The 57,485-nt window shown below is 61.1% G+C and carries 51 protein-coding genes and 1 pseudogene (2 of these 52 cut by a window edge); 27 read left to right on the top strand and 25 right to left on the bottom strand.

The genetic code is table 11. The features are described 5' to 3' along the window. From KHO31_RS30260 to KHO31_RS30250, 3 genes are all read left to right on the top strand, one after another. Positions 1–994 carry the 3' portion of an ABC transporter permease gene (locus KHO31_RS30260; protein WP_201073661.1) on the top strand. Its footprint begins 32 nt before the window's first position, so only the last 994 of its 1,026 coding nucleotides appear in the window; the start codon falls outside the window, past its left edge; it ends in the stop codon at positions 992–994. A gap of 97 nt (positions 995–1,091) precedes the next feature. Then, the gene (locus tag KHO31_RS30255; RefSeq protein WP_201073920.1) at positions 1,092–2,033 is read left to right on the top strand and encodes an ABC transporter substrate-binding protein; all 942 of its coding nucleotides are present in this window, start codon (positions 1,092–1,094) and stop codon (positions 2,031–2,033) included. A gap of 168 nt (positions 2,034–2,201) precedes the next feature. Continuing rightward, positions 2,202–3,500, top strand: a complete 1,299-nt coding sequence (locus KHO31_RS30250) for an L-fuconate dehydratase (RefSeq protein ID WP_201073659.1) — start codon at positions 2,202–2,204, stop codon at positions 3,498–3,500. Between the two features lie 89 nt (positions 3,501–3,589). Here KHO31_RS30250 and KHO31_RS30245 read toward each other — a convergent pair whose 3' ends face one another. Further along, positions 3,590–3,757 carry a hypothetical protein gene (locus KHO31_RS30245; protein ID WP_201073657.1) on the bottom strand — a complete coding sequence of 56 codons (168 nt, stop codon included), beginning with the start codon at positions 3,755–3,757 and terminating at the stop codon, positions 3,590–3,592. 78 nt (positions 3,758–3,835) lie between these two features. On the opposite strand from KHO31_RS30245, the gene KHO31_RS30240 reads away from it, so the two are divergent. Next, positions 3,836–5,101: an oligosaccharide flippase family protein gene (locus KHO31_RS30240; protein WP_201073655.1), complete on the top strand. Its 1,266-nt coding sequence runs from the start codon at positions 3,836–3,838 to the stop codon at positions 5,099–5,101. 20 nt (positions 5,102–5,121) lie between these two features. Here the strand turns inward: KHO31_RS30240 and KHO31_RS30235 are convergent, their stop codons facing one another. Beyond that, a complete protein-coding gene (locus KHO31_RS30235; RefSeq protein WP_201073654.1) occupies positions 5,122–5,568 on the bottom strand; it encodes an SRPBCC family protein in 447 nt (148 codons plus the stop codon). A gap of 209 nt (positions 5,569–5,777) precedes the next feature. Between KHO31_RS30235 and KHO31_RS30230 the strand changes: the two genes are divergently transcribed. Together KHO31_RS30230 and KHO31_RS30225 are read left to right on the top strand one after the other, a co-directional pair. Then, on the top strand, positions 5,778–6,422 hold the full coding sequence (locus KHO31_RS30230; protein WP_201073651.1) for a TetR/AcrR family transcriptional regulator: 645 nt from the start codon (positions 5,778–5,780) through the stop codon (positions 6,420–6,422). Beyond that, positions 6,419–7,672 carry a glycosyltransferase gene (locus KHO31_RS30225; protein WP_201073650.1) on the top strand — a complete coding sequence of 418 codons (1,254 nt, stop codon included), beginning with the start codon at positions 6,419–6,421 and terminating at the stop codon, positions 7,670–7,672. The genes KHO31_RS30230 and KHO31_RS30225 overlap by 4 nt, the downstream gene beginning before the upstream one ends. A gap of 106 nt (positions 7,673–7,778) precedes the next feature. Here the strand turns inward: KHO31_RS30225 and KHO31_RS30220 are convergent, their stop codons facing one another. Further along, complete coding sequence (locus KHO31_RS30220; RefSeq protein WP_201073648.1) at positions 7,779–8,555, bottom strand: SDR family NAD(P)-dependent oxidoreductase; 777 nt, start codon at positions 8,553–8,555, stop codon at positions 7,779–7,781. Between the two features lie 230 nt (positions 8,556–8,785). Between KHO31_RS30220 and KHO31_RS30215 the strand changes: the two genes are divergently transcribed. Further along, the gene (locus KHO31_RS30215) at positions 8,786–9,367 is read left to right on the top strand and encodes a TetR/AcrR family transcriptional regulator (RefSeq protein WP_201073646.1); all 582 of its coding nucleotides are present in this window, start codon (positions 8,786–8,788) and stop codon (positions 9,365–9,367) included. Positions 9,368–9,369: 2 nt separating this feature from the next. Here the strand turns inward: KHO31_RS30215 and KHO31_RS30210 are convergent, their stop codons facing one another. Together KHO31_RS30210 and KHO31_RS30205 are read right to left on the bottom strand one after the other, a co-directional pair. Then, entirely contained in the window at positions 9,370–10,272 is a 903-nt protein-coding gene (locus KHO31_RS30210; RefSeq protein WP_201073644.1) for a metal-dependent hydrolase, read from the bottom strand. A 299-nt stretch (positions 10,273–10,571) separates the two neighbouring features. Then, positions 10,572–11,006 (bottom strand): annotated as a pseudogene (locus KHO31_RS30205) (M24 family metallopeptidase); the annotation flags it as partial. 275 nt (positions 11,007–11,281) lie between these two features. Between KHO31_RS30205 and KHO31_RS30200 the strand changes: the two are divergent. Next, positions 11,282–11,635 (top strand): DUF1428 domain-containing protein, encoded by a 354-nt coding sequence (locus KHO31_RS30200; protein ID WP_201073640.1) that lies wholly within the window; start codon positions 11,282–11,284, stop codon positions 11,633–11,635. 82 nt (positions 11,636–11,717) lie between these two features. Here the strand turns inward: KHO31_RS30200 and KHO31_RS30195 are convergent, their stop codons facing one another. The 3 genes from KHO31_RS30195 to KHO31_RS30185 form a co-directional block, all read right to left on the bottom strand. Next, positions 11,718–11,876, bottom strand: a complete 159-nt coding sequence (locus KHO31_RS30195; RefSeq protein ID WP_201073638.1) for a hypothetical protein — start codon at positions 11,874–11,876, stop codon at positions 11,718–11,720. 241 nt (positions 11,877–12,117) lie between these two features. Beyond that, positions 12,118–13,038 (bottom strand): ATP adenylyltransferase family protein, encoded by a 921-nt coding sequence (locus KHO31_RS30190; protein WP_201073636.1) that lies wholly within the window; start codon positions 13,036–13,038, stop codon positions 12,118–12,120. 62 nt (positions 13,039–13,100) lie between these two features. Then, on the bottom strand, positions 13,101–13,586 hold the full coding sequence (locus KHO31_RS30185) for an adenosine-specific kinase (RefSeq protein ID WP_201073918.1): 486 nt from the start codon (positions 13,584–13,586) through the stop codon (positions 13,101–13,103). Between the two features lie 283 nt (positions 13,587–13,869). Here KHO31_RS30185 and KHO31_RS30180 point away from each other — a divergent pair, with 283 nt between their 5' ends. Beyond that, entirely contained in the window at positions 13,870–14,034 is a 165-nt protein-coding gene (locus KHO31_RS30180; protein ID WP_120296557.1) for an FmdB family zinc ribbon protein, read from the top strand. A gap of 119 nt (positions 14,035–14,153) precedes the next feature. Here KHO31_RS30180 and KHO31_RS30175 read toward each other — a convergent pair whose 3' ends face one another. Then, a complete protein-coding gene (locus tag KHO31_RS30175) occupies positions 14,154–15,299 on the bottom strand; it encodes an alpha-hydroxy acid oxidase (RefSeq protein ID WP_201073635.1) in 1,146 nt (381 codons plus the stop codon). Between the two features lie 194 nt (positions 15,300–15,493). Further along, on the bottom strand, positions 15,494–16,516 hold the full coding sequence (locus KHO31_RS30170) for an SGNH/GDSL hydrolase family protein (protein ID WP_201073633.1): 1,023 nt from the start codon (positions 16,514–16,516) through the stop codon (positions 15,494–15,496). A 275-nt stretch (positions 16,517–16,791) separates the two neighbouring features. Here KHO31_RS30170 and KHO31_RS30165 point away from each other — a divergent pair, with 275 nt between their 5' ends. The 3 genes from KHO31_RS30165 to KHO31_RS30155 all read left to right on the top strand — a co-directional run bounded on the left by KHO31_RS30165 (position 16,792) and on the right by KHO31_RS30155 (position 20,504). Continuing rightward, positions 16,792–17,106, top strand: a complete 315-nt coding sequence (locus KHO31_RS30165) for a helicase (RefSeq protein WP_201073631.1) — start codon at positions 16,792–16,794, stop codon at positions 17,104–17,106. Positions 17,107–17,523: 417 nt separating this feature from the next. Then, positions 17,524–19,611 carry a bifunctional diguanylate cyclase/phosphodiesterase gene (locus KHO31_RS30160; RefSeq protein WP_268962058.1) on the top strand — a complete coding sequence of 696 codons (2,088 nt, stop codon included), beginning with the start codon at positions 17,524–17,526 and terminating at the stop codon, positions 19,609–19,611. Between the two features lie 125 nt (positions 19,612–19,736). Continuing rightward, positions 19,737–20,504 carry a hypothetical protein gene (locus KHO31_RS30155; protein WP_201073626.1) on the top strand — a complete coding sequence of 256 codons (768 nt, stop codon included), beginning with the start codon at positions 19,737–19,739 and terminating at the stop codon, positions 20,502–20,504. Positions 20,505–20,612: 108 nt separating this feature from the next. Here KHO31_RS30155 and KHO31_RS30150 read toward each other — a convergent pair whose 3' ends face one another. Then, the gene (locus KHO31_RS30150; RefSeq protein ID WP_201073625.1) at positions 20,613–21,464 is read right to left on the bottom strand and encodes an alpha/beta fold hydrolase; all 852 of its coding nucleotides are present in this window, start codon (positions 21,462–21,464) and stop codon (positions 20,613–20,615) included. Positions 21,465–21,590: 126 nt separating this feature from the next. Between KHO31_RS30150 and KHO31_RS30145 the strand changes: the two genes are divergently transcribed. Beyond that, a complete protein-coding gene (locus KHO31_RS30145) occupies positions 21,591–22,412 on the top strand; it encodes a LysR substrate-binding domain-containing protein (protein WP_201073916.1) in 822 nt (273 codons plus the stop codon). A gap of 339 nt (positions 22,413–22,751) precedes the next feature. Further along, the gene (locus KHO31_RS30140) at positions 22,752–23,108 is read left to right on the top strand and encodes a hypothetical protein (RefSeq protein ID WP_201073623.1); all 357 of its coding nucleotides are present in this window, start codon (positions 22,752–22,754) and stop codon (positions 23,106–23,108) included. 29 nt (positions 23,109–23,137) lie between these two features. On the opposite strand, the gene KHO31_RS30135 is transcribed toward KHO31_RS30140, so the two are convergent. From KHO31_RS30135 to KHO31_RS30120, 4 genes are read right to left on the bottom strand one after another with little or no spacing between them, the layout of a single operon-like run. Then, on the bottom strand, positions 23,138–24,745 hold the full coding sequence (locus KHO31_RS30135; protein WP_211624815.1) for a TolC family protein: 1,608 nt from the start codon (positions 24,743–24,745) through the stop codon (positions 23,138–23,140). Further along, positions 24,732–26,888 (bottom strand): FUSC family protein, encoded by a 2,157-nt coding sequence (locus KHO31_RS30130; RefSeq protein WP_201085293.1) that lies wholly within the window; start codon positions 26,886–26,888, stop codon positions 24,732–24,734. Before KHO31_RS30130 ends, KHO31_RS30135 begins: the two co-directional genes overlap by 14 nt. Continuing rightward, on the bottom strand, positions 26,869–27,918 hold the full coding sequence (mdtN, locus tag KHO31_RS30125; RefSeq protein WP_201073619.1) for a multidrug transporter subunit MdtN: 1,050 nt from the start codon (positions 27,916–27,918) through the stop codon (positions 26,869–26,871). The genes KHO31_RS30130 and mdtN overlap by 20 nt, the downstream gene beginning before the upstream one ends. Beyond that, entirely contained in the window at positions 27,915–28,184 is a 270-nt protein-coding gene (locus KHO31_RS30120; protein WP_201073915.1) for a hypothetical protein, read from the bottom strand. The genes mdtN and KHO31_RS30120 overlap by 4 nt, the downstream gene beginning before the upstream one ends. 430 nt (positions 28,185–28,614) lie before the next feature. Between KHO31_RS30120 and KHO31_RS30115 the strand changes: the two genes are divergently transcribed. Then, positions 28,615–29,502, top strand: a complete 888-nt coding sequence (locus KHO31_RS30115; RefSeq protein WP_321207307.1) for a hypothetical protein — start codon at positions 28,615–28,617, stop codon at positions 29,500–29,502. 53 nt (positions 29,503–29,555) lie between these two features. On the opposite strand, the gene KHO31_RS30110 is transcribed toward KHO31_RS30115, so the two are convergent. From KHO31_RS30110 to KHO31_RS30095, 4 genes are read right to left on the bottom strand one after another with little or no spacing between them, the layout of a single operon-like run. Next, entirely contained in the window at positions 29,556–31,019 is a 1,464-nt protein-coding gene (locus KHO31_RS30110; protein ID WP_211624813.1) for an efflux transporter outer membrane subunit, read from the bottom strand. Between the two features lie 12 nt (positions 31,020–31,031). After that, complete coding sequence (locus KHO31_RS30105) at positions 31,032–32,174, bottom strand: ABC transporter permease (RefSeq protein WP_201073616.1); 1,143 nt, start codon at positions 32,172–32,174, stop codon at positions 31,032–31,034. Continuing rightward, positions 32,171–33,115 (bottom strand): ABC transporter ATP-binding protein, encoded by a 945-nt coding sequence (locus KHO31_RS30100; protein WP_201073614.1) that lies wholly within the window; start codon positions 33,113–33,115, stop codon positions 32,171–32,173. Before KHO31_RS30100 ends, KHO31_RS30105 begins: the two co-directional genes overlap by 4 nt. Next, positions 33,112–34,068: an HlyD family secretion protein gene (locus KHO31_RS30095; protein WP_201073613.1), complete on the bottom strand. Its 957-nt coding sequence runs from the start codon at positions 34,066–34,068 to the stop codon at positions 33,112–33,114. The genes KHO31_RS30100 and KHO31_RS30095 overlap by 4 nt, the downstream gene beginning before the upstream one ends. A gap of 341 nt (positions 34,069–34,409) precedes the next feature. On the opposite strand from KHO31_RS30095, the gene KHO31_RS30090 reads away from it, so the two are divergent. Then, a complete protein-coding gene (locus KHO31_RS30090) occupies positions 34,410–35,105 on the top strand; it encodes a TetR/AcrR family transcriptional regulator (RefSeq protein ID WP_201073611.1) in 696 nt (231 codons plus the stop codon). Positions 35,106–35,133: 28 nt separating this feature from the next. On the opposite strand, the gene KHO31_RS30085 is transcribed toward KHO31_RS30090, so the two are convergent. The 4 genes from KHO31_RS30085 to KHO31_RS30070 form a co-directional block, all read right to left on the bottom strand. Continuing rightward, complete coding sequence (locus KHO31_RS30085; RefSeq protein WP_201073609.1) at positions 35,134–37,833, bottom strand: fused MFS/spermidine synthase; 2,700 nt, start codon at positions 37,831–37,833, stop codon at positions 35,134–35,136. 116 nt (positions 37,834–37,949) lie between these two features. Continuing rightward, on the bottom strand, positions 37,950–39,632 hold the full coding sequence (locus KHO31_RS30080) for an arylsulfatase (protein ID WP_201073607.1): 1,683 nt from the start codon (positions 39,630–39,632) through the stop codon (positions 37,950–37,952). A gap of 110 nt (positions 39,633–39,742) precedes the next feature. Next, positions 39,743–40,795, bottom strand: coding sequence for an HAD family hydrolase (locus tag KHO31_RS30075; protein WP_236071534.1), 1,053 nt, complete (start codon positions 40,793–40,795; stop codon positions 39,743–39,745). A gap of 125 nt (positions 40,796–40,920) precedes the next feature. Beyond that, complete coding sequence (locus KHO31_RS30070) at positions 40,921–42,162, bottom strand: formylglycine-generating enzyme family protein (RefSeq protein WP_236071532.1); 1,242 nt, start codon at positions 42,160–42,162, stop codon at positions 40,921–40,923. A gap of 291 nt (positions 42,163–42,453) precedes the next feature. Between KHO31_RS30070 and KHO31_RS30065 the strand changes: the two genes are divergently transcribed. From KHO31_RS30065 to KHO31_RS30040, 6 genes are read left to right on the top strand one after another with little or no spacing between them, the layout of a single operon-like run. Then, on the top strand, positions 42,454–43,413 hold the full coding sequence (locus tag KHO31_RS30065) for an AAA family ATPase (protein ID WP_201073603.1): 960 nt from the start codon (positions 42,454–42,456) through the stop codon (positions 43,411–43,413). Positions 43,414–43,466: 53 nt separating this feature from the next. After that, positions 43,467–44,438: a DUF58 domain-containing protein gene (locus KHO31_RS30060; protein WP_201073601.1), complete on the top strand. Its 972-nt coding sequence runs from the start codon at positions 43,467–43,469 to the stop codon at positions 44,436–44,438. Beyond that, positions 44,435–44,968, top strand: coding sequence for a DUF4381 domain-containing protein (locus tag KHO31_RS30055; protein ID WP_201073599.1), 534 nt, complete (start codon positions 44,435–44,437; stop codon positions 44,966–44,968). Before KHO31_RS30060 ends, KHO31_RS30055 begins: the two co-directional genes overlap by 4 nt. Next, complete coding sequence (locus KHO31_RS30050; protein ID WP_201073597.1) at positions 44,955–45,992, top strand: vWA domain-containing protein; 1,038 nt, start codon at positions 44,955–44,957, stop codon at positions 45,990–45,992. The genes KHO31_RS30055 and KHO31_RS30050 overlap by 14 nt, the downstream gene beginning before the upstream one ends. Next, entirely contained in the window at positions 45,982–47,574 is a 1,593-nt protein-coding gene (locus KHO31_RS30045; RefSeq protein WP_201073595.1) for a vWA domain-containing protein, read from the top strand. Before KHO31_RS30050 ends, KHO31_RS30045 begins: the two co-directional genes overlap by 11 nt. Further along, a complete protein-coding gene (locus KHO31_RS30040; RefSeq protein WP_201073593.1) occupies positions 47,571–48,920 on the top strand; it encodes a BatD family protein in 1,350 nt (449 codons plus the stop codon). The genes KHO31_RS30045 and KHO31_RS30040 overlap by 4 nt, the downstream gene beginning before the upstream one ends. A gap of 53 nt (positions 48,921–48,973) precedes the next feature. Here the strand turns inward: KHO31_RS30040 and KHO31_RS30035 are convergent, their stop codons facing one another. Beyond that, positions 48,974–50,017 carry a 2-dehydropantoate 2-reductase gene (locus KHO31_RS30035; RefSeq protein ID WP_201073591.1) on the bottom strand — a complete coding sequence of 348 codons (1,044 nt, stop codon included), beginning with the start codon at positions 50,015–50,017 and terminating at the stop codon, positions 48,974–48,976. 120 nt (positions 50,018–50,137) lie between these two features. Then, positions 50,138–50,905 carry a class II aldolase/adducin family protein gene (locus KHO31_RS30030; RefSeq protein ID WP_201073590.1) on the bottom strand — a complete coding sequence of 256 codons (768 nt, stop codon included), beginning with the start codon at positions 50,903–50,905 and terminating at the stop codon, positions 50,138–50,140. A 494-nt stretch (positions 50,906–51,399) separates the two neighbouring features. Between KHO31_RS30030 and KHO31_RS30025 the strand changes: the two genes are divergently transcribed. From KHO31_RS30025 to ligK, 5 genes are all read left to right on the top strand, one after another. Further along, positions 51,400–52,758: a DUF1214 domain-containing protein gene (locus KHO31_RS30025; protein WP_211624811.1), complete on the top strand. Its 1,359-nt coding sequence runs from the start codon at positions 51,400–51,402 to the stop codon at positions 52,756–52,758. 653 nt (positions 52,759–53,411) lie between these two features. Next, positions 53,412–54,509 carry a porin gene (locus tag KHO31_RS30020; RefSeq protein WP_236071531.1) on the top strand — a complete coding sequence of 366 codons (1,098 nt, stop codon included), beginning with the start codon at positions 53,412–53,414 and terminating at the stop codon, positions 54,507–54,509. 74 nt (positions 54,510–54,583) lie between these two features. Continuing rightward, positions 54,584–55,933: an MFS transporter gene (locus tag KHO31_RS30015; RefSeq protein WP_201073587.1), complete on the top strand. Its 1,350-nt coding sequence runs from the start codon at positions 54,584–54,586 to the stop codon at positions 55,931–55,933. 63 nt (positions 55,934–55,996) lie between these two features. Next, positions 55,997–57,022: an amidohydrolase family protein gene (locus KHO31_RS30010; protein WP_201073586.1), complete on the top strand. Its 1,026-nt coding sequence runs from the start codon at positions 55,997–55,999 to the stop codon at positions 57,020–57,022. Positions 57,023–57,024: 2 nt separating this feature from the next. Next, positions 57,025–57,485, top strand: partial view of a 4-carboxy-4-hydroxy-2-oxoadipate aldolase/oxaloacetate decarboxylase gene (ligK, locus tag KHO31_RS30005; RefSeq protein ID WP_201139046.1) — the 5' portion only. Its footprint extends 223 nt past the window's final position; the window shows 461 of its 684 coding nt (coding positions 1–461); it begins with the start codon at positions 57,025–57,027; its stop codon lies beyond the right edge, outside the window.

Raw genomic sequence — 57,485 nt, 5'->3', positions numbered from 1 at the left:
TAACAAGGAAAGGTCCTCGGGCCTGCGAGCCCGCGTCTTCGCGCCGGCCGCTCTGCAAAAGCTGCTCGCCTTCGGGAGCCTGATCCTCCTGCTGGTCTTTTTCAGCTTCGCGTCTCCCGCGTTCATGCAGATGGACAACATGCTCGGGATTTTGCAGGCGACGGCGGTCAACGGCGTGCTGGCGATTGCCTGCACGTTCGTCATCATCACCGGCGGCATCGATTTGTCCGTCGGCACGCTGATGACCTTCACAGCGGTCATCTGCGGCGTGTTTCTGACCTATTGGCATTTGCCGATGTGGACCGGCGTCGTTGCCGCGATTGGGACGGGCGCAATCTGCGGGACGATTTCGGGCACGCTCACGGCGAAAATGAAAATACCGCCGTTCATTGCCACTTTAGGCATGATGCTGCTGCTGAAAGGTCTTTCGCTCGTCGTTTCGGCCGACAAGCCGATCTATTTCAGCGACACCGAAAATTTCTACAGGATCTCTCAGGATTCGCTGATCGGCTATGTGCTGCCGAGCCTGCCCGTTCCAAACGCGGTCCTGATTCTGTTTTTCCTTGCGGTGGTGAGTTCGATCACGCTCAATCGCACGGCGCTCGGCCGCTACACCTTTGCGCTTGGCAGCAATGAAGAAGCCGTACGCCTTTCAGGCGTGAATGTCGACCGGTGGAAGATCGCCATTTACGGCCTGGCCGGGGCAATATGCGGCGTCGCCGGGCTGCTGATCGCCTCGCGCCTGAATTCGGCCCAGCCGGCGCTAGGGCAAGGTTACGAACTCGAAGCGATCGCCGCTGTGGTCATCGGCGGGACCTCGCTCAGCGGCGGCGCGGGCACGATTCTGGGGACGATCATCGGCGCTTTCATTATGAGCGTGTTGACCAACGGCCTGCGCATCATGTCCGTCGCTCAGGAATGGCAGATCGTGGTGACCGGTCTCATCATCATTCTCGCGGTCTATGCGGATATTTTGCGGCGCAAGAAAAGCTGACGAAGACCGACGCTATACGGAACAAGATCAAGAAAAGGGAGCGCCAAGGCTCCCCCAACGGCTGAAGGTTGATGGCCCACTTAGGAGGAGAAACCCCATGTTGAAAAGAAGACTAATCGGTGTCGTGGTCGGCGTTGGCGCGCTCATTGGCGGGACGGGCGTTGCGCTCGCGCAAGACACCTACATCCCGCTGATCTCGAAAGGCTTCCAGCACCAGTTCTGGCAGGCCGTCAAAGCCGGCGCGGAACAGTCGGCCAAGGAGCACAACGTCAGGATCACCTTCGAGGGGCCGGAAACCGAGGCCATGGTCGATAAACAGATCGACATGCTCTCGGCCGCGCTCGCCAAGAAGCCCCAGGCGCTCGGCATCGCCGCGCTCGACAGCAAGGCGGCCATCCCGCTCTTGAGGAAAGCGCAGGCCGAAAAAATCCCGGTCATCGCCTTCGACTCGGGCGTCGACAGTGACATTCCGTTGACGACGTGTGCGACGGATAACATTGCCGCGGCCGCCCTCGCCGCCGACAAGATGGCCGAGGCGATCGGCAATGCCGGGGAAGTCGGTCTGGTCGTGCACGACCAGACCAGCCGCACCGGCATCGATCGCCGCGACGGCTTCCTGAATGAGATGAAAGCGAAGCACCCGAACATCAAGATCGTCTCAGTCCAGTATGGCGGCGGCGACCACCTGAAGTCGGCGGAAATAGCCAAGACGATGATCCAGGCCAACCCCAATCTCAAGGGTATTTTCGGCGCGAATGAAGGCTCGGCGGAAGGGGCCGCGATCGGCGTCAAGGAATCGGGCAAAAAACTCGTTCTGATTGGCTACGACTCCGGCAAGGAGCAAAAGGAGGACATCAATTCGGGCTTGATGGCCGGCGCGATCACGCAGAACCCGGTCGGCATCGGCAAGTGCGTCGTCGACTCCGCGGTGAAGGCGCTGAAGGGCGAGAAGCTGCCCAAGAAAGTCGACACGGGCTTCTACTGGTACGACAAGACCAACATGAGCGATCCGAAGATCGCTGCCGTGCTCTACGATTGACCGTCGCCGCCAGGCGCGAAGAGAAAGGAGGGGGCGTGGCGCTTCCTCTTCTTTTCTCCGTCACGCATTGCGGAGAGAGACGGTGGCCGCAAAGAGGCTAGGCGAACATGCACACCCCTCCTTGCTCATAGGCTGAAGTCGATAGCGCTCAGAGAGGAGGGTGTTCAGATGCCCACGATCACAAAGCTGTCCGTCCGGGACATTCGCTTCCCGACCTCGCGCTCACTTGACGGTTCCGACGCGATGAACGCCGCGCCGGATTACTCCGCCACCTACGTGACGCTCGAAACCGATTCGCCGCAGAAGCTCACAGGCCATGGCCTCACCTTTACCATCGGGCGAGGCAACGAGATCTGCGTGAGTGCGGTGCAGGCGCTTGCCCCGCTGGTGGTCGGCAAAACGATCGAGGATATTGCAGCGAACATGGGCGCTTTCTGGCATGCGCTGACGTCGGACAGCCAGTTGCGCTGGATCGGCCCGGACAAGGGTGCCATTCATCTGGCGACGGCGGCTGTCGTGAATGCGGTTTGGGACCTGTGGGCAAAGGCGGAAAGCAAGCCGGTGTGGAAGCTGCTCGTCGACATGAGCCCCGAAGAACTCGTGCGTTGTCTCGACTTCCGCTATGTGACCGATGCGATCACGCCGCAGGAAGCCATCGCCATGCTGCACCGCCATGCAAAGACCCGGGGTGAGCGCGAAAAGGACATGCTCGCGCACGGCTATCCGGCCTACACGACTTCGGCAGGCTGGCTTGGTTACGACGACGACAAGATTCGCCGGCTCGCGCGTGAAGGCGTCGCGCAGGGCTGGACGCATTTCAAGCAGAAGGTGGGCGGCAATCTCGAAGAAGATATGCGCCGGGCCCGCATCTTGCGTGAAGAAATCGGCGCAAACCGCAAGTTGATGATGGATGCGAACCAGGTGTGGGATGTCGATGAAGCGGTCGCGAACATGCGGCGCCTGGCCGAATTCGATCCGTGGTGGATCGAGGAACCGACGAGTCCGGACGACATTCTCGGCCACGCCGCCATCCGCCAGCGAATTAAGCCCATCGGCGTAGCCACGGGCGAGCACTGCCATAACCGGGTGATGTTCAAGCAATTGCTGCAGGCGCAAGCCATCGACTTCTGTCAGGTCGATAGCTGTCGCCTGGGCGGTTTGAACGAGGTGATCGTCGTTCTGCTGATGGCGGCGAAATTCGGCGTGCCCGTGTGCCCGCATGCGGGTGGCGTCGGCTTGTGCGAGTACGTCCAGCACATTTCGCTTTTCGACTATATCTGTGTGTCGGCCTCGCTGGAAAACCGGGTGCTAGAGTATGTGGATCATTTGCATGAGCATTTTGTCGATCCTGTTGTGATCCGCAACGGGCGTTATATGCCGCCGCAACGTCCCGGCTACAGCATCGAAATGTACGCGGCCTCGCTTGATCGGTATGACTTTCCCGAGGGGCCGGCCTGGCGGGCATGAGGCGGTACGCGTGGGGTACTTTGCTCAATCTCGGAGCGCATGGCGAATCGCTCATTTTCGATGCTGCCCGGCTAAAGCGATTCGCCGCCTTACGTCTGCTGATTGATGCCGGCGCGGACCCGTCGATCCCCGATATCCTCGATCGCGATCGCGATCGCGATGGCGTTGCGATCGAGTTGAGCCCGCGCCGCGCGGCGGGAACATATCTGCAGCGCGACGTTCAGTACCGCACAGTCTTTCCTGCGCAGAGTATTCATATTCGTTCGACGCCGCATCTGCCCTGATCGCCGGAAGAGCAAATCATCCAGGGAAGTAAGCGGCCAGGGAGGGGGGGAGTGAGATCGATCAGGGGGGCGGCATTTTCAGTGCGAGCGGGCCTCGGTCCAAGTGCTCCCACCTGGGTGCTGCTGCAGCAGCTTTTCGTGCGCGGTCTCGTCGCGGTGAAGTTTCTCGCGCTCGGACGCATTCTCGGGCCGTCGGCGATCGGGAGCGTCAGCATCGCGCTACTCGCGGTCGCGATCGCGGAATCTCTTTCCGACACAGGTCTCCCTCAGGCGGTCATCCAGGGGGGGGACGCGCCGACTCGTTCAGAACTCGCCGCCGTCTGGACAACGCTTGCGACACGCGGCGTACTGGTCGCGCTGCTGCTGATCGCGCTCGCGCCGGTGATGAACAGCCAGTTTCACCTCGGCGGCGCACTTGCATTGTTGCAACTTGCGGCAGCGCTGCCGCTGATTCGCGGCATCGCATCGCCCGCTTACTACGTGGTCCAGCGCAATCGCGGTTTCCAGCACATTGCGGGGATCGAGATGGCTGCGGCGTTTGTCGATTGCTGCATTGGCCTCGCGTTCGCGTTCGGCGGAGCGGGGGCTTACTCGTTGCTAATCGGCATGATCGTCGGCGAGACGCTGAAAACCACCCTCACGTGGGCGACGATGAAGCCGCGGCCGCCGATCCGGGCTGCGTGGTCGGGGATCGGCCATTACATTGGCTTCAGCCGCTGGATCTGGGCGGGGAGCGTCGTGAATCTGCTGCTCAACCAGTTCGACAAGGTTGTTGTCGGGAAACTGCTCGGGCCGGCGCAACTGGGCGCGTACCAGATGTCGTCAAAGCTCGCGCAGATGTTGCTGACGGACGCGGCGTTTGCGATGGGGCAATACCTCTTTCCGACGTTTTCCGCGCAACACCGGCACGACGCGCGCGTGGCGGCGCGGCTTGTCCGGCTGTACCTGGCTATCGTCGCCGCCGGCCTGGCAATGTTCGTCGTGCTGCTGCGGGCCATCGCGGAGCCGCTCTTTGCGTTGATTCTCGGTGCCGCGTGGATGTCGGCGGTCCCGCTCTTCAAGATTTTCGTTATCAACATGGCGATCGGCGCATTGATCGCGGTGCTCGTCTCCTACTTGCGCGCCGTCGGCGATGCGAAGGCGACGACGCACGCGTCGTTGATACAGATGGTCATTCTGTTCGCGATCGTGCCGCCCGCGACGCACTACTGGGGCGTGACGGGCGTCGCGTGGTCGATGACGGTCGGGATGGGATCGGCCGCCACGTGGATGCTCTATCGAACCTTGAGGCGGCATGACGCGCCGTCTTTCCCGTAAGCCAACTGGCGCAATCGTCGTCAGTCGGGGATCACAGGTTCGACCAGTTTTGCCAACTGAACAAGCGACTCTTGCCAGCCGAGGTAGCACATCTCCACAGGAATGACCTCGGGCACGCCCTCTTGCACAATGCTGAGCTCCGTTCCGCAAGATACCTGCCGCAATGAAATGGTGGCGTGCATCTGGCCGGGCAGGTTCGGGTCGTCGAATCGGTCCGAGTAGCGGATCTTCTCGAACGGCACCAACTCGACGTACTCACCGCCGAACGAGTGGCCATTGCCGGTGCCGAAGTTACGGAAGGACATCTTGTAAGTGCCGCCAACACGGGCATCCATGTGGTGGACCTGACAGGTGAACCCGTAGGGAGGAAGCCACTTCGCTATCGCTTCGGGTTCGAGAAAGGCTCGATAGATGCGTTCGGGAGTAGCGCGCAAGACGCGTTGGAGACGGATAGTTCCGGTAGTCATGGTGTGCTCGCCTTTCACTGGAAAAGTTGGACATACCCCTACGACGATTCGGCGACGCCGGTATCGACATAGGTTGAAGTCAGGGAAAACCCGCACTTTCTGCCTGGTCGATCCACGTAGTGTGTTCGTAATTGACTGGCTATCAGTAACGTGACATCATATTTTTATACGCCGTTCAATTTTGAACTGCGTTCATTTAAATGGATGTCATGCCCGTTTCCGATTCCTCCGGCCGTCGCGCGCGAAAGCACTCGCAGACACAGGGTCTGCTTGCTGGAACGGCCATACGTCTATTTGAAACGCACGGCTACGACGCGGTGACGATGGAGCAGATCGCGGCAACCGCAGACGTCGCAAAGGGCACGCTTTATAACCATTTCGCCACCAAAGAAGCGGTACTGGCGCACTGGATTCACGCGCAGCTTGAGGCGGATCTGATCCGTCTGCAACCGCGTGTCGCACGTCAGGCGGGCTTCGTTCCGGCGCTATCCATGCTGCTGGGCGCGTCGGCGGCCTGGTGCGAAAAACATCGCCCCCTGCTTTTGCCATACATCCGATTCCGCTTTCTGAGCCTCGAGGCGTCGGGGCGCGATGAGGATGCCCCGAACAGCGATATGGCAGACGGTTTTGCCTTGCTGATTGCCAAAGGGCAGGCTTCAGGCGAATTGCGTGACGATCTCGCCGCGAGTCATCTGGCGACACTCTTTCATCATCTTTATCTCGGTGCGCTCATGCGGTGGTTGACCGTGCCCGGACTCAGGTTGAAACAGGAATTCGCGGTCGCCATCGAGCTGTTCGTGAATGGCGCGCGCAGCACTGTTCCTCCGCCAATCAGGAGCCGTGGAAAACCATGAAATTTGTCGTCGTTACTTACGGTACTGAAGGCGATACGCGTCCACTGGCCGCTCTGTGCGCGGCCTTGATCAGTGCCGGTCATGAAGCCCGGTTGCTCGCCGACCATGCAACGCTCGGTTCGGCGAAAACACTGGGTGTTCCCGTGACTGCATTGGCCGGCGATATCAAGGCTACGCTGCAACCCGCGCTGACGAGCGCCGGCGCTGTTGCAGGAAGGAGCCGCTTCAAAGGCACCGCGAACGCACTTGCGGGTATTGCGAACAGCAATGCCGAGCGTTGGCTCCGTGAAACGGTCAGGGCAGGGGAGGAATGCGACGCCGTTATCGTCTCGGGTCTCGCGGCGTTCGTCGGACTATCGGCTGCTGAATACCTTGGCGTGACGGCTATCGGCACAGGACTCATCCCCATCACGCCGACGGCAGATTTTGCGTCGCCGTTCTTTCCGCCATCGCGAGTTCCATCATTTCTGAATCGCGTCAGTCATGAGTTCGTTAACGGATTTCTTTGGCGTGCGTTTCGCAAGAGAATTAATGCGGCGCGCGCGAGTGTTTGCAGCCTTCCTCCGCGGCGCGATCTGTGGAACGATCATCCGATGCTCTATGGCATTTCTCCGAGCCTTCTGCCTCGTCCGCAGGACTGGCCTTCCAACGCGCGCATGTGTGGGCAGTGGATCGCGCCATCGGCTGGCTGGTCCCCGCCGCAGGATCTGACGGATTTTCTCGCTAAGGGGGAGGCACCGATCTACGTCGGCTTTGGAAGCATGACGTCTTTCGATACGCAGAAGGCGCTACAGGAAGTGGTGACTGCGGCCGGCGGGCGTAGGACCTTGTTCCATCCCGCATGGAGCAGTGTCGATACCTCGATGCTGCCTGCCAACGTTCATGTGATTGGCGATACGCCTCACGAATGGCTTTTCCCGAGAACGTCGATGGTCATCCATCATGGCGGTTCGGGTACCAGCCACTCGGCGGCGCGGGCTGGCGTTCCCTCCGTCGTGGTTCCTTTTGCCGGGGATCAGTTCTTTTGGGCGGACCGGCTCCGGCGCGCGGGCGTTGCCCCCGGCCCAGTAGATGGAAAGAATTTGCGGGCCTCCTCGCTTTCACGCGGAATTGAATTCGCTGAACGAGAGGACGTGCGTTCCTGCGCTCGAACGCTCGGCAAACGAATGCAGGCCGAAAACGGTCTGGCCCAGGCCGTTTCCTCTATCGAGGAGATCGTGGCGAAGGAACGGTTCTATCTGCCTGCGTAGTTTGCTACCGTCGGATTGTCTGGCGGTAGCAGCTAAACGACGGCAACTCAGGGCGGCGCGTCGCTGTCCTGAGCTGATTCCACGGCGACCGGAAAGTTGTGCCCGTTCACCCTTTGCGGAACAAGGGCGCGCCCCATGGCGCACCGATTGTGCCGCCGTCAACGACGATTTCCGCTGCCGTGATTCCCGAAGCATCGTCGGACGCGAGGAAAAGCGCGGCCTTGGCAACCTCCTCAGGTGTGGCGAGGCGAGCCATCGGAATGCGTGGCGCAAACGCCTCTTCGGTCCCGTCGAGTGTCGCGCCGGCTCGTGCGCCGCGCGTCCAGATCGGCGTGCGCGTGCCGCCCGGGATCACGGTGTTGACGCGAATGCCACGCTGCACGAGTTCGGACGCAAATACCTTGGCCATCCCGGTGACACCGGCCTTCGTAGCGGAATAGGCTGCTGACCCAGGCGAGCCCAGTTCGCGCATCACGGAACCGTTCAATACGATCGAGCCGCCAGCGCTCATCAACGGCAGGGCTGACTGAACCGTGAGAAAGACGCCGGTGAGATTGGTGCGAAGAATCGCCTCGAACGCAGCGGCGGTGGTGCCGCCAAGCGGCGTCGGACCGGAGATTCCTGCGTTGGCGAAAACGATGTCGAGCGACCCGAATGCTTCCTCGATTTGCTTGAACATCGACGCGATCGCAGTTTCATCGTCGAGATCGGCCTGGATGCCTAGCGCGTTTTCGCCGAGCTCGGAGATTGCCTGATCCAGTTTCGCGCGATCGCGGCCGGTGATCGCAACACGGGCGCCTTCAGCGATCAAAAGCTTCGCCGCAGCAAAGCCAATGCCGCTGTTGCCGCCGGTTACGAGAGCTGTCTTTCCAGTAAAACGCATGTCCTTCTCCTGTGTGTAACGCCGTGAGATCACGTCGAAAGCCTTGCCGGCTGACAGCGCGAAAACCTGGTGTGAAAACCCTGGCGCAAAAACTTGTTACGCAGCGCTAGATGGCCGCCGCATCCGATTCAGCAAGCGTGCCGTCAACATCTCATTCTGTATGTTGAGCATCATGCAGAAATTCAGTATTATAGCCATCATGCAGATTGTCAAGCGTGGGGAGGCAAAAAGTGGGTTATTCGCAGGCACAAAAGGCTGAGAGCAGGCAGCGCGTTCTGGAGACCGCGTCACGGCAGATTCGCGAACACGGGATCGAGGCGCTCGGCGTCGCCGACTGCATGCGCAGTGCGGGGCTTACGCATGGCGCGTTCTACGGCCATTTTTCGTCGCGTGATGAATTGATCCTGGAAGCGCTCGAGCACGCGGTCAGTCAGGGAGCGAAGCGCATCGCTTCTCTCGCAACGGGTGCAGGAAAACATGGGGAAACGCCTCTGCAGTCCATTGTCGAGGGGTTCCTCAGCGAGCGTCACGTGAAGAATCCCGGCAATGGCTGTGCGCTGTGCGCACTCGCGGGAGAAGCGCGCCATGCGAATCCGGACGTCAGGGAACAGCTCACAAAGTACGTGCGCAAACTGGCGTCACAAATAACGCAAGCGGCATCCGGCGGCGGCGAAAAACCGGCGCTGGGTATCGTCGCGGCCATCGTGGGGGCCATTACGCTCGCGCGCGCGGTGGACGACGACAAACTGGCGAAATCGATTCTTTCCGAGTCGCTCGCGCTGGTCATGACCCAGGACGGCGGCGCGCAGTAGCGTCAATTCGCATCACGCACCCAGTTACCCCCATGCGCCGCGGCCTGCGCAGCGGGCGAGGTTGCAAGATAAGCCAGCGCCTGCTCAGTGGAACCTTCGTGGTGGGGCGTATAGCGCGGATTGAAATAGCGTAGCGCTGCCGCGATCATTTTCCAGAACGACGGCAGACAACCGCGCCGCGCTCCAGCGCGCCAGGCGAGGATAAAACCTCGGTATGCGCCGGCGCCGGGATCGCGCCGGTGCATGAAGCGCGCGCCGTGTGTGAGAAAGTACAGCAGAAGCATGACGGTCGACAGCATGTGGAAGCAGCGTTCGAAGTAGCTGCCGCCCATATGCCGGAAAATGTCGAAGGCTACGGTGCGGTGTTCGACTTCTTCGGCACCGTGCCAGCGCAGCAGGTCGAGCATGGTTGGGTCGGCGTGGGCAGCATCGAGCCCGTCGGCATTGAGCACCCAATTGCCGAGGTAACCGAAAAAGTGTTCCAGCGCGGCGATGACGCCAAGCTGCTGGCGCAGCCAGAAGCGCGTTTTGCCGATCTTCAGCCCAAGCGGTTGCTCGCCGAGCAGCTTGCCAAACAGCCAGTCGAGTTTCCTGGTGAAGGGCTGCGTGTCGATGCCGTGAGTCTTGTAGTAGTGCGTAAGGACGCCGCCGTGCGAGCGCGAATGCACCGCTTCCTGCCTGAGGAAGCCCTGCGCGTCGTCGTGCAACGCCGGGTCGGTGATGAGCGGAAGTGCCTTGTTGTAGACACGGCAGAACCATAGTTCGCCGGCGGGGAACAGCAGGTTCAGCACATTGATGATGTGCGTGCTCGACGGGTCACCGGGAACCCACTGGATGGGCGTTCCGCTCCAGTCGAACTTCACATGGCGTGCCTTGATCTTGTGTTGGGTTTGTTCTTCGGTCATGACGGTCTCTGGCGTCCGGTTAGTGATGTCAGCGTTGATGTCAACGCGGCACCATGCTGATGCGGGCGAGCGCCCGGGCTAGCCAGGGCAGATGGCGCGAGATAAAACGTCGCCCGAGCGCACCGTGAAATCGGCGCGGTGCTTGGCGGGTGGCGCCTCATATAGCGTGGGCGATATGGGTTCGGTTAAAAGCTGCATGTGCGCCTCCGTCATGCAGCGAATTGTGTCTGGCCGCGCTGCGCCCAGCGGCGTACGTGCGGCAGGTCGTCGTCGAGCCAGTAGGCATCGTCATCGGTGATGACGATCAACTCGCGGTGTTCGGCGAGGTCGTCTTTCAGTTGTTCGAGAATGGGATTCACGCCGATGCAAGTGGCGTAGCCGACATCGGCGATCACGCCGTTCAGTATCGGCGCCACGTCGAGGATGACCGGCATGTTCTCTTCCAGCCGGCGCGAACTCGGAAAGAAAGCCAGATTGAAGCCGGCCATGTGCGACAGCCCGGAAAACCCCTCAAAGGCGGTACGGTCGCCGAACCATGCGAAGGGTTTGTGCAGCCAGTCACGCACGCCGTGATCCTGCAACCATTCGGTCAACAGCCGGGCGGCGTCTTTTTCCGTCATGCCCAGGAGGAGCATTTCACCGACGCTTTCGACGCACCGATAGGCCAGTTGCTGGACTTCGCGGAACTGCGCCAGTTCGTCCACGTTGACGTGTGGAAATGTCTTGTCACCCATGCATGCCTCCCGAAGATGCCGTCCGACGGGCGTGCGGCTGCCTGTCATGATGACATCAATTATTGTTACATTAAACAATGTAATGATTGGATGCTACACCATGCGATTTGCTCGTCCACTGGTTTTTTCCCTGGGCCCGGTTGATGACAACAGGACAGTTGTCGATTTCGTCGCCTGTCGCTCGTCGTACTCATAGGAGGGCGGTGCGATGACGCCGGACCGGGCATCGTTGCCTTCCGGCCCTATTCGACTTTTAACCAGCAAGGAGCGTGTTCATGACTTACATCGATGGATTTGTCGTACCGGTCGCCACGATCGACCGCGAAAAATACGTCAAGCAGGCGGAAATGGCCGCGGGCGTCTTTAAGGAGAACGGCGCGTTGCAGGTGGTCGAGTGTTGGGGAGACGACGTGCCAGAGGGAAAGCTGACTTCGTTTCCGATGGCGGTCAAACGCAAGGAGGACGAAACGGTGGTGTTTTCCTGGGTTGTCTGGCCGTCGCGTCAGGTGCGGGATGAGGGTATGAAAGCAGTCATGGCAGATCCGCGGTTGCAGCCTGACGTGAATCCAATGCCGTTCGACGGCAAGCGGTTGATCTACGGTGGCTTCGAGGTAATCGTGGATGTGTGAGGGCTAAGGGGGCGGCGCAGGTTGAAAATGGCCAGAATCCATTTGCATGCGGTGCCCCCCGCCAGAAATTACGCTGCGTCATTCAGTGCTTATGGTGCAGCCAGTTCTTGATCGGATGCGTGTCCAGCCAGCGGGCAACCGACTGGTCCTTGTGTTCCCGCCTGTAGCGTGCCGCTGTAAATATCACGAGGCATAGGACCACAACAATTCCTACTACGAAACTCATCATCGACTGGGTCATGGCAACCTCCTTTGAGGTCAGAACCATACTTATATTTTAGGTGACCAGAGAAATAGCAACTGCGGTTCTCATTCATCTCTACCTGTTTCGTAGGGATCTCTCGTTGCTGCCGTTGAGGGTGGAAAGTCGAGCGCTAAATCTTAAACGGCACGGTGAACGGACAGTTTTGTCATAGCTCGTGCCACCCTTTATGAACCGTCGTTATTTGTTTCGTTGCGGCATCAATTGAGTCTGCCAAGCCTCATTGCGCCATGACTAAAGGGACCGCAACGCGTTGCAGCGCGGTCATCGGACCGAGCCTCCTGATGACTTGCATCTGTTCTGCGTCTCGCACGAAGAGCGATCCCGCAAACCCCAGCGCATTCACCGAAATTCCCTCGACGCGTTCCGAAGACCTTGGCACGAGCAGCATCCATCGAGGGGCGACAAGCAGGTTGTACGGTGCCGACTGGTGCAGTTCGCCATTCACCTCGATCGCTCGCAGGCCAGCTGCTTCGAACAACGCGTGGTAGCAATCGAAAGCGGCGTGTGCGGCGTGCTTTGAAGCAGCAGGAGCCGATTCCAGACGGCCGAACGCGTGCCTGAATGGCAGACCGGGTAGCTTGCCGATCGGACCTTCCATGCACGCGGACTCAAGAACGGACTCAATTGGGATCGGTGGACCTGATTCTCCGAGCGGCAGCGGCACGATCTGCAGATGCTTGTGCTGTTGACTCGCGCCGGCGTCTGCGCCGCCATTGTAGAAGCCGAGGCCATCGAACTCGGCCATGCAGGCGGCTAATGCAGCAAAGTCCGCGAGGTCGAGTAGCGCTTCCTGCGATTTGAAACGACGGGTGACGATCAGGAGATGACGGTCGATGACGTTGAACTTGTTGAGCAAGGCGACGTGAGAGTCCGAGATATCGGCCACAAAGAGGTCTGGATCATAAGGTAGGAACGGGTTGACCGCGTTGCACGTCGCGCCCGCTTCTTTAGGCGCCTGCCGCGCTTTCTCCTTGCGAGCGAGGCTTGAAACCTGGCGGACAAGGAAGCGTACGCCAGCTTCTTCGATCAGCGTCTGGATTGTCTCGATCGGCCGTAGTGCGCCACAACGCAGCGCATGCTCAGTCTGGCGCAGGATGGCCGGCCACAGGGTGCCGGGCTGAAGATGCAGATCTTCCATGGCTCAGGCAGACTGGCACGCACGTCGCAAACGCGCATGTCGCGGAACGAGCGTAACCGCGCCTACGCTTTGTAACCGATCGCACGTAACAGATCCTTGCGCCATTGAACGTCCTCCTCATTTTCAATGCCAAGCGGCGGGGACCCGTCGACCACACCCAGGATACCGCGCCCCTGGTCTGTCTCGGCAACCAGAATCTGCGTGGGATTCGCCGTCGCGCAGAAGATCCGGCACACCTCGGGCACAGCCTTTATCGCGTTCAGAACATTGACCGGGTAAAAGCCATCGCCCAGAAAGATCACGAAGCAGTGCCCTGCAGCGATCGCGATGGCATTCTGGCACGCTAACTCGATCAGATCGGCGTCGGTGCCGGACCGGCGCACGAGGCGCTTACCCGAGGCTTCGCAAAAGGCCAAACCAAACTTGATACCCGGAACGGTACCGACCATTGCCTCGTGCAGATCCTCGACAGACTTGATGAAATGGGTTTGCCCCAAGATGAAGTTCGTCGTTTCGGGTTTGGCGATTGTTACCGTAAGCAGTTGCATATCGGACCTCGCTCTGTGGTGCCGGGAACACCGGGGGCTTTCGTCAGCGGACGCCAGTTCGTCAAGTTGCGCCAGCCAGCGACCGCCTTCCACAATCAAGCCTAGTACGAACTAGCCGTCAGCGGAAGCGCGGGCCGGTGGTGAAGTCGTCGCAGCCAGTGAGCGCTGCGCGAGATGAGGCGCATGACTGCGCATTTGCTGCACTAGAATGAATTTTCACAGTACCGGATAGTGCTGGCGAGTCGTATCTGGCCAGCGCACGGATTCGTGTTGGAGGAAAGCAATGCCGACGTATCAATATCGTTGCGAGAAGTGTGGCGAGTTGTTCGAGCACGCTGAACATCTCGCTGAACATGAGGCCGCCCATCCGCGTTGCCCGAAGTGCGGAAGCGAAACGTGTCAGCACGTACCGACGCCGTTTGTCGCCAAGACGTCGAGAAAGAGCTGAGATTGCTTAGCCGGCATTACCGGCGGCGCTCAATTTCCGCAGTTCACGCGGGCAGGCGAAGCGCAGGCACGAGCATGTGTTAACAACATAGAAAACGACACAGAAAACTGACTCGATCTTCAACGCCTGTCAGGCAGCAGGATCCGTTCGTCCACCTGACGGATATCGGTGTGGCCGCAAAAGGCCATGGTGATGTCCAGTTCCTTATGGATGATCTGCAGGCACTGTGTGACACCCGCCTCTCCCATTGCACCCAGGCCGTAGAGGAAGCTGCGGCCGATCATCGTGCCTTTCGCGCCAAGCGCAACGGCTTTCAGCACGTCCTGTCCGCTGCGGATGCCGCCATCCATCCACACCTCGATGCGCGAGCCGACCTCGCGTGCGATTTCGGGGAGCGCCGAGATCGAAGAGGGCGCACCGTCGAGTTGACGGCCGCCATGGTTGGAGACGATCAACGCGTCAGCGCCGCTGTCGGCGGCAAGGCGAGCATCTTCGACATCCATGATGCCTTTCAGAATGAGTTTGCCGCCCCACAGCTTCTTGACCCACTCGACGTCTGCCCAGCTCAGCGCCGGATCGAACTGCTCGGCGGTCCACGAGCTCAGGGACGACAGATCGCCTACGCCCTTCGCATGACCGACGATGTTGCCGAAGGTGCGCCGCCGGGTGCCGAGCATGCCGAGGCACCAGCGTGGCTTGGTCGCAAGGTTGATGAGGTTCGCCGGGGTCAATCTGGGCGGCGCCGACAGCCCGTTCCTGATGTCCTTGTGGCGTTGGCCGAGGATCTGCAGGTCCAGCGTGAGCATCAAGGCGCTGCACCGCGCCGCGCGAGCGCGCTCGATCAATCGCACAATGAAATCGCGGTCGCGCATCATATAAAGCTGGAACCAGAACGGCTTGCTGGTCTGTGAGGCAACGTCTTCGATCGAGCAGATGCTCATCGTGGACAAGGTGAACGGGACGCCGAACTTCTCCGCCGCGCGTGCAGCGAGGATTTCGCCGTCGGCGTGTTGCATTCCGGTCAACCCCGTCGGCGCGAGCGCCACGGGCATGGCGGCCGCCTGACCGATCATTTCCGTGCGTGTGCTGCGGCCCGCCATGTTGACCGCCACTCGCTGGCGCAGCTTCAGGCGCTGGAAGTCGCTTTCATTGGCGCGATAGGTACTTTCGGTCCACGAGCCACTGTCGGCGTAGTCGTAGAACATGCGTGGCACACGCCGTTGCGCAAGCACGCGTAAATCTTCGATGCAGGTAATGACGGGCACGGTTTCTCTCAGCGCAGGGAAGAACGACGAGTGTACGTTCGTGAGACAGCCGCCCGGTATTCTGGGAATGCCTGGGGACAGTTCAAATTTTGCCGTTCTGTCCGGCGGCGCGGTCCTGCTCTTGCGGCTGTTCGCGAGCGATGTGGCGGCCGCGGGGTGCTAGCGGCTGCGCCAGGTCGTCCTGTTCTCGAGGCTCAGTGACCCAGTCCGCTCTGGGCGATCTGCTGCTCCACATACTGGGCGAACAGTGTATGCAGATGGGTGGTCGGATGAAGGTCGTCGGCGAACATGTATGTCTGATCTGCATTGGCCGTCACGTAGGTCGCGGGTGAGCACAGCAACGATGTGTCATCCGGCGTTTTCGTGGGGTCGCAGGCCTGGCCGGTGTTTGCCACGGTGAAGCCATTAGCCTGAAAGTTCGCGATGATCTGGTCCACCCATGTATAAGAATCGATATGGATGATCTTGCCTTGCAGGCCATCGGCCTGCAAGGCGGTGTTCAGATCCGCGTTGAAGAGTTGCGATAGCTGGGTCAGATTGGCCCCGCCGTCGGGCGAGGCGATGCCTTTGGGCGACAGGCCAACATTGGGAACATTGACCACCACCACATGAGTGGCGCCGTTCTGAACGATCTGCCCGACTATCTGGGCGAGGGCGCTTGCCGCCGTTTGAACGGTCGGCGCCGCGGCCGGCAGCGAACCGGCACGGAGCACGTCGTTCGCGCCTGCCCAGACGAGGATCAGCTGACTTGAATTGAAACTTCCGTGCGTGGTCAGATAGCTCGAAACCTGCTGGTTGACCGGCATTTCGACATTGCCGATGACATCGGTAAGGAAGTCGTTCTGGTTTGCCGGCGTCGCCACCGTGGCGCCGCCCTCTGCATAGCCGAGACCGTTTTGCGCACTCAACTTATGAGTGATGTCGATCGTAAACGCAGCGCTTAGAGAGCCGCCGTAGTATTGCGCAACATCCTGAGTCCACACTTGCCCCGGATTGGTCGTGAAACGTCCCCCGCCGACCGCGCTGGCGATCGGCGCATAGGTCCCGACGTCCGACAGGCTGTCGCCAAACGAGACAACTTGCAGATTAACGCCGCCCTGCGGAGTGGCCGCGCCACTGCCATTATTCGAGCCACCTCCACCCCCGCCGCATGCAGCGAACAATGAAATCATCATGGCAAGAATTGCAACACGTACCGTGTCATTGATTGCTCGCATAGCTCCTCTCCCGCGGGTCGACCGGGCAAATGCCCCTATGTGGCCTGCTCGTCGCCAGCCTGCCTATCTATCGCGCTTGCCACAGGTCCCTTGCGTGAAGCAAAAACCATGCGCTATCGTGGTCCGGTATGTCACGCGATCCGCTTCAACGTGCGTCGAGTTACATTGTCTTTGTTGAACAGCGGATGAACGGGCGAGGCGGAGCAGGACGAGCGTCCGGAGATAAGCCGCTACACCCGCTACTACAATGGCTGCCCTTTTCCTGGGAGACGCAAATGTCCTGGTTCATCTATGAAGTGCCCGAGTACAACGAAGACGGGGCGCGCATCGAACCCTTCAACGACCTGCGTAGCCGCGTCCTGAAAGTAAGTGGGCCCGCAATGGCTGACGAACTGGAGAGCGTTCGCGAGAACGCCGCGACGACGGCGGATACGCCGGCGCATCCGTTGCGCAGCGCGGAAAATCCTCACGTATTCCCGATCCCGTATGCCGACTCCATGATCCTGGTTGGGTTCATCTTCGAACTGAAACGGGAGTCCCGACATCTGGTGGTGTCGCCCGTGGAAATGCCCTGGCTGAAAGACGCGTAAGTACGGGCAAGTTTAGCAGCAGGTACAACCAGAGTCGCCGATTAACAGCGATTTAGCTCGGCTGGTCGGCGTACTGGGCATTACGCGTATAGCCCCTCCCGCACTGAAACTAGCTGGCCTCCATAACGAAAGTCGTCGTGGAGGCCATCTTCGCCAAACGTTCGCCAGCGAGTTGGGAATTAAAAAACCGGAAATATTAAATCGAATCGTCAGAATTCTATTTTCTGCCATTTAACATGGAAACCGGTTTCCAATAAGATGCCACGAATATCTTTCGTAAGTACGTCGCAACCACAGAGAAAATCCTGATTTCAAACTGGCGAAAAATGTGCCGTCAAATCGCTAACGCCAATAATTGTGCTGCCGCCCCTTCAATAAATTAAAAAACGGCCGATAACCCGTTCGAGCAGTCATTCCTTGGCGTTTCAATTTAACATGCACAGCACATATAGCTTTTGGCTGGTTGCCTTATCGCTTGTCGTTGCGACCTTGGCCTCGTATACGGCGCTCGATCTTGCCGGACGCATTTCCCGGTTGACGCAATCGAGCGCCAGACACGCCTGGCTCGCCGGCGGGGCTGCTGCCATGGGCGTGGGCATCTGGTCGATGCACTTCATCGGCATGCTGGCCCTCTCGCTGCCGATTCCGCTTGGTTACGATCTGGCGATTACCATCTGCTCGCTGGCAATTGCCATACTGGTCTCCTGGTTCGCGTTATATATCGTCACACGAGCGAAGCTAAGTCTTCCCCATCTCATCACAGGCGGCATTCTGATGGGCTTTGGTATTGCCGGCATGCATTACACCGGCATGGCTGCCATGCGGATGGAACCGGGCATTCATTACGATCCAAAGCTCTTTGCGGCATCGATCCTTATCGCCATTGTCGCGTCCAACGCGGCACTATGGATCGCACACACGCTCAGCGACGCAGATCAGGGCTACGTTATTCAAAAGCGGATTGGCGCCGCCTTCGTCATGGGGATCGCCATCACCGGCATGCACTACACGGGCATGGCCGCTGCCAACTTTCCGCTCGGATCGATTTGCGGGGCGGCGAGGGGCGTCAATTCGCAATGGCTTGCCACGTCAGTTACCCTGTTCACGTTCGCCATCCTGATCGTGGTGCTCATGATGTCGCGCTTCGATGCGAGGACAACGTTTCTCGTCGGCTCCGTATCGCAACTCAACGGTCAGATCGTTCGCATGGCGACCTTCGATGCCTTGACCGATCTGCCGAATCGAAGAACGCTTACAGAACGGATCGAATCTGCGATTCAAGCCTCCAGCCGCGGCAAGAATACGTTTGCGATCCTGTTCATGGATCTGGATGGCTTCAAGACTATCAACGACTCGCTCGGACACTCGGTCGGCGATGAAGTCCTGAAAGCATTCGCGCAGCGATTGCTGCATTGCGTGCGCGGTGGCGACATGGTTGCCCGGCTGGGTGGTGACGAATTTGTCGTGCTGCTGGAGAACCTCGCTTCGCCGGCCGACGCGGAAAAAATGGCGGAAAGCGTGCTCGATCGGATGCGCAAAGGCGCGTGGACTGATGGTCAGCCCTTGCAGGTGACGCCGAGCATCGGCATTTCCCTGTTTCCACAGGATGGCGACAGTGTCGAAGCACTGCTGAAAAACGCTGACGCAGCGATGTACGAGGCAAAGCGTGGTGGCCGCGGGACCTATCGGTTCTTTGAGGCCGGCATGAATGAGGCGGCGACCCGCACGTTGCAGATACAGACGGCGCTTCACGAAGCCCTGGACGCCGGCCATTTCTCACTGCATTTCCAGCCGAAATTCCGTGGCGACGATGGCGAACTGGCAGGTGCCGAGGCACTGCTTCGCCTCAATCATCCCGAACTGGGGCTGCTTCCTCCACTGGAATTCATCCCGATCGCGGAACGCTCCGGTCAGATCGTCCAGATCGGTCACTGGGTCGTGCGTGAAACGTGCCGGCAGATCCGGCGTTGGGAGACCGCGGGCCTGCCGTCGATGAAAGTGGCCATCAACCTGTCGCCGCGTCAATTGGTACAGCAGGACCTCGTCGCGACGATACTCGAGATCGTGCGTGCCGAGCAGGTTTCCTGCGAACAGATCATGTTCGAAATCACCGAGACCGTGGCGATGCAGGATGCGCCCAAAACCATCGAGATGATCCATGAGTTCCAGCGGAATGGCTTTGAGATCGCCATCGACGATTTTGGGACCGGTTATTCGAGTCTTGCCTATCTGCAACGCTTTCGTGTCAAACAGCTGAAGATCGACCGCTTTTTTACCAACGGTCTGGATGAACACGGTCATGAAGGCGGCGCTATCGTCTCGGCCATTATCGCCCTTGCACACTCCCTCGAAATGGATGTGGTGGCCGAAGGCGTCGAAACCGCTTCGCAACTCGCAAAACTGAAGAGCATGATGTGTGACGAGATGCAAGGCTTCCTGCTCGGAAAGCCACTCACGGCCGAGGCGTTTGGTGCGCTACTAACGGAACGGACTGTCAACTCGTGAACGCGCGTCGCCAGTTCGTGCCATATCAGGCGGCCCAAGTGCTTCTCGGCGGCGGCAACGCTACACATGAATAACATCTTGCGTCTCGTACGGCCCAATACACGCGTTAGCGTGCTGGAGTGCAGATGAAATTCGATGTCGCCACGTTCAATTCGGTCTCGTTGATGGTCTTTGCCTGCGGCGCCGTCGTCACGCTCACGCTGTCTCGCATATTTCCGCAGGTCAAGTCACTTCGACTCTGGATGATTGGATTTATCCTGATGACCGGTTCAGTGATGAGCTATGCGACGAGTGCCGCGTTGCAAATGGACTGGCTCCTCGTCGTTGCCGCTACGCTCAATTTTCAGTATCGGATACTGACCTGGTGTGGGGTGCGCGTATTGTTTGGTGCATCCGCGCGACTTCGTACCGGGGGCGTCGTCTGCCTTGCGTTCTGCGTGATTTATTCCATCGCGTTCGCACTCGAGTTACCCAAAATCTGCCTGGCTGGGCTCGTGGCGCTGTTCTTTGTTCCGTTCCGTGCCTTGACGGTCTATGAGGTTTGTAAAAGGCAACGGCAGCATCTCTGGCTTGGACGCGCACTGGTTGCACCAGGGAGTTTTATCCTGACCATCAACGCCATTGTGCCACTCGGACTCGTTCTGCTAGATCGTGGATCCTCGGCGATGTTAATCGGTAGTCCGGCGACCACAGCGGGGTTCTATTTCGTCGTGTTCGCGGGTGACCTGCTCGTCGTAGTCGGCCTGATCGTGCTCGCGATGCAGCAGATCATCACTGAGAAAGGTATCTTCGCCAGACTGGACCATGCCACCACGCGAATCAGAAAGAGCATGCTCGCGGTCCCACGTGAAGATGCCAAACAGGGGGAGACAGAAACGCTTGATCCGGCCTGATATGGGGTAACGGTCGCTTGTTTGCCGCTTCGCCGGTAGCCACAACTCGAAAACGCGCTGCCAACTCCTGCGTCCCCGGCCAAAACAGGACTCAGCGGCGAACCGCAATCAGGAACCGACGAACGCGTGCACAAGTCGGTTAAAAGCGCCGGCATTCGACACGTTCATCCCATGCGAAGCGCCGGCGATAGTCTGGCGCTCGGCATAGTCGATCCATTCCACCAGTTTCTCGACGTTGTTGCGAAACATGCGCGGGCTGCGTTGCCCATCGATTAGCAGTGTCCTGCACTTCACGTCGCGTGCAGTTTCACGGGAGTAAGCCGGCAACGGGTCGCGGAGCTGCTTGGGCAGCGTGCCTGCATTGTCAATGGCCATTGTCCGGAACGCAGCCGGACTCTTGCGCCATGATCCGGGCACGCTCACCGAGTCGACGAAAAGCTCCAGTCCCGCGTCGATCTGCCGGCTCTCTATGAGTTCAGCGACACGCGCACGCAGCACATTGGTCGCGGGTGGCAGCGAGGCTTCCGGCATCCCTTCAATGTGCAACGGACCGCCCGGGTCCGCGAGTGTCAGTGTCTTCACGAGCCGCGGGTGTTCCCGTGCGACGTGAAACGCGACGCAGCCGCCACGCGAATGCCCAATCAGATGGACGGGTGCGAGGCCAATGGCCTCAATGAACTCGGCCAGCTCGGCGACATGCGTCTGCCAGCCGAACTCGCCCTGAATACACGCCTCGCTTGCCGGCCAGTAGTGGCTCAGGCTGACCGAGATGCAGCGGAAATGCTGCGACAGCACCGCCGTCTGTGCGCTCCAGTATCGGTAGTCGCAGAGTGACCCGTGCACGAATACGAGCGGCTCACCCTCTCCGCACTCGACATACGGTACACAGATGCCCGACGCGATCGTCGCAAACGAGATTTCCGGTACGGCAAGCACTGAGAGGTCGGTTCGGGCGTTCATTGATTGGCTCCTTTGCGAGCACTATGCCCCATGTCACTACTTTAGAAAATCGCGTAATATTGATCGAATCTATCTAGTTTTCTGATACCAATGCCATTGAAAGCGCTCGACCTGGACGTCATGACGATGATCGTCGCCGTCGCCGACACCGGTAACATCAGCCGGGCGGCGGAAGTCGTGCATCGCTCGCAATCGGCAGTGAGCATGCAGATCAAGACGCTTGAAACCGCGCTGGGCAAGCCGCTTTTCGTCCGCAAGCCGAGAAGTGTCGTCCCAACGCAGGACGGCGAGGTCCTGCTGACTTACGCTCGCCGCATGCTGGCACTGCGCGACGAAGCCTGGGCTGCCGTGGTTCGGCCAGACGTGACGGGGCGCGTGAGCATCGGCGTGCCGGACGACTACGCCTCGTCGCTGCTGCCGCCGATCCTCAAGAAATTTTCTGCGACCTATCCGAAGGTGGAAATTCAGGTCGTTGGTTTGCCGAGCGTTGCACTTGCGCCGATGGTGAAAGACGGTTCGGTCGATCTCGTATGCGCGACACGAGTCAAGGGCTTGTCGGGCGAGTTCATCCGGTTTGAGCCGATGGAATGGGCCGCGGCGCCGAGTGACCATGAAATATGGCGCGAACGGCCACTTCCGATCGCCGTTTTCTTACCCGGCAGCGTAGCGCGGGAAAACGCCATTCGCAGCCTCGAGCGCGCGAAGATCACCTACCGGACCTCATATGAAAGCCCCAGTTTGCTCGGTTTGCTTTCTATGGCAGAGGCAGGCCTCGCCGTCGTATCGCTAGCACGCTGTGCTGTGCCGTCGCACTTCGTGCTGCTCGGGCAAGCGCAGGGCTTACCAAAGATTGACGCGCTTGAAATGGTGCTCGCGCGAAGCACTGGATCCAAGCGGCCGCCGTGCGATTTTCTCGCGGAGAAGATCCTTTCCGAGTTAAGGCGCTAGCGCGCGTAAGCGCTACAGAAACCCCGTATGCATAAAAAAGCCGCAGACAGTGCTGCGGCCCAAACACACACGCCGCGCATGGGGCGCTGACGTTGGTTCCATCCTACACATCCGTATTTATGAAGCAATCAGGTGTCTCGTCTGACTATTTGCGAAAGGCCGCGTTGCCGCGTCTGCCGTAGAGCGTGCCTGTGTCATTGCTGACGCAGGCGTTGCGGATTGGCTACAGCATCGGCCGGTCCGGCACTGGACCCGACCGATGGTATAAACCTGATCGGTGGTGCTCTCCAAAATCCGGTAACCTAAAACAATAGATCCGTTATGGAGGGCGAGAACGAAATGAAAATCCGCTCACCGCTCAGTATCTGTTTGCCGCTTGCGATATTCATCGCCGCCTGCGTTTTGTCTCTTCCGACGTTCGTGATCGCAGTGATCTGGATGTCGATTGGCGTAATGACGCTTGGCCACCGCAGCTTTGAAAGCTTTCCTACGACTGGCATCCGCCGTGAGTGGCTTCGCGGGTACCGCGGAGCATGCCTGTGGTTTTGCCACCTGGCTTGGTGGCCCTGGTACATGCGCTCGTCTATCCAGGATATCGCCGGACAGATCGGACTGTCGCTGCATCGAACGAAGAAAACAGGGGATAAAGGGCTGAACAGCTCGTCGGACAGGCGATCAAATGGTGACGACGATTGAACGCGTGCCCCCAGTTGAAGGCACCTCCCTTACCAATTCTCCCGCATCGGAATCGACTCAACTGATCCAGTCGCCAGCGCCAGCGCTGCCGCAGCCGACAATGCACTGCTGTAACTATCCGCGTCCGCGTTCTTCGCCGCCAGCAATTGATTCTGCGCAAGCAGCGCGTCGGTGACCGAACCGACCCCTTGCCGGTACGCGTCGAATGCGGCGTCATACGTCGTCTGCGCTGCAGCAAGCAACTCTTTGGCAGCAGCCTGCGCGGCCAGACTCGTCTGCAGCGCATTCTGCGCAGTAACGATTTGCCGAACCGCTTCTTCACGGCTTCGCGTAAGACGGGTCGAGGCGCTGTCGGCATCGTTGCGCGCCTGCGCGAGCACGGCCGATCGCAAGCCGCCGTCATACAGCGGAATCGTCACGCCGACGATCACGCTGCCGCCGTAACGGCCACCGCTCAGGTTCACCGTCGGCAGTTGCTGACCGATGGCCGGGACCGCCGAAATCGACGAACTGCCGGTGTTGTACGCTCCCGTCGCCGAGACGAACACCTTCGGCATGAAGTCCGACTCGGCCGCCTTCACTTTCGCCAGATTGACCCGCTCGGCCGCATAAGCGCTCAACACGTCCGGGCGACGGGCGATGGCGGACGACACGATCCGGTCGATCGAGTCGCTCGTCGGCGCCGGCAGTGTATGCGCCGGCATCTCAGCGATCCTGGGTTTCGACAGCGGAGATATCCCCATTGCGGAGATCAGCGTGAGATAGCTGTTGCTTTCGGCGCCTTGTGCCTGGACGAGCGCGAGCCTGGCCTGCGCGCGATTCTGGTTGGCTTGCGCCACTTCGATGACGGTTCCGATGCCATGCTTGTAGCGCGACTGTGCCGCAGCCAGGATTGTATTGGCGTTGTCGAGGCCTTGCTGCGTCGTGGCGATGCGGGCGCGCGCGGCCTGGTACGCGTAGAACGCGACGCTGACGTCGAAAATCACCTGCTGGTGGACCGCGGTGAAGGCAATGTTCGCCATCACCGATGCCTGCGATGCGGCCTCGACGCGCGCGGCACGTCCACCGAAATCGAACAGCAGCCATTGCAGCGCGACTACCGAAGTCGTGCCATGCCCCGTTGCGCTGGCCGACGAATCGCCGAACACGGAGGTGCTTGAACCATGGAGGCCGGCGTATTGTCCCATCGCCGCGAGCGACAGTTGCGGAAGATACGCGCTCTTCGCAATGCCGGCTGCGAGCGCCACATTGCGCGCGTCGTTCCAGGCGATGCGGGTCAGCGGGTTCGCCGATTCCGCCATGTCGATCAGTTCGGGCAGGTCGTATGCATGCGACTGCTCCAGCGCTGGCGGAGGCGGCACGGCGGCGAGCGAGGGATTTGCGGGTAATTGGTAGCCGCGCGCTGAGGCAGCCGAGTTAGCCGAGTTAGCCGAGTTAGCCGAGTTAGCCGAGTTAGCCGAGTTAGCCGAAGCAGCCGAAGCAGCCGGCCCAGGAACGATGGCGCCGGCCGCGTCCGTCTGCGGCTGCCACGGACGGTCGGGGCTGTCCGGCGCCATGTCCAGGGACGATGTGGCGCATCCGGCCAAACCCGCCGCGGCCAGGATCGCCAGTGCGAATGGAGGGTTAAGCCGGCGCATGAGTCGCGAGTTCCTTCGCCGCGTCGTTCGACGCAGCGTGTTCGAGTTGAGTGAGGCGTGCATCGCCGAGCTTCAGCAAAGCGGTGCGTGTGTCGTCGGCGGCTGCTGCATCGGGCAATGTCGCGTTTGGCGGACCCGGCAATGCTGGGCCCTGCGCAATCGGCAAAGGCGAGTTCTGTGCGGCGTGCAAAGCTGGGACCACTGGGGCCGCAACGGCCGCAGCGCCGGTTTCGTCCGACGCTAGCGGCAACCCGCCCGTGAGCCGCTTAAGCCAGCCATCGATTGCGGCATCGCCCGGGTGTCGCTCGGCGATCAGGAGCATCGGTCCTTCGAGTGCGTCGAGCCTGGCTAGCGCGTTGCGCCGTTCGGCGATCCACTGTGGTTCGGGGCGAACCCACGACGGCTCGTAATGCATCAGCGCGAGGTCCTGTTCCAGCGCACCGCGCTGAGCCATGGCGCTCGCGGCCTGCGCCCGGCGCGCGACGGCATCAGGCAGTGCCACCAGCCGTTCCCACTGCTGCCGCAGCGCGGCGAGTCCAGCTTCGATGCGCGCGGCCACGGTAACCGGCCACACGCGGGTGAAAACCAGATAGACGACCACGTTGCCGATCAGGATCCCGATCGTGCGATCCCGCGCGACCGACAGATCGTAACCAGGCGCCGCGCCTTGCAACACGCACATGAAAAACACCAGGGCGATCTGGAATCCGGCATAAGCAATACGCGGTGAACCGAAAGCGATCCAGGCCGACAGCCATGCACCGATCAGGACGAGCACCATCAACCCGGCGACGGACGACAGCACCGGCACCACGAACATGATCGCCGCGATACCCAGGACCGCACCCACGAGACACCCGATGATCCGCAGCGTCATCTTCTCGACGGTCTCGGCGGTGGTGCCGAGCGACACCATATAGACCGTGATGAAGCAGGTATGGATACCCGGCCAGTTGATCTGCGAATAAAGCAGATAGCAGAACATCGCCGCCACGGTGGTTTTCAGCGCGTAGCGGACGTGGTCGGGATTCGTGAATGCATCCGGGAGGAAGAATCCACCGCGCTTGCCCGCAGGTGGCGGCGTGGTGCCGGCTTCGACTTGAGCTTGAGTTCGTGCTCCGGCTTGCGCGCTGGTGTCGGCTTTGCCTTCGCCTTCGACGTCGGTTTGTGCTTCGACCATGGCGAAGCGGGTGATCGCATCGTGCAGATCCTCGACGACGACTCGCGCGAGCGGCGTCAGTTCGGCCACGTTGGGCAGCTTGAGTTCGATGTCGACCGGATAGCCGCCTGCCTCGAGCATCCGGGCCATGTTCTCCAGCGTCCCGGCAATCGGCGCGGCGATCGATGCCGGCAGTCGCCCCGACGGCTCGCGGGTCGCCAGATCGGCCGCGACCAGGATTGCCAGCGTCGAAGACACGGCTTGCCGCAGCGGGGCAATATCGTCACGCGCCGACGATCCGTCGACCACCGAGAGCTTGAGCCACGTGCCGATTTCCGCGTCACCCTCGTGCAGGCATGCGCTGAGTGCCTCGCCCGTCGACTCGGGTTTGACCAGGCTCCGGGCCACGAGCCGCAGACGCTTCGCCAGCTCGCGGCCGGCGAGTTTCCGTGGCGACGGCGCGATCAGCAGGTTGACGCTGATCGAGATCCCGATCGGAATCGCGACCATCAGCCAGGCGTAAAGTAGGGCGCGCGTTGCCACTTCGCCGAACGGCACACTGCCGAGTTCGTCGAGCGCAAAGCCGACGATCATCGCCATGATCGCGCCCACCGGCCGCAACTTGCTCGCTGACGTCACGAACAGCAGGCCGAACGATAGCCCTGCGATGTACGCAACCCGCCACATGGGATCGTCGAGCGCGAACATGGCCACCACCATGACCACGCCGACGATCACCGTGACCAGCAGCAGTAGTGCCGAGCCCAGCACCACGCTCAACACCCGGTCGGGCCGGTTCAGGAAGAACACGACATAGGCGGAGATCGCGGCTTCGGGCGTGCCGTAAGCGCTCGTGACGAACGCCGTCAGCGCGCAGATCAGCGCGATGCGGGTCGCCATCGCCACTCGCCCGGGATAGGGCGCAAGCAGCTTCAGGATGTCGGCGGGGCCCGGTCGGGCAAGATCACCGGCAGGCTGCGCCATGCCGGACCTCGACTATCGCACTCGCACCGATCCGCACCAGCCGGGCAGCCGGTTCGTCGAGCCGCACACGCACGGGGAAACGCTGGGCGACCCGCACCCAGTTCACGGACTGCTGGACGATCGGCAAGGTGCGCGGCAGATTGATACGGTCGGAATCGGCAACGCCCGCGCCGATGCCGACCACTTTGCCGTGAATCGCCTGGCTCCGGTCGATCATGGAATAGACGGTTGCACAGTCACCCGGCTGGATCCGCGCGAGCGCCCCTTCCCGGAAGTTGGCGACGGCGAACCATTCGTCCGCGTGGACGAGCGTGAAGATCGACTGATGCGGCGCGATCGTCTCGCCCGCCAGCACGGATAGCCCCGTGACGAAGCCATTTTGCGGCGCGCGCACGACGGTGTCGTCGAGGCTGCGCTGCGCGAGCGCGAGGGCGGCCTCGCGCGCATGCACCGTAGCGACGGCACCTGCGTCGTCGCCGATCGTTTGCGCGGTGGCCTGCTTCTGCTCCTGCGCCTGCTTCAGTGACAACGCCGCATCGCGCTGCGCGACCTGCGCCTGATCCAGCTGCTGGACCGGCACGTAGCCCTTCGCCACGAGCGGCGTGAGCCGCTGCACGGTGCGCGATGCCAGTTCGTAGTTGTGTGCCGCCTTGCCGGTCTGGTCGCTGGCGATGGTGGCATTGGCGCGCTCGCCGACAATCGACCTGCGCCGCGTTTCGAGCGCCGCGCGCGCCAGTTCGAGATCGGCCTGGGTTTGCGCGACCGCGAGCCGATAAGGCACAGGATCGATCTCGAAGAGCACGTCGCCTTTTGCGACCTGTTGGTTCTCTTCCACGGGGAGCCGGATGATCCGGCCGCCGACCGGCGAGGCGACGTGCACGACATCGGCATCGATCGTCGCGTCGTCCGTTGACGGAAATTGGGTCGTCCGGTCATAGCCGTACCAGGCCGCCGCGACGCCGAGTATGACGATCACGCCCGCGATCACGCGGCCTTTGACAGAGGCTTGGCGCTTGCCGGCGATTTTCATAAGAGTTGTCCTGTTCCCGAAAGCCAGAAGAGCACACCGACCGCGAGACCGATGGCCAGGCAGACGGAGAGCTGAAACGGGACGATCTGCGCCCACCCCGTGGACACGAAGATCCGATGGGCGATGAGTGCGCCCATCAGCCCGACTACCGCGCTCAACAGCCAGAGCGGAAAGTAGGCGCCGAAGATTTCATACGACGGCGCACCGCGCAGCGTACATCCCTGCAAGGACAGGTTCAGGGCAACGGCGGCCGGCAGATACGGCATGCGGCGGATCGGGGCGTGGACTCTTCGACGATTTGGCTTGAACGGCATTGCGGCTTCGCGAGGTGGGTGAATACATGATGGAAGCAACGAAATCACGGGCACTTTACCAGTGTGGCTGTTTCGTTTCGACGTTTTCCGCTATTGCGCCAGTTTATCTATTCCAGATCGTTGATATCGATTCGGACTGTGGTATTTGAAAGAAGAATGCGCTATGCGTTATGAATATCAGGCATCGTACCTGCGCTCTCTTCAGTCGTCAAAAATGCCGTCTGTCAAGTCCGCATTACTGAAAAATGATTCTTCAGCAGACGCTAAAGACTTTTCTGTTACTGCCGTTTACAGAGTTGCGCGATTTTGCGCGGGGTATATCGAGATCCAATCAATCACATTGCGGCATTGAGAGTCCGCACTCTGAACTAATAAAATGAAAATGAAAACAAAATCACTTCTACTCGTTTCAATGTTGGGTTCATTGGCCCTCGCCGCGTGCGGCGGAGGCGGGGGTGGCGATAGCAGCACGCCGACTGCCCAATCAGCCAACGCACCGGCAACCGCGAGCGCGCCGGCGACCGCCAGCGCACCCGCGGCCGCATCGGCGCCGGCGCCTGCCTTGACGGGTGAGGCACTGCCGAGCCTGACGGCCCCGCAGGCCGGTTCGACGGCGACCGCGGGCAACGGTTCCGAAGGCATGTGGACGGAATCGGGCGCGTCCAACGTGACGGCTTTCGTGGACCCGGCCGGCAACTTCTCTTACCTCAGCGGCCTGTTCTCGTTCGTCACGTCGACATTCTTCGGCACGATCTCCACCGCCACGCCGAACTGGACCTTGACGACCGGCTTCGAGACGGTAAGCAATATTCGCTTCACGGCAAGCTCGGGAAGCGGGACGTTCGCGGCGAACCAGACCCTCAACGGCAGCTACGTGGCTAACGGCAGCACCGTGAACCTGACGCTTAAGTACGACCCGGCGAATGCGCTGGCGGTTACCCAGTCGAGCGTCGCAGGTACGTGGGCACAAACTTCGACGACGATCACGGTCGACAATGCAGGCGGCGTCACCGGCACGATTCTCGGCTGCGGTGTGGCGGGCACGCTGGCGTTGACCACGCCGGGCTCGAGCAAGAACCTTTACACGATGACCTTGAGCGGTACGACGAGCACCTGCACGTTGCGTTCCGGCGTGACCTACTCGGGTAACGCAGCGATCAAATTCCTGCCGGTTACCGGCAGCACGACGTTGTATCAGCGGACAATCGTTTATCTGATCAAGGCGGCCGACAACTCGGTGATCGCCTACGGTCAATTGACGAAGCAGTAAGCCGGTTCAGGGCCGCCGCGCGCACTCGCTCGCCGCGGCCCGTACCTTTCGCGCTATTGCGAGGCGCTTCCCAGCGTCAGGTCGACCTGGCTGCTACCTAATGATTGGAACAGCGCCGCTGTATCACTGAGACGGGCGGCCTGCGCGCGCGTCTGGTCCAGTGCAGTCTGCAGCGCCTGGCGTTGCGTGTCGAGCAGGCTCGACTGACTGACGCCCCCCGCTGCATATTGGGCATGCGCTATGTCGAGGTTGGCCTGTGCCTGCTGGGCGGCGTCGTTGCGGGCACTGAGTTCGCGGGCGTCGTTGCGCAGCGCGGTGAGCGCGTCGGCGACCTGTTGCAACGCCTGCAGGACGGTTTGTTGATAGCCTGCGAACGCTGCGTCATAAGCGGCCTGCGCTGCACGTTTCTTCGCGTGCAGTTCGCCGCCATGGAAAATCGGCTGGGTCAGATTCAGGCCGATGTTCCAGATGTTCAGGCCGCTCACGATGTCCTGAATACGGGTGCGCTCCGAGCCGATTCCCGCCGACAACGAAAACTGCGGATAGAGGTTCGCCGTTGCGACGCCTACGTTCGCGCTCGCCTGATGCAGCAATGCTTCAGATGCGCGAATGTCAGGACGCTGCCGGGCGAGCGTGGACGGCAGTGTGACTGGAATGTCGTCGGGCAGATGAAAAGAGTCGAGCGTGAGTTCGCTGAAATCCACTTTTGACGGCGCGACACCAACCAGGATTGCGAGTTGATGATCCGCCTGGGCGAGTTGGGTCGCGAGTGGCGGCAGCGATGCGCGCGTCTGCGCAAGCAGCGTGCGCTGACTGTTCACGTCGAGTTGCGAGACGCCGCCGGCGGCAAACCGCGCTTCGATAATCGACAACTGTTGCGCCTCGTCATCGGCGAGACGTTGCGTCAGCAGGATCTGCTGTTGCAACGAGGCGCGCAGCACAGCCGTCGATACCACGTTGCCGGCGATGGAAAGTCGCGCCGCGTCGAGTTCGAATGCCTCGTAGTCGACCTGTGCCAAGGTGGCTTCAAGCGCGCGACGATTGCCGCCAAAAATATCGAACGCATAAGACACGCTGACCGATGCGTTGAATAGCGAAAACGGCCCCGGATTCTGGATATTCGGAATACCGAAAGCTGCAAGATCGACCTGTTGCCGTGTCCCGGAAATGCTGGCGTCGACACTCGGAAATCTGGTCGCGCCGGCCTGAGCGTTGTAGTTCTCGCGCGCTTCGGTCAGCCTGGCACGAGCTTGCGCAAGTGTCGGGCTTTGAGTCAACGCCTGCTCGACAAGCCGATCGAGCTGCTCCGAGTGGAACTGTTGCCACCACATCGGCATGGCGGTATCCGCGGGGGTAAAGGTCTGCGCCGATGCGGCTGTGGCGTCGGCGGACACCGTGCCTGCCGGTTCGGCGTTACGCGTATAGGCTTGCGTGTCCGGCGCCGCGGGCGGTTGGAAGTCCGGTCCCACCGCGCAGCCGCACAGCACGAGCGAACACAGAAAAGCGAGTTGTTTCATGGTTGTGTCCTCCTAGTCCAGCGTGCGGCGATAGAAACGCAGCGCGATGGCCATGACGATCACCGTGAAGAGCGCCATGGGCCATACGGACGGCCAGAGATCCGCCCAGCCATTGCCCTTGAGCAAAATGCCGCGAATCAGGCGGTTGAAGTAGGTCAGTGGCAACAGGTCACCGATAAACTGCGCCCATCGCGGCATGCCTGCGAAAGGGAACATGAAGCCGGAAAGGAGAATGTTCGGCAAAAAGTAAAAGACGGAGAGTTGCATCGCCTGTAACTGATTTTGTGCAAGCGAGGACAGCGTGATGCCCACCGTCAGGTTCGCCGCAATGAAGAGCAAAGCAGAGAGATAGATGGCAACCACGCTGCCGAAAAACGGAACGTGAAAGATGAAGCGCGTGGCGACAAGAATGATCGTCGCCTGAATAAGTCCGATGACAACATAGGGCACGATCTTGCCGGTCATGACTTCGACCGGCAGCGCGGGCGTGGCGAGCAGGTTTTCCATCGTGCCGCGCTCGCGTTCGCGCGTCACCGCGAGACCCGTCATCATGACGAGCGTCATGGTGAGGATCACACCCATCAGTCCCGGTACCACGTTGTATTGCGTAATGCCTTCAGGGTTGTACAGGTTATGAACCTGCACACCGAAGGCGTTTGGAGTTCCGTTCAGATACGCGAGCGGACCCTTGAGGTCTTTGTCCGCGACCGGTTGAACGAGACCCGGCAGCGCGCCGACGGCGGTATTCGTCGCGGTCGGATCGGTGGCGTCGGCCTCGAGCAGCAGCGACGGATGCTCGCCGCGCAGCAACTTGCGTGAGAAATCGACCGGTACGCTAAGCACGAATTGCACCCGGCCCTGGGCGAGTGCGCGGCGGCCGGCTTCCTCGTCGGGCAACGTTTCGATGATGTCGAAATAGGCCGAGTTCGTCATCGCCGCGACAAAACTGCGGGAAAACTCGCTCTGGTCGTGAATGATGACGGCAGTCGGCAGATGTTTTGGATCGGTGTTGATCGCGAAACCGAACAGCGAAAGCTGGATAATCGGCACCCCGATGATCATGCCGAACGTGATGCGGTCGCGCCGCAACTGGAGAAATTCCTTGAGGACGATCGCCCACCAACGCGTCACGGAAAATGCGCTGCGCTTTTTCACGATGGTGCTCCGAAGTTGTCTTTCGAACGGCTCATCAGGTAGATGAACACGTCTTCAAGGCCGGTGCTGACAGGTTCGATGCGCAGCGCGGTGCCCGCGGTCGCGCGCCTGATCGCCGCTTCGAGTGCGGCATGATCGTGCCCGCTTGCGTGCAGCGAGGAACCGAATACGACAGTCTGGTCAACGCCAGGCATAGCACGGAGTTGTTCGGACAACTTGCTCAGGTGCTCGCCATGGATCGACCATGTCGCGAGGGCCTGCGATTCGATGATCTCGTTCGACGTGCCGTTGGCGAGCAACTTCCCGTAGGCGATATACGCAAGCTTGTGGCAGCGCTCCGCTTCGTCCATGTAGTGGGTGCTGACGAGCACCGAAACGCCGCGTGCGGCGAGCCGGTGCAATTCTTCCCAGAAGTCTCGCCGCGCGGTGGGGTCGACGCCGGCCGTGGGTTCATCCAGCAGCAACAATTTCGGTTCGTGCAGCATGCACGCGGCAAGCGCCAGCCGCTGCTTCCAGCCGCCCGATAGCGAGCCCGTCAACTGGTTCGCGCGCGTTTGCAATCCAAGCGATTCCAGCGAGCGGTCCACGGCCTCGCGGCGGTTGCGCATCTGATAGACGCGCGCGACGAAGTCGAGATTCTCGCGAATGCTCAGGTCGTCCCAATAGGAAAAGCGCTGCGTCATGTAGCCGACATTGCGCTTGATCTGTTCGCTCTCGCGCACGATGTCGTAACCGAGACAGGTGCCGCTACCCGAATCGGGCGTGAGCAAACCACACATGAGCCGGATCGACGTGGTCTTGCCACTGCCGTTCGGTCCCAGGAAGCCGAAGATTTCGCCGTGTCCGACCTGCAACGTGACGTTGTTGACGACATGCTTGTCGCCAAAGTGCTTGTTCAGATCATGTACGTCGATGGCGTATTGCTGTGCGTCGGCAGTCATTGCAGCACCACCGAGACGGGTTGGCCCGGATGAAGCTTCGTTGCATCCGCATTGGACGGATGTGCTTCGACCATGAAAACGAGCTTGGCGCGGCTTTCGTTGCTGTAGATGACAGGCGGTGTGTATTCGGCCTCGCTCGACACGTAGGTGATCCTGGCGGGCACATCGGCTGCGCAGCCGTCGCAGTGTATTGCTACGCGGCGATCGGGTGTCAACTGGCCGACGATCGTCTCCGGGACGAAGAAGCGCACCTTGACATTTTGTGGCGGCAGAAGCTGCACGATCGGGTTGCCCGCCTGCACCCACTCGCCTTTGCGATAGAGCGTGTCGTAGACAAGGCCTTCTGCCGGGGCGTCGACGCGCTTCTGATCGAGCTTCCATTGCGCCTGCGCGACTGCCGCAACGGCCGCTGCCACCTGGGCCTGCTGCTGGACGATCTGTTGCGAACGGGCGGGCAGGCGAGCTACGTCGACCTGACTGGTCAGTTCGCGCACTTGTGCCGCGGTGGCGTCGGCGTTGGCGCGCGAATCGTCAAGCTGTGCCTTGGCAATGCCGCCCGCGCGGTACTGTGCTTCATCTCGCGTGAGTTGCAGCGACGCTTTGCGGGCGTTGGCTACGGCCTCGGCAAGTTGAGCGCGGTTGACGTCGACCTCGGGTACGCGCTTGCCGGTCTGGACATCCGCGAGTTGTGCGCGGGCTGCTGCGAGTTGCTGCTGGGCCTGCACCAGCGCGTGGGTTTCGTCGTCCGATTCGAGCGAAAACAGCGGGGCGTTTGCGCCTACCGTTTGTCCGCGCGCAACTGACAACTGGGCCAGCTTGCCGGATTGCGATGAACCGAGATAGACGAACTCGCCCTCGACGTAGCCCTGGTAGGTGGCGGCGTCGTGGTGCGAGCAGGCCGGCAACAGGGCGACCAGCAGCACAAGAAGTACGGCGCTGGGAAATCGGGTCATGACGGGCTCCGCAACGAATGGCGCCGCTCGGACCGGCCGCGCAACCGGACTTGCACGGGAACGGTCAGATTCGCAGTGGGAAGAGACGGATTTAGTTGGTATTCCATAATTAATGGTTTGTAATATGACGATCAGGACACGTGGCAGCTTTGCTCAACACGGTCGAAAGCGTGTGCCGGCCAGAATCTGCACTCTCCCCGACGGCGATCCAGGTGTAACCGCCGCGCAGTATTTCACAGCGGAGCGTCCGTTCGCGGCGCGGACGCAGATGAAGTAGAATGAATGCTATGTGAATTTGAATTCAAATTCAAACTGTTTTTTGTGAGTATCTTCCCTAGATCATGCCGACCCCCACAAAAAAGACAGCCACCGCGCGGCCTCAAAGGGCATCACGCCCCGACGGAGCGGCAACACGCCAACATCTGCTCGACACAGCTGGACGGTTGTTCGCCGAACGTGGTTTCGCAGATGCCACCAGCAAGGAAATTTGCGAGCGCGCCGGAACGCCGATGGCGTCCGTCAACTATCACTTCGGCAGCAGGGAAGGGCTTTATGAAGCCGCGCTGATCGAGGCGCACCGGCAGGTCGTGGGTCTCGACGAACTGGCTGCGCTCGCCGCCGGCCTGAGCGATCCGAGGGAACAGCTTCGCGCGGTGCTTTGCCGTTTCGTCGGGCTTTCATCGACCGCCGGCGCGCCTTGGGGCTTCATGCTGATGCTGCGTGAAGTGCTGTCCCCGTCGACCGCCATTCCGGCGCTCATCGAGAAGGCCGTCAGGCCCAAAGCTGCACTTCTGTTGAAGATAATCGGCGACGTGCTGGGACTGAACCCGGCAACGCCAGTGGTGCAACGGGCTTTGATGTTTAGTGTGCTGCCCTGCATCGCCATGATGATCGCGCCAAAGCAGATGCTGGGTGAACTTCTGCCTGCGGTGGCGAGAGACAGGGATGCGCTGGCGGAAGACTTTGTGCGCTTCGTGCTGGCCGGTCTCGATGCGATTGCTCTGGCTCACCGCTCAGGCGCGCAGTCGAAAAACTGACGCGCCTGTCGAAACCGGCTCAAGGCTCCTAACTGCCGTCTCCGATTAGCCATCGGTAATAAGCGTTGTCCGGGTCGGTGCGTAAGACATTGCCGATGTCCTGCGCCCATGCATCCCGATCGCCCTTATAGGCATCCAGCCCCGCCGTATAGAAGCTCTGTAGCGCGCTGCGCGAGTTTTCCATGGCGGCGCGGAACGTCTCGTCGGCGCCCTGCAACGGCGGCGCCGTGCGAAGGGCAAGCAGGTGTGCCAGCGTCGTCGGAAATGCGTCGCGATGAACCCACGTGGCGTATTCGATGCGCGGCTGATCGTCCGTGACTGGTTGAGCGTCCGCGGCGTAGTACTCGAGGCCGGCGCGGTCGGTGATCCAGGTCGCCAGCAGCGCCGCCGGCGACGCAATGCCGACTTCGCGCAGGGCCGCGGCGACCTGCGGTTGCGCAAAGCGCGCCTCGATTCGCGGCACATCGAGTTCGAGCGGCTGCATTGAACCGACCAGCATCATCTCGTGCAACTCCGTGGTCCACAACGCGGCGTGCGGAAACACTTGAATGAAGCTCTGGATCAGCGAGCGCGTGTCCTCTTCATTCTGCGTCGGCAATGGCAGCCATTGCGCGACGATGCCGCCTTGCTGCAGGCGCGACGCCGCCAGGCGGTAGAAGTCCGACGAGTACAGATTGACGACGCCCGCGGCCGATGGCGGCGGCGGTTCGAGTGTGATCAGATCGTAGCGTTCGGCATTGCGCAGCAGTTCGCGCCGTCCGTCGCGCATCCGGATGTCCATGCGAGCATCGGTGCTCATGCTGTAATTGCCCTTGAACTGCGGTGCGGCGCGCACAACGGCCGGCAACAGTTCGGCGACCGCGCGGTGTTCCAGCCCCGGCCAGGTCAGCAACGCGCCACCCGTAATGCCGGTGCCAAGCCCGATCACCAGCGCAGTGCGCGGCGTCTCGCGGTGGATGATCAAAGGCAACAGAGCTTGCAGGCGCATATAGCGCAGCGACGCCATCGTGTCGCCGGAATTGGAGACACCCTGGATATAGAGCCGCCGGAACTGTCGTTGGCCGGCGTTCTGTTCGACGACCGCGACCGTGCCGCCCGCACTCTCTTCATAGAAGGTCAGATTACCGCCGCGCGATTCGGCGAGCAGCGTGGCGAGCCGGTCGGACGGCGTGACGATCACGGTGACGAGCGTCAGCACAGCCAGGACGGGCACACTCCAGCGCGCGAACGGCCGCACGTCCGAGCCGCGCAGCACGGCGATCAGGCTGACTGCGCCGGCGAGGATGGCAAGTGCCGCGAGTGTGTGAATGAGGCCTAGCTTCGGCACGAGCACGAAGCCGGTCAGCAGGGTTCCGGCGATCCCACCGGCGGTATTCAGCGCCACGACGGCACCGACGTCGCGCCCCGTGTGCTGGTTGTCCACGTTAAGCCGCAACACGAAGGGGAACGCCGCGCCCAGCAGCAGGGTAGGAACGAAGACGACGCACACGGCCGCTACCGCGAAACCTGCACACATGGCCGTGAGCAGACTGCCAGTGGCGCCGAGCGCGGCTTCCCGAGCGAGACTCTGCCATTGCAGCAGCCCGTTGCCCAGAACGGCGACCTCCAGCAGCGCGACCAGTCCGGCCGACACGATCAGTACCGCAAACACGCCCCACGGATCGCGCGCCCGATCGGCGTAGCGCGACGCCAGTGCGCTGCCGAGCGTGAGCCCTAGCAGATAGGTGGCAAGCACCACAGCGAAGGCAAAACTGCGGGTGCTGATGAATTGCACGATGACTTGCGACCACACCACCTCATAACCGAGCGCGATGCCGCCGGCAAGCGCGTAGAGCACGAGCGCAAGGCGGGCCTTCGCGGTACGCGTGGCGCGTGCGGTGTCGGCCGGGGAGGGCGCGTCGTGCGCGGTCTGCACGGCAGCAGCCGGTGACGACACGTCGTCAGTGGAGTTCGCAGCAGAGGGGCTCGAAGCGATGGCCGGTGAAGACGACATGGCAGCCGGCACGATGGCCTGCTGCGTATGTCCGAGCAGTGCGGCGACGAGCGCCGCGCCGGCATTCAGCGCAGCAGCGGCGCATGCGCTGCCCAGCACGCCGAGCCATGGAATCAGGACAAAACTCGCGGCCAGCGTGCCGGCAATCGCGCCAGCCGTATTGGCCGCATAGAGACGGGCGCCCGAGCGCCCCATATGGCTCGCGGCGGGGCACAGCACGCGCATCAGCACGGGCAGCGTGCCGCCCATCAGGACGGCAGGCAAGCCGACCAGGACGAAGGGCAACACCCAGGCAAGTGGTCCGATCCGATCTTGCAGCGAGGCGAATGGTGCCGCGGCGTGCGGCAGCATCCACGTGCTGGCGAGCGCCAGCACCAGCACGCCGGCTTCGAGCAGCGCATACAGGTGCAAGGGCCGCGCGAGCCGGTCGGCCAGCCTGCCGAAGATCCAGCCGCCTATTGCAAGGCCCGCAAAAAAAGCACTGACGCCGGTGGTGACGGCTTGCACCTCGACGCCTACTACCAGCGCGAGCTGCTTGATCCACAGAACCTGATAAATCAGCGATGCGGCGCCCGAGGCAAACAGAAGCAGCAACGGCCAGGCGATCGGAAAAGTTGGGTCGTCGGCTTCTTGCTGGGGTTCGTGCGAGTGTGTATCGCCGCGACGCTGTGCGTGTTCATGTGCGCGGCGCTCACGGCGTGAGCTTTTGGCACGGTTGGCCAGCGTTTGGGTCATCGGATGATTTGCGTCGGGATGAGGTGAACTGATCTGGATCGGCTTGACGCCGCTCGCGCGCGATCAGGCCGTTGCGCCCGCCAGTTGAAGCCGGCAGGCGCAACCTGCACTCCATGTTACTCGAGGCCGCGCTTCTTGAAGGACTCGTCAATCTTCTTGTCGACCTGCCGGCGCACGCCGTCCACGCTGAAGCTCGCGGGCCGCTGGCTCGGCGGATACGTGACGAAGGTCTGCAGGAACGTCGACGCCTTCATTGTCGCAATCGCAGTCAGATAAACATTCTTCGTTTCCCAGTCGTTGTACTGATCCGAGGTGATGTCCGCCCGTTCATAGGGATCCATGCGCAAGTTGAATAGCTTGGGCAAACGCAGACAGACAAGCGGATCCTCCCAGATGTTCAGGTTGCCCTTTGCACGCTGCTCGCAGAACACGGCCTTCCAGGCGTTGCCGTCCTGATCCCAGCGCATGGCGACCAATTGTCCGTCGTCGTCGAAATAGTAGAACTCGGTACGTGGATCTTTGGTGGTCTGCCCTGTCAGGAACGGTAACTGGTTGTATCCGTCGAGGTGAACCTTGAAGTTCGCTCCACCCGCCTTGGGCGCCCATCCCTTCAGGAGTCGGTCCTTGACGCCGCCATCACCCGCTGCGGCGAGCAGCGTCGGGAACCAGTCGAGACCCGAGAACATCTCGTTGGACGTCTCGCCCGGCTTGATATGCCCAGGCCATCTCACCATTGCCGGTACACGGAATGCACCTTCCCAGTTGGAGTCTTTCTCACTGCGGAACGGGGTGGTTGCAGCATCCGGCCAGGAGAACTGATTCGGTCCGTTGTCAGTCGTGTAAATGACGATGGTGTTTTTGGAGATATTCAGATCGTCCAGCAGTTTGAGCAGCCTGCCGACATCCTGATCGTGCTCCCACATCCCGTCGGCGTATTCATTGCCCGGCATACCGCTCTTGCCTCTGTATTCAGGGCGAACGTGCGTGAAGACGTGCATGCGCGTGTAGTTCATCCAGACGAAGAACGGCGTGCCGGTCTTGACCTGCTTGCGGATGAAATCTTCCGCATGGGCCTGGGTGTCGTCGTCGATGGTTTCCATGCGCTTGGCGGTGAGCGGACCCGTATCCTGGACCTTGCCGTCAGAGGTGCTATGAATCACCCCGCGCGGCGAGAAGTTCTTCACGAACGGGTCGTTCTTGTCCTTCGGCCAGTACGGGCGCTCGGGTTCTTCCTCGGCGTTCAGGTGGTACAGGTTGCCGTAGAACTCGTCGAACCCGTGATTGGTCGGCAGGTACTCGTTCTTGTCGCCAAGGTGGTTCTTGCCGAACTGACCTGTTGCGTAGCCGAGCGGCTTGAGCGCCTGGGCGATGGTGATGTCGCCTTTTTGCAGGCCGACCGGTGCGCCGGGCGCCCCGACTTTGGACAGGCCGGTGCGCAGCGGCGACTGCCCGGTGATGAAGGACGAACGCCCCGCGGTACAACTGTTCTCGGCGTAATAGTCCGTGAAGATCATGCCTTCATTCGCGATGCGGTCGATATTCGGTGTCTTGTAACCCACCACACCGCGCGAGTAGGCACTGATATTCGTCTGCCCGATGTCATCGCCGAAAATCACGAGGATGTTCGGCTTCGACGAGGCTTTGGCGGCCGGTGGTGGCGCGCTCGTGGCCGCGGGTTTGGCCGGCGCCGGAGTCTGCGCGGGCGCGTTAATGGATGGAAAGATCAAGGCAGCAAACGCAGCAAGCGCGACGGCTGTCGCTCCGGCTGCGTAGCGGCCCTTTCTATGGAACATTCTCATCGTGTCGCTCCAATGGCGTTGACTTCTGTTCGCCCGCTACGCGTTCCATGCGCGCGGGTTGCCTCGTAGCGGCCGCAATGTGCACGCGGCTCGCGCTCTCCCGCGTCCGCCTATTGCTTCGGCGCGGGATAGATGGTTTGCCAGTCGTCCTTCATGCTGACCACGGTCCAGCCGTCGGCGATTGCTTCGTCCCAGGCCTTGTCGAGCTTGCCGATCTTCGAGGTGCGGTCGTAGGCGAATTCACGTACGGCGTCGTCGTGATGCACCAGCAAGGCGAGGTGCGGGCCGCTGCCGGACGCGGTGTACTGCAGCATCTGCAGATCGCCGTCCGAATTGCCGAACGCAAGAATGGGTTTGCGGCCGATGTTCCGATAGATGCCGACCGGTTTGCCAGGACCGTCGTCGACGAAATCGATTTTCGGCTGGCGTACCAGCGTGCCCTGACCGTCATGCATCTGGTACTGCACGACCTGGCTCGAGCCGATCACCTGCTCGGGCGGAATGCCGTACGCCTTCTCGGCCCACGGCCGCATGAATTCGATCGTGCCGCCCGACACGATGAAGGTTTTGAAGCCGTTGGCGCGCAGATAGGCGAGCAACTCCAGTTGCGGTTGATAGACGAGTTCGGTGTAGGGGCGATTGAATTTCGGATGTCGGGCGGTGGCTAGCCAGTCGCGAATGGTCTTGTCGTAATCGTCCACCGTCATGCCGCTATTGGCGACGGCGATCAGTTGCAGCACCTGTTTCTGCAGGCTTGCCAACGCGCCGTAGTCTTTGGCGACCAAGGCCTTGAAGGCCGGATTGTTCTTCCACTCGGGATGCTTCGGCGCGGCCGCTTTCACCTGGTCGAGCATGAAGGCGAACTGGAAGTACAGCGGCTGCTCGCTCCAGAGTGTGCCGTCGTTGTCGAACACGGCAATGCGCGCGGCAGGCGGCACATAGTTCGGCGAGCCTTCGCGGGTGACGTCGGCGACGAATTTCTGGATCGTCTGCTTTGCTGGTCCGTCACGCCAGGATGGCAGCGTGGCGGTCGAATTGACTGCGGACGGCGTTGATGCGGTCGTGCTGGCAGGCGTTGTGCAACCGCTGGCGCCCAGTGCAACACCGAGCACGAGGAGGGCGACGCCGAACGTTGACCTGAACCCGGAGTAGATCGACCCCATGGCACGTTCCGACCACCTCGACTGTCCGTTCAATTGCATCCGACCTCCATTTCGATTGCACAATTCCATGACCCGCGAGCAACAGCGCGCGGGAGAAACGGGTACAGCTCGAAGGGCAGAGCGCCCTAGCTTCCGTCCGCGCCTGCTGCGCGAGCCGACTCCTGACGAGCAAGTGGTTGCTTCCAGGTGTCTTCGTCCATCACGAGGCGAAAGCCGAGATGCGACATGCTGTTGTAGGGGTCGGTGCCGCGCCGCGCGCTCGGACGGTAGCTCAGGCAGTAGGCTTCATTGCAGAGGAACGAGCCGCCGCGCGTCACGCGCTTGGGGGCGTCCACCGGTACGCCCTGATCCGCCGGGTCCCACGAATCGCGTGGGCCAACCGGGTTGTCAATCACGCTGGTGCTCACCGCTTCACGCCGGAACTGGTCGGCGCGATACCAGTCGGCCACCCACTGCCAGGCGTTGCCGGTCATGTCCGACAGCCCATAGCCGTTCGCCGGAAAGGTGCCGACCGGACTCGTGCCGAGTGCGCCACCCGCCTTCGGGCTGACCACCGGGAACGCTTGCGGCTCCTGGCCTTGCCAGACGTTGGCCATCTGCTTGCCGTCCGGCGCGAACTGATTGCCCCACGCGTAAGTGGCCTGCTCGAGCCCGCCACGCGCGGCAAACTCCCATTCGGCTTCGGTGGGCAGGCGTTTGCCGGCCCATTTCGCATAGGCCTGCGCATCTTCGTAGGAAACCTGAACGACCGGGTGATCGTCTTTGCCGATGATGTTGCTGTCCGGTCCGGTGGGGTGACGCCAGTTCGCGCCGGGCACATAGCGCCACCATTGCGAATAGTCTTCGAGCGGTACAGGGTGGTTGGTTCCGACGAACACCATGGCCCCGGCCACCATCGCGCTGTCAGGCGGACGCAGCGTGTCGGGCGGCAACTGTACTTTCAGCGTGTCCCAATCGGGTTTCTTTTCAGCGGTAGTGACGTAGCCGGTGGCTTCGACGAATTTGCGGAATTCGGCGTTGGTCACGTGATGACGGTCCATCCAGAAGCCGTGCACGCGCACCTTGTGGGCAGGGCGTTCATTGGGCTGTGCCTGCTTTGAATCGCTGCCCATCAGGAACTGGCCGCCAGGAACCCAGGCCATGCCGAGCGGGCCATGCGTTCCGTCGCCGTAGACGACTTGCGGGTGAGGCTGGTTATGTGAGGTGACAGCCCAGCTGACCGCGGCACCCACGCATGCAGGAAGCATGACGAGAAGCGCGCTCCAAAGGAGTACCTTGCGATAGCGGGTGGCGCGCGCCGGGGTTGCGGAGGGCGTGCCTTTAGAGCGGGCAACCGTTTCCGTGCCACGTTTTCCTGAACTCATCATCTCTTCTCTCACGCGGGTGAAGCGGCTGGCCCTTTAGCAAGCGTGGGCCAGTTTTCTTTTGGACAGAAGAAGCTTAGCGATACGGGATAACGGTTTATGCCGATTAGAGATATGTTGCATGCTGGTTAGCAAACATCACACGCAGACTATCAACTTTTCAAACACATTTCACGTTTTTTTTTGCTTGTCGGCGAAATTTTGACGAAAGAGTGTTCATGTATTAACGTATCTGGCGGCGATCGTTTGCGTTCAAGTTGTCACACCACTAAATAATTAGGGAAGCCGAGAACTATGCGCGAAACGATCCAACGTTTCGAATCGAGCGTCAACGAAGCAATAGTAGGCCAGCAAGCGGTTGTCCGGCAGTTACTCATTGCACTTCTGGCAGACGGCCACGTACTGCTCGAAAGCCTGCCTGGACTCGCCAAAACACGCGCCGTCAAGGCCATTGCGACGCGCCTCGCGGCCACAATGAGCCGCATCCAGTTCACCCCCGATCTGTTGCCGTCCGACATCACCGGTGCCGAGACATTGCTGCAAAGCGGCGCGGAACACACACTCAGTTTTCAGCCCGGCCCTATCTTCGGCAATCTGATTCTTGCCGATGAAATTAACCGTGCCCCGGCAAAGGTCCAATCCGCTTTATTGGAGGCGATGGAAGAGCGGCAGATATCTGTGGCGGGAAAAACCCATCGAATGGCGGATCTGTTTCTTGTCATGGCCACACAGAATCCGATCGAACAGGAAGGCACCTATCCATTGCCTGAAGCGCAAATGGACCGCTTTCTTCTTAAAGTACTAATTAGCTATCCATCGCCGCAAAGCGAGACCGACATGTTGCGACTGCTGCGACTCGAAAGCGGCAAAGTCTCTGACGCGCCCAATGTTCTCGCGCAAGACGTCATTTTCGCGGTGCGTGAAGAAATCAGGCAGATCACGGTTGCCCCGGCGATGGACGACTATATTGTGTCGCTCGTCAATGCGACCCGGCATGGTAAGGAGCTCGACGCCGACCTCGGCAAATGGATCGAAATCGGTGCGAGTCCGCGCGGTTCGATCGGCCTCGACCGGGCGAGTCGCGTGCAGGCCTGGCTGCAGGACCGAAAGTTCGTCACGCCCGACGATGTGCGCGCAATCGTTCATCCTGTGCTGCGGCATCGCTTGATCCTCTCTTATGACGCCAATGCCGAGAACGTCAGCGCCGACGCTGTGGTCGACCGGTTGATCGAAAAGGTCGCCGTCCCGGCCTGACACATCGCGCACTAAGCAACGTTGCATCGACGCGGGGGATCGCCGTGGTTTTGATGTCCGAATCTGCAAGCGCTGCAACTTCCCCAATCGGCCGCGTGTATGTCGACGCCGCGCATCTGGCGAAGCTCGAGTTTCATGCCCGCGGGCTGAGCTTCGTCGCGCCCGCGCCGGTATCGAGTGTGCTGTCGGGCAATCACGCGTCGCGATTGCGCGGACGCGGGCTCAATTTCGAAGAGATTCGCGCCTACCTGCCCGGTGACGACGTCCGGCACATCGACTGGAAGGTCTCGCTGCGCCTTGGCAAACCGCATATTCGCGCCTATACCGAAGAGCGTGACCGGCCGCTCCTGGTGGTCGTCGATCAGCGCATGAGCATGTTCTTCGGGTCGCGCCGCGCGTTCAAGTCGGTGATGGCTGCCGAGGCCGCCGCGCTTGCGGTGTGGATGGGCTTCACCGCCGGCGACCGGGTCGGCGGCGTGCTGTTCAACGACAGCCGGATCGTGCCGGTGAAGCCGCTGCGCAGCCGCAGCCGGATCAAGGTCCTGTTCGGCGCGCTGGCAGGGATGAACAACGCGCTGCATGCCGATAGCGAAGCGCGCACCGACTACGCTCAACTGAACGCCGCGCTCGAAGGTGTGCTTCAGTTAGCCGGGCACGACTACCTGATCTGCGTCATCAGCGATTTCGCCGGCGCGAACGAACGCACGCAGCGGCTGTTGCGGCAGTTGTCGGTGCACAACGACGTCGTCGCGGCCATGATCTTCGATCCCTTGTGGCAGCACATGCCCGAACACCGTGCGCTGGTGGTCAGCGAAGGTCATCTGCAGGTCGAGTTGCGTATCGAGCAGGAGCGGGTGCGCGCGCCGCTATCGAGTCTATTCAGCGGCCGCACCGCCGAGGTGGCGGAATTGCTGCGTTCGAGCGGCGTGCCCCTGATGGCGCTTTCGACAGCGGAGCCGGCGGTGGAGCAGGTGCGGCGGCTCTTCGGTCAGCGCGTGCGGTCTGCCACAGGGAGCGGTCTATGAGCAGCACCGCGGCGCTTGTTCCACCTGACCCGTCCGGGCAACTCAAGCCGTTGCAGGAGCTGCCGTTGCCCGACACGGTGTCGTATGTGCCGCAGACCATCGGCTGGGTGTTGGCTGCCGTCGTGCTGATGGTGGCAGTCGGCGTGGCGATCTGGATTGGCCGGCGCCGTCGCGAGAAACAGCGCTACCGGCGGGTCGCGCTTACGGAGCTGGCGAGCATCGAAGCCAGTCTCGCATCTGCCCGCGCGGACCCTGAACAACGCGCGACCGCGCTAGCCGACATACCGCGCCTGATCAAGCGCACCGCGCTCGCGGTCGTGCCGCGCGAGCAGGTCGCGGCGCTGACCGGCAGCGAATGGCTCGCGTTTCTGCAACGCACACACGGCCACTTCGACGCCAGAAGCGGGGCGCTTCTGGCACTCGCGAGCTATGCGCCGCGGGACGTGGTTGCAGCGATTCCAGAAGATGACGCGGCAGCGCTCATCGGTCATACACGCGACTGGATCGAACGTCATCATGTGGAAGTTTGATTTCCCGTGGCTGTTCGCGCTGCTGCCGCTACCGCTCTTCGTGTGGTGGCTGGTGCCGGTGTACCGCACCCGCGCCTCCGCGGTGCGCATGCCGTTTTTCCATGAAATGGCGCAGGCCGCAGGTGAAAAACCGGCGCCCGGTGGCGTGCGGCTGCGCCGCAACTGGCTGCAACGTCTGCTGATGCCGTTGCTGTGGGTATTGCTGGTGATCGCTGCCGCCAAACCGGTCTATGTCGAAGCGCCGATCGTGCGCGAAGAACCCGCGCGCGATCTGATGCTTGCGATCGACCTGTCCGGTTCGATGGCGACGCGTGATTTCGTCGATGCCGCCGGTGTTCGGATGGACCGGTTTAGCGCGGTCAAGCAGGTGGTGGCCGACTTCATCGCGAAGCGCAAGGGCGATCGCCTCGGTCTTGTCGTGTTCGGCGACGCTGCCTATCCGCAGGCGCCGCTTACGCTCGATCACGACGCCGTGCAGGTCCTGCTCGATCAGATGCAGATCGGCATGGCGGGGCCACGTACGGCAATCGGCGATGCGATCGGCCTGACGGTCAAGCTGATGGAGAATTCGCAGGCGCAGGAGAAGGTGCTGATCCTGCTGACCGACGGCAACGACACCAGCAGTGCTATTCCGCCTGAGCGCGCTGCCGAAATCGCCAAAGACCACAAGCTGGTGATCCATACCATTGGCATCGGCGATCCAGATACGACTGGCGAGGACAGAGTCGATCTCGACGCGCTCGCACGCATTTCAAGCATTACCGGGGGGCGGGCGTTTCGCGCACTCGGCCGGCAGCAGGACCTGGCCGATGTCTACGCCACGCTCGACAAACTCACGCCCGAGAAAGTGAAGCGCGAAATCTACCGGCCGCAGCGCGATTTCTACTGGGTGCCGGCGGGGCTGGCGGTGGCGATTTTCGCGCTCTATCACGTGTTGGCGTTGCTGATCGCAGTGCTGCGCGCGCCGCGTCGCGAGCGGCCTGCGGAGCGCGTGCAGATAGCGGAGGCCCGTCGTGGAAATTGATCTGACGGCCTTCCATTTTTTGCGGCCGGAATGGTTGCTGTTGCTCATTCCCGCGGTGCTGTTGCCGCTCGTCTGGTTCCGCCGTAACAGCGTGCGCGCGCGCTGGCGCAACATCATCGATCCGGCGCTGCTGGAACATCTGATCGTCGGCGACACGAAGCGCCGCGTGATTCAGCCGGTTCACACGGTGGCTCTGCTGCTTGGCGTCGGCGCGCTCGCCGCCGCGGGGCCGACCTGGCAGCAGGAGCGCCCGCCGTTCAATCAGGACAAGGCACCGCTGGTCGTCGTACTCGAACTCGCTCATTCGATGGACGCAACCGATGTCGCGCCCACGCGGCTCGAGCGTGCCAAACAGAAGGTGCTCGACCTGGCGAGGGCGCGCAAAGGTGCACGCACCGGGCTGGTAGTGTTCGCCTCGACGGGCCACCTCGTGGTGCCGCCCACCGAGGACCCGGCCATGCTCGAACTCTATGTGCCGGCGCTGTCCCCCTCGCTGATGCCGCACGACGGCAAGAACGCCACCGCCGGTCTCGATGCGGCCGAGCGTCTTCTGGCGAACGATCCCGCCGCGGGCACGATTGTTTTCATGAGCGACGGCTTCGATACGAATCAGACGGACGCTTTCGTGCAGAAGGCCAAATCACTCCGGCATCAATTGTTGTGGCTGGCGGTCGGCACGGAAAACGGCGGCCCGATACGCGGCGCTGACGGCACGATCGCCATGGACGCCGAAGGTCACCCGCTGATGGGAACCTTCGATGCCGACGCGATCCGCAAGGTCGCCAATGCAGCCGACATTCCGCTTGCCAGCATGCGCGTGGATGACGACGACGTGGTGTGGGTCCAGCATCGTGCGCAGGCCTATCTTGCGCAAGAGGAGGCGTCGAAGATCGTGCCGCGCTGGAAAGAAACCGGCTACTGGCTCGTTCTTCCGCTGCTGCTGCTCGCGCTGTGGAGTTTCCGGCGGGGCTGGACCGTCAAGTGGCTTCCGATGGTGCTGATCTCGCTTGCCTTCAGCGCCGTCCCCCGTCATGCGCAGGCTGCCGATTGGCACTGGGTCGACCTGTTCGCGACGCACGATCAGCAGGGCCGCTGGAATTTCGAGCACGGCAACTACAAGGCGGCCGCACAACGCTTCGACGATCCGATGTGGAAGGGGCGTGCGCAATATCTCGCCGGCGACTATACCGGCGCGCTCGAAAGTTTTTCGCGTCTGAAGACGGCGCAAGCATATTTCTATATGGGCAATACGCTCGCGCATCTCGACGACTACGCCGGCGCCATCAAGGCGTACGACAACGCGCTCAAACTTCAGCCTGCGCTGCCCGAGGCCGCGGCCAATCGCGCGTTCCTGCAGCGCTTGCTCGCAAAAGACGAGCAGGATGAGATGGATCCCGAGGAGGATCCGCCCGATCAGGTGGAGAGCGACAAAAAGAAAGGGCGGGGCACGTCGACCGTGATCGAGGGCGCGCCGCGCCCGAGCGAAGATCTCTGGATGCGCAGTCTGAATACGTCGCCGGCCGTGTTTCTGCAGCAGCGTTTTGAACAGGAATCCGAGGCAACGGGAGCGAGCGCACCATGACAGCAGCTTTCCTGCGGCTTCTACTCGTCATTGCGTCGCTCGGTGCGGCCTGCGCGTCACCGACGGTCTTTGCCGACCCCGCGCCGCGGACCATGGTTCGCGCGCATCTCGAACCCGCCAGCCCGGTCGTCGCGGGTAGCGAGGTCAAGCTTGTCGTCGACCTGCTGACGACCACATGGTTTTCCGAGGCACCGAACTGGCCGATCTTCACCGTCGCCGATGCGATCGTGAGCCTGCCGGATGAGCAGGCCGACAACCTCTCTGAGGACATCAACGGCGTGCACTGGTTCGGCGTGAGCCGGGCCTATCGCATTGCGCCTCAGGCGGGCAAGACCTATGACATCCCGCCGTTTGCGATCACCGTCTACCCGGGTGGGTCGAATGCCCTGGTGCAGGTCATGACGCCTGCGCTCAAACTCGTGGCGACCTTGCCGCCGGGTGCGCAGGACATGGCCGTATTTTTTCCGACGGCGAAGCTAACGGCCACGCAGACAATCCAACCGTCGGCGCAGCAGCTTCGGGTAGGCGATTCGATCACGCGCACAATCACGCAAACCTCGTCCGGCACCGAGTCGATGCTGATTCCGCCGGTGAGTCTCGGCGAGGTCGACGGATTGAAGCGCTACGCTAAAGCGCCCACGACCCGCAACATCGTGCAGGACCGGGTGGGGCTGGTCGCGGGCGAGCGAACCGACAGCGTGACCTACATCGCCGATCACAACGGCCGGTTCAAGTTGCCGCCTGTGAAGATTGAATGGTGGAACACGAAGACGCAATCGAAAGAGACGATCGAGTTGCCGGGCGTGACCTTCTCCGCATCCGCCGGGCGCGAGAAACCCCTCTTTGAGATCCCCGCCGATGTAATGAGACAGGGCCTTCCGCACAGGATCATTGTGATTCACGGCGGGCAGTTGATCGCCGGCTGTCTGATCGTCCTAGGCCTCTTCCTGGTGGTGGGCGCACGTGGGCGCATTGCAATGTTCCTGCGGCGCGCAAAACATCGGGCAAGCGACGCGCGAAAGCGATGGCTCGAAAGCGACGCGGTAGCGTGGCGCAAGCTATGTGCGGTTGCGGGCACGGGCGAATGGCCGCGAATCATTCCGGCCTTGTATCGCTGGATGGATCGGAGTGGGGATTTCGGGCATCCGGCGCGGCTGGAAAATCTCCCTCGCGAAGACGAGCCGAAAGTAGCGGAACTGGCCGACGCGGTGACCGAACATTTTGCCGACGGTGCCGCGCGCGAGTTTCGCTGGAAGAATACGGAAACCGCGCTGCGACGTGTCTGGAAAAGGAGAAGATTGCAGCAGCAGGAAAGGACACCACTTCCGCCGCTCAATGAGTATTAGGAAATGGAATCAGTCTGGAACGATTGCGCTCGTGGGCGCCGCTGCGCCGACGTTCAGCGCCTGTCGTGCCGCGCCGAAGAAGCGCCCGCTGCAGCCCGAATCTGAGCCAGCAGCGCGTCGCCCGACCATGACGGTCGCACATCGCTTCGCTCGGCTTCGCGCACGAGCTCGCATAGCCGTTCGTTCACCGGTGCCGTTCGCCCGAGGCGTTGGGCGAGGCGCACGACTTCGCCGTTGATCCAGTCGACTTCCGTGGTGCGCCCCGCCGCGAGGTCGTCGGACATCGACGAGCGCGCGAGCGGGTCGATCGTCAGCATCGCGCGGCCGAGTCGCTCGAACACCGCATCGGGCACGCTGAGAACACGCGGTATCCATGTGGTCGGAAGCGGCGTCACTTTGACGGGTCGTATGTCGGCCTGCTTCAGAAGCGCGAGCGCTTCCTTCTGCGCCATAGCGAGGCAGATGCGGTAGGCGCGTTGCGAGAGTTCCTCCTTCAAAGGCCGGTTCGCTAGCGCATTGATTGCATTGTTGAGATTGAGCAGCAGCTTTGCCCACTGCACCGGCAACATATCGACGTGCTGGGTCAGCGGCAGACCCGCTTTCCTGAACTCGTCGACGAACGGCTGCATGGCCGGCGTATGCTTGATCTCCAACTCGCCCGCTGAACCTTGATGAAATGCGCCAGGGCCGCGTTCGACCACATTGAACGGCACCATCCCCTCCAGCACCGTGTTCTGCGGGAGCGCGGCGCGTAGTACGTCCGCATTGCCAATGCCGTTCTGGAAGCTCACGACGATCGTGCCGGGGCGAAGCACGTTCGCCAGTTCTGCCGCGGCCGTGGGTGTCGCGGCAGACTTGACGGTGACGAGCACGAGATCGGCGGCGGCGGCGGTGGCTGCATCCGTCGACACGTCGGTCCGCTCCGGCGGCACATGCCAGCGGCTATCGTCGTGCCGCGACAGCGTGATGCCTTGACCGCGCAACTGGTCCGCGATGCGCGCGCGTCCGATAAAACTGACATCGCTGCCCCCGGCAAGAAGCCGGCCGCCGACATAGCAACCAATAGAACCCGCGCCGTAGATACAGATTTTTGCCATACCGCTTCTCAAGTGACCTGCCCAATTCCATCCGCGATGCACTGAATCGGCAACCGCGGCCCATGACGCCTGCACCGTTCGCTCAACACATGTCATCGTGCATCGTGCGAACGGACCGCGCTAGTCAGCATATCCGGGGTTGCGGCGGTCCAGCCGGCGCAACAGCCCAGGCCACACCAGCGCCCCTGGCGAGACGCCCCTTGTCGCCATCCGGATCTGGTCCTTGATGCCGTCGAGAATCGGCTGGGCAATGGGGATAAGCTTTCCGCCGCCTGCCTGGGCACGCACCTGAATCATGCAGGCCGCTTCAAAGAAGTACATGGCGACGAAGGCGTCGGCCGGCGCAGCGCCGACAGTCAGCAGACCGTGGTTGCGCAGCATCAGGTACGTGTTGCTGCCGAGGTCCTGAACGAGACGGGGCTTCTCGTCCTCGTTGAGTGCGATGCCCTCGTAGTCATGGTAGCCGAGCGAAGCCAGCACGCCGAGTGACTGCTGGGAGAGCGGCAGCAGCCCCGCCTCCTGCGCCGACACGGCAGCACCGTTGACCGAGTGAGTGTGCATCACGCAATGGGCGTCTTCTCGTGCCGCATGCACGGCGCTATGGATCGTGAAACCGGCCGGATTGACGTCGTACGGCGATTCGGAAACCTTGCGGCCATCGAGATCGATCTTGACCAGCGACGAGGCGGTAATCTCGTCGAACATCATGCCGTACGGGTTGATCAGGAAATGGTGTTCCGGGCCGGGCACGCGCGCCGAGATGTGGGTAAACACCAGATCGTCCCAGCCGAACAGCGCCGTGAGACGATACGTGGCCGCGAGATTGACTCGCGCTTCCCATTCCGCAGGCGATACGTCGTTCTTCAGACTGACATGAGATGAGGCCACTTCGACACTCCTTTCTGGATGATTCAAGCGATGGAATAACCCGAGACAACGCCTTGCGAACCGCGCATGCGGTCCCTGCGACGCAGCAGGTGGATCACGGGCCAAAGGCATTGCGTCGTCTGAGGTGAGTCCACATGATGTTCGTGAACCTGCCTAAAATCTGTCGGATACCCGACAGGTCGACACGCCAATGCAATCCATTCTGCACCGCTGCCGGTCACAACTCGAAACGACGCGGTGGTTTCGAGGTTTGCCTGTCGACCTGCGAACAACGGCCATTCGCTCTTCACGCTTCAAAACGGACATTGAAGGAATCGGCAAGGTGTATATCAACCTAAAATGAAATGTCCGTTTATATCAATCTTTAAAATAATCAAGCTGCATACCGTTGCATGGCATTTTCTGAAGCGGCGCTATTACTCTTCCAACGATTAGACGTTCAATGTAAGCTCTCCCCGCACCATTACTATGAGACCAATTAGATGGAAAACACCATGAAAGCGTCGAAATGGATTTCTTCCTTAATCGCTGCTGGTTTGATCGGCTTGGGCGTCGCTGGCTGCAGTTCGTCTGGTACGTCGCCGGGAAACAGTGCTTCCGCGAACGCGGCAGTCCCCACGGATGACCAGATCGTCTCCGCGTGGGACTACCTGTATGGGCGCTATCTGGTATTGCAGCAGGAGAATTACGACATCAATGTAGAGAAGGTCGGCTACAACAAGATCAAATACAATCCGCTGGGATCGGCCCAGTTTGTGAATCCGAACCTCGACGTCGCCTACCTCGAGGCATGGCTCGCCGCAGACAAGGATCATGCCGTCATCCTGAACGTGCCGCGAGTCAAGGGTCGTTACTACACGGCTGAGTTGCTCGACGGATGGGGCGAAGTCATCACCAATATCAACGAGCGAACCTACCCTGACCACCCGTATGGAAAGTTCGCGTTGGTGATCAAGGGCACCAATCCGCCGGTGCCGGCTGATGCCGTCAAGATCGAGTTGCCTTCTGCCAAAGCGAAGATGCTGGCACGCGTGGAACTGAAGGGATCCCCGAAAACCGCAGTGCGGTTGCAACACCAGTTCACGGTGCAAGCTTCTCCTGACATCGCGATCGATCCACCCTTGGCCGTACCGGCCTTTACACCGTCGGCGCCAATTCGTGCTGAGATTTTCGATCACGTAAGCGAAGTGCTGGCTACCTATCCGGACGCCATGCCGAAGGCGTCGGAGTATCAGGCGGCGGCAATCAACGTGGCCAACTACATGAAGGGCAATGACAGTGCCCGCAAGCGGGTCGACGATGTGATCAGGACCAAGGCGATTCCTGGCTTTCTCGCCGGTGCGAAAGGCTTTGGCACACAGAAGGGCGGGTGGTCCGTCACTTACGTGGCGGGTAAGTTCGGCAATGATGTCGTGGCGCGTGACATCGTCAACTACGGCGGTCTGTGGGCAAACGCCATTAGCGAGGCAATCTATTTTGTAGGTCTGACCGACAGCGACAAACAACCGCTTGACGGCAGCAAGACCTATGAGATCCGGTTTGCCAAAGGCGAAAAGCCGGACGCACACGTGGATGGATTCTGGTCAGTCACGCTGTACAGCGTGCCGGACTACCGCGTGGTGCCCAACGCGATACACCGCTATAACCTGAACAACGTGTCTCATCTGAAGGCCAACGCGGACGGCAGCACGAGTATCTGGCTGGCGCCCGTACGGCCGAAGAACGTGCCGCAAAGCAATTGGCTGCCCACGCCTGAGGGCAAGGGGTTCTCGCTGAATTTCCGCGCGTATGTGCCGAAGCAGGAAATCCAGCAAGGTGAATGGTTCCCGGCGCCGATCACGGCCGTGCAGTAAACCATCTGGCAGTAAGCGTAATCGACGTTCAGCCTGTTCGGGCACAGTTCGCACAGGCTGAACGTCTACTCTCCATTGACCGTTCTCGATGAGCCCCCCGGGCCGAATACAACCCCCGGGCGTTGGCTGCCGCTCGCCTGGTTGCCAAGTGCTACAGCACGCCATCTGTTTTATTTATCGGATCCGAACGGCCTGTCCCCTCTCCGGGACATGACCGTATCGCCGACACGCCTCGTTGATCTGCCAGGTCCTCCCTCTGGATTTAATAAAATAACAATAATTATCAACGGCTTATAGCTTCCAAGGTTTCGTGTCATGTCACGGCTGGAAGGTCGGATCCGTGAAAACCCTCGCATGGAAAAACGCCGTTCAGCGTTCTCTTTTTGCCTTGTTCTGTCCGGATGGACCTATTTCGAAAGCGGGGCAGGCCGACTATATTGACCTGGCGTAACTGTTTCACGTCGCAGCTGAGCAGAGATCGGGTGCGCCTGGGCGCAACCAGGCTTCGACGCGGCCGGCTTCACGCCTGAAGCTACGGAATACGTGCGAGCCTGCTTCATCGCGTAGAAATGAGTTTCCAGATCCGCCGCCGGGTTCGAAATAGTCAACAGATAATGAAATTAGTAAAACTAACTAAACTGTAAGGAGACTGTGTGAAGAAGAGCAAAAGAATCTCGCTGGCCTTGTTGAGCGCCACGCTCGCGGCTACGGGCGCTCATGCCCAGAGCAGCATGACGCTGTTTGGTTTGATTGACACGGGTATCACCTACGTGAGCAATCAGGCTGGCAACCACAACGTCAAGATGGACGATGGGGTCAACGGACCGAATCTATGGGGTTTCAAAGGCGTTGAAGATCTTGGCGGCGGCACCAAGGCTATTTTTGAACTGGTCGATCAATTTCAGGTGGACAACGGACAGTTCATGCCGAACTCGAGCCTTTTCAGCCGAACCTCCCTCGTTGGATTGGTCAACGACCGGGCTGGGAAGATCACCCTCGGTAACCAATACGACTTCATGACGGATTCGCTCTACTTCGCCGGCGACGACCCGGCTGAAATCTCGGGGCATTTCTATGATTTCCGCGCGGGTCCGTTCCAGAAGCTGGCTCTGCCGCAGAATCCCACCGGCGCTTTTGACTGGGATCGCATGGCGGGTGAGCGCATTGCAAATTCCGTGAAATATCTGTCGCCTGTTTTCGGGGGCTTCAGTGCGGGGGCAATGTATGGGTTTGGGGGCGTAGCCGGATCTGTCGGGGCTGGGAATGCCCAGAGCTTCGCGCTCAACTACGTCGCCGGAACGTTCGGCGCCAATGCTGCGTACACGAATATCAAGTACTACACGGCTGGCTCGCCGCAAGTCAGCGTGCGCAACTGGGGCGTCGGCGCGCACTATCGTTTCGGCTCCTGGATCACGAATGCGCTTTTCACAACGGTTCATAACTCCGCAAACGGTGCGTCGGTGTACGAAGGCTCCGTAGGCGCGCATTACTACTTCACGCCGGCACTCAGCGCCGGTGCGTCCTACATGTACATGAAAGGCAACACGACGGTCGACAACAACCACGCCCATCAGATCGGGGCCAACGTCGACTACGCGTTATCCAAGCGAACGAGCGTCTACGTACTTGGCCTATATCAGCGCGCCAATTCTGGCGCTCAAGCACAGATCAACGGCTTGAACAGTTCGGACGGTGCGTCCAGCAGCACGACCCAGGCGATTGCCCGAGTGGGCATCCACACCCGCTTCTAAATACACGCGGTTGTAGACCTGCACACGATCGTCGCCTGACGCCAGACGCGCGGCAAGGAGACAGGAGAAATTCAATGACAAGCGGAAAGACAATTGATATCAAGGCATTTATCGACGAGCGAGCCATCTCGCCTTACCAGTGGCTACTGGTGGCGCTGTGTTTTCTCGTGGTGACTGCCGATGGGATGGACGTGGCGATCATGGGCTTCATCGCGCCCGCGATCATTCACGACTGGGGGATTTCGCGGCCCGCGTTCGGCCTTGTGATGAGTGCAGCGCCGCTCGGTCTCGTCATCGGTGCGCTGACGGCGGGGCCTGCTTCGGATCGCATCGGCCGCAAGTGGGTGTTGATCGCCTCGGTCTTTCTGTTCGGCATGTTCACCATCGCGACGGCCTTTACTCACTCGCCGGTGGCCATGGCCGTACTGCGACTGCTAACGGGTATTGGGCTGGGCGCTGCGATGCCTAACTCGACGACCTTGCTGTCGGAATACGCGCCTCAGCGCAAGCGCGCACTGATGATCACCATCATGTTCACCGGTTTCAACCTGGGTTCGGCCTTGATCGGCTTTGCTGCCGGCTGGCTGATTCCGCTGCACGGCTGGCGTTCAGTGTTGATCTTCGGTGGCGCGTTGCCGTTGGTCCTGATCCCGTTGCAAATGTGGCTGCTGCCTGAGTCGGCCCGTCTGCTGGCGGTGCGCGGCGCACCGTCTGCGCGTATCGGCGCTGTCCTCGGCCGGGTATGCGGCGCGCGTTTTTCCGGCGACGAGGTCTTCGTCTCCAACGAACCGCCGCTGCCGACGCGCAAACCCATTGGCGTGCTCTTCTCGCAAGGCTATGGCTTCATGACCGCGGCACTTTGGGTCACCTATTTCATGGGCTTGCTCGTGATCTATCTGCTGACCGGCTGGCTGCCCACACTGATGCGGGACGCAGGGCTGACAGTCTCCTCGGCCGCCAATGTGACAGCCATGTTCCAGATCGGTGGAACCATTGGCGCGATTCTCGTCGGCTGGGTGATGGACAAAGTCCGCCCGGCACCGGTAATCAGCACGGCCTACCTGGGCGGCGGGTTGTGTGTGCTGGCGCTGGCATGGATTGGTGCGTTGTCTTCCTCGCTGGCGTTGCTGGTGTTTGCCGCCGGTTTCTGCATGAGTGGTGCCCAAACGGGATTGAATGCGTTTGCACCGGGCCGTTACCCGACCGTTGCGCGCGCAACCGGAGTCAGCTGGATGCTCGGCATGGGCCGGTTCGGCAGCATCTTTGGCTCCGCGATAGGTGGCGCGCTACTCGGGCTCGGATGGCAGTTTGGCGCCATCCTCGCCATGCTGGCGGTGCCCGCAGCGTTGGCAGCCCTCGCCATCCTGGTGGCCCAGCGGGCGAGGGCGGGCGAGCTTACCGTGCAGCCGAACACCGCGCACTAGGAAAAACGGCGCGCGGCACGTGTGGCATCGCGCCGGCAATTGAATCAGCTGTTTGGAGCAGAGATGATCATCGACATTCACGGCCACTACACCACCGCGCCAAAGGCGCTGGAGACGTGGCGAAACCGCCAGATTGCGGGCATCAAAGATCCGTCGCAGATGCCCAAAATCACTGAATTGCAGATCGGCGACGACGAGTTGCGCGAGTCGATTGAAAGCAATCAACTGCGGCTCATGCGCGAGCGCGGCCTGGATCTCACGATTTTCAGCCCGCGCGCGAGCTTCATGGCTCATCACATTGGAGACTTGCAGGTCTCCAGCACGTGGGCGGCCATCTGCAACGAGTTGTGCTATCGCGTGAGGCAGCTCTTTCCCGATCATTTCATTCCGGCAGCGATGTTGCCGCAAAGCCCTGGTGTCGACACGGCTACGTGTGTCGCCGAACTCGTCAAGTGTGTGGAGCAGTACGGCAACGTGGCGATCAATCTCAATCCGGATCCGTCCGGCGGCCACTGGACCAGCCCGCCCCTGTCGGATCGATACTGGTACCCGATCTACGAGAAGATGGTCGAGTACGACATTCCCGCGATGATCCATGTGAGTACGAGCTGCAACGCGTGCTTTCACACCACCGGCGCACATTATCTGAATGCTGACACGACTGCTTTCATGCAGTGCCTGACGTCGGACCTGTTCCGCGATTTCCCGACCCTGCGCTTTGTGATTCCGCATGGCGGCGGCGCGGTGCCTTACCACTGGGGCCGCTTTCGCGGGCTCGCCCAGGAGCTGAAGAAGCCGCTACTGACGGAACATCTGCTCAACAACGTCTTCTTCGATACCTGCGTCTATCACCAGCCGGGCATCGACCTGCTCACGCGTGTGATTCCCGTGGACAACATTCTGTTTGCGAGCGAGATGATCGGGGCTGTACGCGGCATCGATCCGGAGACGGGCAACTATTTCGACGACACGAAGCGCTACATCGAAGCCGCGCACATTGATGCAGATGAACGGTACAAGATCTACGAAGGTAACGCGCGACGTGTCTACCCGCGGCTCGACGCAGCACTGAAAATGAAGGGGCATTGATCATGGTTGAACCCGGAGTCGTGTATCGCAACATTCAGCGGGCAGACGGTGACGTTGCAGCGAAGCTCGGTGTTCTCGGGACTGCCACGGTGCACGAGGCAATGGGACGTACCGGGTTGATGAAACCCTACATGCGCCCGATCCACGTCGGCGCACAGGCTTGCGGCACGGCGGTCACGGTCCTGCTGCAGCCGGGCGACAACTGGATGCTGCATGTCGCGGCGGAGCAGATCCAGTCCGGCGATATCGTCATCGCCGGGGTCACGACGGACTGCACCGACGGCTACTTCGGCGACCTGTTGGCGACGAGCTTTCAGGCTCGCGGAGCGCGAGGGCTTGTCATCGATGGTGGCGTGCGCGACGTGCGCGTGCTGGCCGACATGAAGTTCCCGGTATGGAGCAAGGCGATCTCGGCCAAAGGCACGATCAAGGCGACGCTCGGTTCCGTGAACATACCGGTGAT

Origin of the sequence: Paraburkholderia domus, from assembly GCF_905220705.1 — a bacterium.
Classification (GTDB): Bacteria; Pseudomonadota; Gammaproteobacteria; order Burkholderiales; family Burkholderiaceae; genus Paraburkholderia; species Paraburkholderia domus.
The sequence above is the reverse complement of the archived record's forward strand: the minus strand, read 5'-3'. Positions and strand labels throughout refer to the sequence as shown.

Bases quoted from the DNA above. Each gene is read 5' to 3' on its own strand.
- KHO31_RS30255 (WP_201073920.1), top strand. From the start codon at position 1,092: ATGTTGAAAAGAAGACTAATCGGTGTCGTGGTCGGCGTTGGCGCGCTC.
- KHO31_RS30250 (WP_201073659.1), top strand. From the start codon at position 2,202: ATGCCCACGATCACAAAGCTGTCCGTCCGGGACATTCGCTTCCCGACC.
- KHO31_RS30245 (WP_201073657.1), bottom strand. From the start codon at position 3,757: ATGAATACTCTGCGCAGGAAAGACTGTGCGGTACTGAACGTCGCGCTG.
- KHO31_RS30235 (WP_201073654.1), bottom strand. From the start codon at position 5,568: ATGACTACCGGAACTATCCGTCTCCAACGCGTCTTGCGCGCTACTCCC.
- KHO31_RS30230 (WP_201073651.1), top strand. From the start codon at position 5,778: ATGCCCGTTTCCGATTCCTCCGGCCGTCGCGCGCGAAAGCACTCGCAG.
- KHO31_RS30225 (WP_201073650.1), top strand. From the start codon at position 6,419: ATGAAATTTGTCGTCGTTACTTACGGTACTGAAGGCGATACGCGTCCA.
- KHO31_RS30220 (WP_201073648.1), bottom strand. From the start codon at position 8,555: ATGCGTTTTACTGGAAAGACAGCTCTCGTAACCGGCGGCAACAGCGGC.
- KHO31_RS30210 (WP_201073644.1), bottom strand. From the start codon at position 10,272: ATGACCGAAGAACAAACCCAACACAAGATCAAGGCACGCCATGTGAAG.
- KHO31_RS30200 (WP_201073640.1), top strand. From the start codon at position 11,282: ATGACTTACATCGATGGATTTGTCGTACCGGTCGCCACGATCGACCGC.
- KHO31_RS30195 (WP_201073638.1), bottom strand. From the start codon at position 11,876: ATGACCCAGTCGATGATGAGTTTCGTAGTAGGAATTGTTGTGGTCCTA.
- KHO31_RS30190 (WP_201073636.1), bottom strand. From the start codon at position 13,038: ATGGAAGATCTGCATCTTCAGCCCGGCACCCTGTGGCCGGCCATCCTG.
- KHO31_RS30185 (WP_201073918.1), bottom strand. From the start codon at position 13,586: ATGCAACTGCTTACGGTAACAATCGCCAAACCCGAAACGACGAACTTC.
- KHO31_RS30180 (WP_120296557.1), top strand. From the start codon at position 13,870: ATGCCGACGTATCAATATCGTTGCGAGAAGTGTGGCGAGTTGTTCGAG.
- KHO31_RS30170 (WP_201073633.1), bottom strand. From the start codon at position 16,516: ATGCGAGCAATCAATGACACGGTACGTGTTGCAATTCTTGCCATGATG.
- KHO31_RS30165 (WP_201073631.1), top strand. From the start codon at position 16,792: ATGTCCTGGTTCATCTATGAAGTGCCCGAGTACAACGAAGACGGGGCG.
- KHO31_RS30155 (WP_201073626.1), top strand. From the start codon at position 19,737: ATGAAATTCGATGTCGCCACGTTCAATTCGGTCTCGTTGATGGTCTTT.
- KHO31_RS30150 (WP_201073625.1), bottom strand. From the start codon at position 21,464: ATGAACGCCCGAACCGACCTCTCAGTGCTTGCCGTACCGGAAATCTCG.
- KHO31_RS30145 (WP_201073916.1), top strand. From the start codon at position 21,591: ATGATCGTCGCCGTCGCCGACACCGGTAACATCAGCCGGGCGGCGGAA.
- KHO31_RS30140 (WP_201073623.1), top strand. From the start codon at position 22,752: ATGAAAATCCGCTCACCGCTCAGTATCTGTTTGCCGCTTGCGATATTC.
- KHO31_RS30135 (WP_211624815.1), bottom strand. From the start codon at position 24,745: ATGCGCCGGCTTAACCCTCCATTCGCACTGGCGATCCTGGCCGCGGCG.
- KHO31_RS30130 (WP_201085293.1), bottom strand. From the start codon at position 26,888: ATGGCGCAGCCTGCCGGTGATCTTGCCCGACCGGGCCCCGCCGACATC.
- mdtN (WP_201073619.1), bottom strand. From the start codon at position 27,918: ATGAAAATCGCCGGCAAGCGCCAAGCCTCTGTCAAAGGCCGCGTGATC.
- KHO31_RS30120 (WP_201073915.1), bottom strand. From the start codon at position 28,184: ATGCCGTATCTGCCGGCCGCCGTTGCCCTGAACCTGTCCTTGCAGGGA.
- KHO31_RS30115 (WP_321207307.1), top strand. From the start codon at position 28,615: ATGAAAACAAAATCACTTCTACTCGTTTCAATGTTGGGTTCATTGGCC.
- KHO31_RS30110 (WP_211624813.1), bottom strand. From the start codon at position 31,019: ATGAAACAACTCGCTTTTCTGTGTTCGCTCGTGCTGTGCGGCTGCGCG.
- KHO31_RS30100 (WP_201073614.1), bottom strand. From the start codon at position 33,115: ATGACTGCCGACGCACAGCAATACGCCATCGACGTACATGATCTGAAC.
- KHO31_RS30095 (WP_201073613.1), bottom strand. From the start codon at position 34,068: ATGACCCGATTTCCCAGCGCCGTACTTCTTGTGCTGCTGGTCGCCCTG.
- KHO31_RS30090 (WP_201073611.1), top strand. From the start codon at position 34,410: ATGCCGACCCCCACAAAAAAGACAGCCACCGCGCGGCCTCAAAGGGCA.
- KHO31_RS30085 (WP_201073609.1), bottom strand. From the start codon at position 37,833: ATGACCCAAACGCTGGCCAACCGTGCCAAAAGCTCACGCCGTGAGCGC.
- KHO31_RS30080 (WP_201073607.1), bottom strand. From the start codon at position 39,632: ATGAGAATGTTCCATAGAAAGGGCCGCTACGCAGCCGGAGCGACAGCC.
- KHO31_RS30075 (WP_236071534.1), bottom strand. From the start codon at position 40,795: ATGGGGTCGATCTACTCCGGGTTCAGGTCAACGTTCGGCGTCGCCCTC.
- KHO31_RS30070 (WP_236071532.1), bottom strand. From the start codon at position 42,162: ATGATGAGTTCAGGAAAACGTGGCACGGAAACGGTTGCCCGCTCTAAA.
- KHO31_RS30065 (WP_201073603.1), top strand. From the start codon at position 42,454: ATGCGCGAAACGATCCAACGTTTCGAATCGAGCGTCAACGAAGCAATA.
- KHO31_RS30060 (WP_201073601.1), top strand. From the start codon at position 43,467: ATGTCCGAATCTGCAAGCGCTGCAACTTCCCCAATCGGCCGCGTGTAT.
- KHO31_RS30055 (WP_201073599.1), top strand. From the start codon at position 44,435: ATGAGCAGCACCGCGGCGCTTGTTCCACCTGACCCGTCCGGGCAACTC.
- KHO31_RS30050 (WP_201073597.1), top strand. From the start codon at position 44,955: ATGTGGAAGTTTGATTTCCCGTGGCTGTTCGCGCTGCTGCCGCTACCG.
- KHO31_RS30040 (WP_201073593.1), top strand. From the start codon at position 47,571: ATGACAGCAGCTTTCCTGCGGCTTCTACTCGTCATTGCGTCGCTCGGT.
- KHO31_RS30035 (WP_201073591.1), bottom strand. From the start codon at position 50,017: ATGGCAAAAATCTGTATCTACGGCGCGGGTTCTATTGGTTGCTATGTC.
- KHO31_RS30025 (WP_211624811.1), top strand. From the start codon at position 51,400: ATGAAAGCGTCGAAATGGATTTCTTCCTTAATCGCTGCTGGTTTGATC.
- KHO31_RS30015 (WP_201073587.1), top strand. From the start codon at position 54,584: ATGACAAGCGGAAAGACAATTGATATCAAGGCATTTATCGACGAGCGA.
- KHO31_RS30010 (WP_201073586.1), top strand. From the start codon at position 55,997: ATGATCATCGACATTCACGGCCACTACACCACCGCGCCAAAGGCGCTG.